The organism is Lacihabitans soyangensis (assembly GCF_024343775.1).
GTDB lineage: Bacteria > Bacteroidota > Bacteroidia > Cytophagales > Spirosomataceae > Leadbetterella > Leadbetterella soyangensis.
In genome coordinates this window covers 57,672-115,342 of sequence record NZ_RJUF01000004.1, presented here as the reverse complement: position 1 = coordinate 115,342, position 57,671 = coordinate 57,672, and the positions used below count along the sequence as shown (strand labels likewise).

The window sequence follows — 57,671 nt, the reverse complement described above, 5'->3', positions numbered from 1 at the left end:
TCGGGTATTACCGAAATGTTGATGCAGAGTTCAGATGGAGCAGTGCATTTACTTCCTGCATTGCCAGATGTTTGGCCTTCGGGAAAAATTTCGGGCTTGAAAGCAATCGGAGGTTTTGAAATCGTAGAAATGCAATGGAAAGATGCCAAATTGATGAAATTGGTCGTAAAATCTAATCTCGGAGGGAATCTTAGATTGCGTTCGCCAAATGAATTGAAACAAAACAATGGAGCAAAACTAAAAGAGGCAAATGGCAAAAATACCAACCCATTTTTTAGTTTAGATGAAACAGCCAAACCTGTTATTTCAGAAAAATCAAGTATAAAAGTTCCTACTTTGGCAACAACAAAATTGTATGACATTGCCACTCAAAAAGGTCAAATCATCACTTTATCACTTTAAAATTTACGAATTAAACAAAGATTACAATGTTAAAGAAATTAGCAAAAATTTGTAGCATCATCGTATTGGTTTGTTGTGTAAAAATCGCATCGGCACAAGTAACCCTTACAAATCCGATATTAACAGGCTTTTATCCCGACCCAAGCATCGTAAAAGTAGGTGCAGATTATTATTCTGTACATTCTACTTTTTCTTATTTCCCAGGTTTGCCCATTATGCACAGCCGTGATTTGAAAAACTGGAAACAAATTGGCAATGTAATTAGCCGCCCCTCACAAATGGATTTCATGGGCGAGCGTATGAGCCGTGGGCTTTTTGCTCCTGCTATTACTTATTACAAAGGTATTTACTACGTTACTTGTACTGATATTGACCACGACGGCAACTTTGTGGTGACAGCCACGAATCCTGCTGGTCCTTACAGCAATCCTGTAAAATTGCCACAAGTAAGAGGAATCGACCCATCAATTTATTTCGATGAAGCCACGGATAAGGCCTACATCGTTTATAACAGTGATGCTCCTGATAATAAGCCACTTTACCCTGGCCACCGCACTGTGCAAATGTATGAGTTTGATTACAAAAACTTGAAAACCATTGGAGAGAAAAAGCAATTGATAAACGGTGGTGTGGACATTACCAAAAAACCTGTTTGGATTGAAGGTCCACACATTTTGAAACGTAACGATTGGTATATTTTATATTGTGCAGAAGGTGGAACATCGGTGAATCACTCGCAAGTGGCCTTGCGTAGCAAAGACATTTGGGGGCCGTATGTGCCGTATGAAGGAAATCCAGTTTTAACTCAAAGAGGTTTACCTGCCGACCGCCCAAATCCAATTACTTCAGCAGGACACGCCCAGTTTATCGAAGGGCCGGATGGTAATTGGTACTCAATTTTCTTGGCTGTTCGCCCTTACGAAGGCGATTATTACAACACTGGTCGTGAAATGTTTATTGCTCCGCTTACTTGGGTGAACGATTGGCCAATGATTGAACACGGCGAAAAAGCCATCGAATACAAATACAAAACCAATATCAAAGAAGTTAAACAAAAAGGAGCTTTGCCACAAAACGGCAATTTTTCTTACACAATGAAGTTCGACAAAGGTCTTGACCTTTCGATGATGCACCTAAGAAAAGTTGATAGCAGTTCGTTTAAAACTTCTAAAAAAGGTCTTACGCTCAACCTCAAACCTGAAACTATTTCAGAATTGGGGAATCCTTCTTTTGTAGCCAAACGCCAGCAACACATGAACAGCACGGCCGAAACGGAACTTGTTTTTACTCCAAAATCTGAAAAAGAAAAAGCGGGTTTGGTGATTTATCAAGACGAAAGTCACTACTATTTCTTGGCAAAATCAATCAAAGATGGTAAAACTCAGGTAGAATTATACAAAAGTGTTCACCGCAAAAAAGATGTAGAGTTGATAAATACGTTACCAGTTGGCAATGGAAAATTAGTGCTACGTATCACTAATAATGCAGATAAATGCCATTTTGCTATTTCAGAAAACGGCAAAGACTTTAAAGTTTTGGCCGAAAACCAAGATGGTAAACACCTATCTACCAGAGTTTCGGGCGGTTTTATTGGTAATGTTTTTGCCATGTATGCCACTTCGAACGGAGAAAAATCAGACAACAACGCAACATTTAAGTATTTGAAATACAGCGGTGATGATGCCGTTTTGAGATAACATTTAATTCTATTTACTAAAATGAATTTCGAGCATACCATAACATCAGAAGAGCAACTGCGAGCCACTTTAGGTTATCCGTCAGAAATAGTAACTAGAAAAACCATCAATTATATAGATGAACATTGCCGAAGTTTCATCGAAAAATCGCCATTTATTACAATCGCTACTTCGGACTTGGAGGGAAACATGGACGTGTCGCCCAAAGGAGACCCAGCAGGTTTTGTGAAAATATTGGATGAAAAAACATTGGCGATTCCCGACAGACCTGGCAACGCCAAAGCGGATACGCTAAGTAATATCATCAAAAACCCTAATATCGGACTGATATTTTTGATTCCGGGTGTGCGAGAAACTTTGCGAATCAATGGTGAAGCTAAAATAGTGCAAGATAAATGGGTCTTGGAGCAACTAACTGTGGATGGTAAAACGCCATCTTTCGCCATAATTGTAAGCGTAAAAGAAGCTTTTATGCACTGTGCCAAATGTATCATTCGGTCGAAGTTGTGGCAAGTTGATGTGGCAAAACAAGCAAGTGTGCCTTCTTTGGCCAAAGTTTTGGTTGAGCATGGAAAACTCGAAATTTCGGTAGATGAACTGGACGGTATGATAAAAAATGATGAACAAACAAATCTGTATTGATTTGTGGTAAGCATTACGCTTTAAAAATGAGAAAAATCTTAAATATTTATTTTTTGCTATTGGCAGGTCAGATTGGGTTTGGGCAAGCTCATAACCCAATCGTCCATGCCGATGTGCCAGATTTATCGATGATTCGTGTGGGTGATACGTATTACATGAGTAGCACCACGATGCACATGAGTCCTGGTTTGCCAATTATGAGTTCAAAAGACTTAGTAAACTGGAAACTCGAAAGCTATTGTTATGATAGATTAGTTGAAAACGATGCCATGAATCTAACGAATGGCCAAAATACCTACGGTCGAGGTTCTTGGGCGAGTTGTATTCGCTACCACAATGGCGAATTTATGGTCAGCACTTTTGCGGCCACATCGGGCAAAACGCATATTTATACCTCAAAAAATATCAAAGGGCCTTGGAAAGAAAAATCCTTTGCCCCTGCTTACCACGACCACAGCATTTTCTTTGATGACGATGGTAAAACTTACCTCATTTACGGTGCAGGAAAACTCAAAATTATAGAATTAAAGTCTGATTTGAGTGGAAAAATGGAAGGTACAGAAGAAAAAACCTTGATAGAAAACGCTTCTGCCGCTGCCAATGCCCCAATTATGTTGCAGGCAGAAGGCTCGCAGCTTTTCAAGCACAATGGCAAATATTACCTTTTCAATATCGTTTGGCCACGTGGCGGAATGCGAACGGTGCTTATTCACCGTGCCGACAAAATCTCTGGACCTTGGGAAGGGAAAATTGGTTTTCAAGATTTGGGCGTAGCTCAAGGTGGCTTGATTGACACGCCAGATGGACGTTGGTTTTCTTATCTTTTCCGAGACAATGGCGGTGTGGGTCGTATTCCTTATTTAGTGCCTGTCGAATGGAAAGATGGTTGGCCAGTTTTGGGTGAAAATGGTAAAGTACCTATGAGCCTAAACTTACCAGCTAATAAAAGTCTGATTCCAAATATTGTGAATTCTGATGAATTTACTCGAAAAAAAGGTGAGCCTACGCTACCATTAGTTTGGCAATGGAATCATAATCCTGACAATTCGCTTTGGTCGCTTACCGAACGAAAAGGTTTTCTTCGCCTAAAAACTGGCAGAATTGACACTTCTTTTGTTTCGGCAAGAAATACGCTTACGCAACGTACCATTGGACCCGAAAGTACAGGTTCGATTGCTCTTGATGCTTCAAAAATGAAAGATGGTGATATTGCTGGATTGGGTTTACTCCAAAAAAATTATGGATTTGTAGGTTTGAAAAACGAAAACGGCACAAAATCTATCATCATGGTAAGTACCAAAGGTGGCAAAGCTGTTGAAATTGAGAAAGTGTCAGTTTCACGAAACACCGTTTACTTCAAAGCTGAATGTAATTTCAAAGACCGAGCCGATATGGCGAATTTCTTTTACAGCTTAGATGGAAAATCTTGGGTAAAAATTGGTGAACCACTAAAAATGCCTTATACGCTACCGCATTTTATGGGTTACCGATTCAGTTTATTCAATTTTGCCACCAAAGAAATAGGCGGTATTGCCGATTTTGATTATTTCAGAATCGAAGATAAAATTTCAGAAAAATAAAGAACAATGAAAAAGCTATTACTTTCTATTAGTTTACTGCTGTTGATGGGCAAAGTTTTCGCACAAGACCCTAATTTCCATATCTATCTCTGCATTGGTCAGTCAAATATGGAGGGTGCGGCACGCATTGAAGCACAAGATACCGTCAATATCGACAGTCGTTTTAAAGTCTTGGAAGCCTTAGATTGTGCTAAACTCAACCGCCAAAAGGGGCAATGGTACACCGCAAAACCACCTCTCTGCCGTTGTGATACTCGTCTTTCGCCAGCTGACTATTTTGGTAGAACAATGATTCAGAATATGCCTCAAAACCAAACACTCGGCTTGGTTCATGTAGCGGTGGCAGGAAGTAAAATCGAGATTTTTGATAAAGTAAAATATAAAGCTTACTTGGACTCCTCTGCCAAAGAGAGACCATGGATGATACGAATGGCCGATGCCTACGGTGGAAATCCCTACGAAAGGTTGATAGAAATGGCCAAAATCGCTCAAAAATCAGGATTTATCAAAGGCATTTTGCTCCACCAAGGAGAATCAAATACGGGTGACAAAACTTGGCCAGCCCAAGTTAAAAAGATTTATGATGATATTTTAACCGATTTAAACATAGCCCCAAATTCTATTCCTTTGTTGTCAGGTGAATTGGTATCAGCAGAACAAGGGGGCAAATGTGCGAGCCACAATCCAATCATCGCCACGCTTCCACAAACAATTCCTAAAGCGGTGGTGGTTTCATCAACTGGTCTTACTGCTGCCAAAGATGGTTTGCATTTCGACTCAGCAGGTGTTCGTGAATTTGGCAAACGCTACGCTGAAGCTTTAATGCAATATTCAAAAAAATAAAAAAATGCCATTGTCTGTGTCCGCACAGACAATAACCGATATTTTAATTCAACCTTACAATGAAAAATAAATTCCTCTTAATAACCGCTCTCTTGTGTGGGTTTTCCGCTTTTTCGCAGGAAATTATAAAACTCTATCCTGCACAAGTTGCCAACGCCAAGCCTACTGAAAAAGCGGAGACATTTGACCGTGGCATGTACCGCAATGTAACTGTGCCAACACTCGAATATATTAAGCCCGAAAAACCGAATGGAACGGCAGTAATCGTAATTGCGGGCGGTGGCTATGGTGTAATCGTTTATAATGGAGAAGGTCTCGGAACAGCCAAAAGCCTTGTAGAAAAAGGGATTTCCGCATTTGTATTGAAATATCGTTTGCCAAGCGATGAAATCATGGAGGACAAGAAAATCGGGCCTTACAAGATGCACAACAAGCCATCAAATACTTGCGTGAAAATGCCGAAAAATATGGTATAGACAAAAATAAAATTGGCATAATGGGCTTTAGTGCGGGCGGGCATTTGGCAAGTACAGCCGCTACACATTTCGAGAAATCTTACATCGAAAACCCTCAGAATACCAATCTTCGACCTGATTTCCAGATTCTCGTTTACCCAGTAATCACAATGCAAGATGCCCTCACGCATGGCGGTTCTCGTGATGCCTTGATTGGTAAAACGCCTTCTCAAGAAGACAAAGATTTGTTTTCTAATGAATTACAGGTAAAAGCTAATACGCCAATCACTTGGCTTACTCACGCTGCCGATGATAAAGTGGTGGATGTTGATAATAGCATTCAATATTTTGAAAAACTTCGTAAAAACAAAGTTGAGGTAGAAATGCACGTTTACCCAAAAGGCGACCACGGATTTATCTTCCGTTACAAGGGGTGGACAGACCCACTTTTCGATTGGATGAAACGAAATAATTTATTGTAAATCAGATGATTATGAAAAATGCTATAACTAACAAATTAATTGCATTTCTATTCGTACCATTGCTCAATTTTGCTCAAATCAGTGGCCCAATAAAGGTAAAAGAAGGATTGATTCAAGGCACAGTCGAAAATGGATTGGCTGTTTTCAAAGGTATTCCTTTTGCCGCTCCACCAGTTGGTGAATTACGTTGGAAAGCCCCACAATCTGCACAAAGTTGGTCGGGAGTGAAAGAAACCACCAAGTTTGCACCTGTTCCGTTTCAAGGTGGGAATCCGCCTTCGGGTAAAAGTGAAGATTGCCTGTACTTAAACGTTTGGTCGCCAGCCAAAACGGCCAACGAAAATCTACCTGTATTGGTATGGATTTATGGCGGTGGTTTTGCCTTTGGTTCTACCGCAGAGCCTGTTTCTAATGGTGAAAAATTAGCCAAAAAGGGCGTAATTTTGGTAAGCATTGCCTACCGAGTTGGTCAGTTGGGCTTTTTGGCTCACCCCGAACTCAGTGCCGAAACTGCACAGAAAACATCAGGAAATTATGGACTTCTGGACATGATTGCTGGTTTGAAATGGATAAAAGAAAACATCAAACAGTTTGGCGGAAATCCTGATAAGGTTACCATTTTTGGTGAATCAGCAGGAGGAATTGCCGTAAGTATGCTTTGTGCTTCACCTTTGGCAAAAGGACTTTTTCATGGAGCTATTTCGCAAAGTGGCGGTTCGTTTGGACCAAACAGAACTACTACGTACCCAGGCGAAAACATGAAGTTATTATCTTTGGCCGAAATCCAAGGAGTAGAATTCATGCAAAAAACAGGTGCAAAATCTCTCGCTGAAATGAGAGCAATTCCAGCCGAAAAACTCCCAGGCGGATTTGGGCAGCCAGGCGGCTGGCCGATTGTGGATGGTTATGTAGTTCCTGACGACCAACACGTTTTATACGAAAAAGGCAAATACAACCATACTCCTGTCTTAATAGGTTATAATTCAGATGAAGGAGCGAGTTTTCAGCCTCCAAAAACACCCAAAGATTATATCGAAAGTACCCAAAAACGCTATGGGAAATTTGCAGAAAGTTTGATAAAGGCCTATCCTGTAGGCGAGAATAATGTACCAAAAACTGCTCGTGACCTCGCTCGTGATGCGGCTTTTGGCTGGCAAACTTGGGCTTGGGCTAACCTGCAAGCTAAAACATCGAAAGAAAAAGTATTTTACTATTATCTCGACCAACACCCAGAGCATCCAGTTGGTTTTCCAAAATATGGCTACGGCTCACCTCATGGGCAAGATGTAGCTTTTGTGTTTGGAAATTTGAATCCTGCTGACCAAAATCGTACTCCAACCGACGAAGCCGTTTCTGAAACTATCATGACCTATTGGACAAATTTTGCAAAATACGGTCATCCCAATGGCGGTTCTGTACCTAAATGGGAGGCGTTTTCACCTAAAAATCCTAAGGTGATGTATTTCAACCAAAAAGCCTACATGGGGCCAGTTCCAAGTGAAGACGCCATGAAAGTTTTGGATAAATATTTTGAATGGCGAAGAACGCCCGAAGGTAAAGAATGGGCTAAGTAATTAATAATCAATCCTTAAATTATGAAAACAAAATCACTTTTACTTTTTTCTGGGTTAATCCTAAGTGCTACCCTGAATTTCGCCCAGCCTACACCACGCCCAAACGTGGTGTCTCCCGAAGTACATGCCGATAACAGCGTTACTTTCCGATTTTATGCCCCAAAAGCCACGGAAGTAAAACTGAGTGCTCAGTTTGAAAAAGCCGCTTTGGCCATGAGCAAAGATGAAAAAGGAGTTTGGTCGGTGAAAACTTCGCCTATCAAGCCAGATATGTATCCTTATTCGTTCAATGTTGATGGCGTTTCGGTGGCTGACCCAAACAATACCGCTATTTTTCCGAATGAAGGTTTTCAAAATAGTGTAGTCGAAATTACAGGAAGTACTCCATTAGTGCATACTTTACAAAATGTTCCTCATGGTACGGTTTCTTATCGCTATTATCAATCGCCCGAACTCGGTACTCGTCCTGTGGTAATTTACACCCCAGCTGGCTATGAAAATAATCCAAATGTCAAATATCCAGTGCTTTATTTGCTTCATGGCACCACCGACACCGAAGAAACTTGGACAAAAGTAGGCCGTGCGAATATCATTCTCGATAACCTCATTGCCCAAGGAAAAGCCAAACCCATGATTATTGTAATGCCCTACGGAAGAGCCTATCCAGTTATTTCTAAATCGTCGGGAAGCCTCAGAAATTGGGATAATCTGCAAGAATTCAAGAAAGACTTTTTCGGAAATCTGATGCCTTTCGTAGAGAAAAATTACCGAACTATCAACAACAAAGATAACCGAGCAATCGCAGGTTTTTCAGGTGGTGGTGGCACTACCATGTATTTTGGATTTAACAATACTGACCAATTTGCTTACGTGTGCGGATTTGCCCCTGGAATGCTCAAAAATGAATTCGACCGTAACAATGAGGCGGCTTTCAAAGACCCAGCAAAAACCGATAAAAATCTCAAACTTCTTTGGATTGGTGTTGGCAAAGAAGACCCGCTTTATACTGTCAATCAAGAATTTATGAAAGTTCTTGATGAGAAGAAAATCAAGTATGAAAGCCTTTTTACCGAAGGTGGACACACATGGATGAATGTAAAACACTATCTGAGTGTAATCGCCCCCAAACTTTTTAAATAATAAACCTTTCTCTATAATTATGAAAACAAACAAAAGTCTATTCCTTTTGGCTCTAATTGCTTTTTTGGGCTTTAGCAATTTTGCACAGGGACAACCACCTCGTGGCCCAATTGTGGTTTCTCCGAAAGTAAATCCTGATAAGACAGTAACTTTCTCATTTTTAGCACCGACTGCCACCACTATTTTGCTTGATGGCAACCAATTTGGTTCGGCAAATGTACCAATGACCAAAGGCGAAAATGGTGTTTGGTCAATAACAGTTGGCCCTGTTAAGCCTGATATTTATCCGTATGGATTTAAAGTAGATGGAGTTACCGTAAACGACCCAGCTAATACGTATTTATTCCCAAATGAGCGTTTCAAGGGTAGTTTGGTAGAAATCCCATCGGATTCTCCTGCAATTTATGCACTTCAAAATGTACCTCATGGCTCAATCACATACGAATATTATCCATCAGTTGAAGGCTCAACGGGTACTGTTGTAGTTTACACGCCAGCAGGTTATAGCAAAGAAACGGCAAAAAAATATCCAGTTTATTACCTAATCAGTGGTACAACAGATACTGAGGAAACTTTTTGGAAAGTAGGAAAAGTTCACTTAATGCTCGATAATATGATTGCCCATGGTAAAGCAAAACCAATGATTGTGGTGATGCCTTACGGAAATCCGATGGCACGCATTGCCGAACAAACTGGTAAAGATAAACCATCTGATGTGATGAGCCGTGATGGTGAAGATGCCCTCAAACGCATGAAATTGTTTGAAACAGACCTTATTACGAACATTATTCCTTACGTCGAGAAAAATTATCGAGTAATTGCCAACCGTGATAACCGTGCTATTGGTGGTTTCTCTCGTGGTGGCGGTCAAACGCTCCGTGCTGCCTTTAACAATGTCGATAAATTTGCTTACGTATGTAGTTATGCGTCATACATTTCGCCTGCTGAAATGGACAAAAGTTTTACGAACATCACGGCAAATCCTGCTAAAACCAACAAAGATTTTAAACTTCTATGGTCAGGCATTGGTACGGAAGATTTCTTATACAAAGGCACAACTGAATGGGAAGCATATTTGAAAGATAAGAAAATAAATGTGAAAACCTACGCCATTCCAGGTGGACATACTTGGATGAATGTGAAGCAATACCTCAATGAAACTTTGCCAATTTTGTTTAAATAAAACCAAATGAAAAGCTCAAAATTACTCGTTTTAATTCTTCTTCTTTTGGGAGGATTTGCGAAGGCACAGCGACCACCTATCATTGTTTCGCCTCAAGTACATGCCGATAAGAGTGTTACGTTTAGGTATTTCTCTAAAACGGCCAAAGAAGTGAAACTTTCAGGGGAATTTCTGAAAGACCCTGTTTCATTGAGCAAAGACACTTCGGGTGTTTGGAGCATCACCGTACCTTCGATTACGCCAGATATTTATCCCTACAATTTTGTAGTGGATGGTACTGGAGTTTCTGACCCAAACAACACCTATGTATTTGCAAATGAGCGTTTTAAGCGTAGTATTGTAAATATTCCGGGAGATAAACCATTGGTTCATTCTTTACAGAATGTGCCACACGGAAAGATTACGTATCAGCTTTATAATTCAAAATCGTTGAATACAACTCGTCAAGTATTGGTTTATACGCCACCGAATTTTGATGCAAGTGGCAAAACCAAGTATCCTGTTTTGTATTTGATTCATGGCGGTTCAGACACCGAAGAAACATGGACGAAAGTTGGAAATGCAAATTTTATCGCTGATAACCTCATTGCTCAAGGTAAAGCTAAACCAATGATTATCGTGATGCCTTACGGAAATGTTCGCCCTGCACCGATGCCCGATTTTACAAAAGATGTTGTCAATGATGTCATTCCATTTATTGAAGAAAATTATCCTGTAAAAGCTGGCTCAGAAAATCGTGCCGTAGCGGGATTCTCGGTGGGCGGTGGTCAAACGCTCCATATCGGCTTTACAAATACCGATAAATTTGGCTATATCTGCTCGTATGCACCTTTTACAGCAACCGAAGAATTCAAGAAAAACTTCGATAACTGGACTCCAAATGCAGATTTGATAAACAAACAAGTCAAATTATTTACTATCAGTGTAGGTACAGACGATTTTCTTTATGAAAGCGTGAAGAAAAATATTGCCATGTTTGAAGAAAAGAAAATCAAAATTAAACCGCTCATCGTTTCGGGTGGACACACTTGGATGAACTGTAAGTTGTTTTTAGCCAATTCTTTACAAGAAATTTTTAAATAATATTCAACTCATAAAAAAATGAAAAACTTTCTCAAAATTAGCCTTCTCGCTACTTCAATCGTGGGTAGCATCAACTTTGCACAGGCACAACAGCCTGCCATTGTCGAAGATTTCAAACCTTCGGTACTTAACCAACCGCAACAAGAATACCCGCAGGTAAACTCGCAGGGTTATGCACGCTTCAAAATCGTTGCTCCTACTGCCGATAGCGTAAGAGTGAGTTTAGGTTTGGGTGGCCGTGGCGGTACAAAGCTCGCCAAAGCAGAAGATGGCACTTGGATGGGAACTACTGATGGCCCTATGGACGAAGGGTTTCACTATTATAATGTTAAAATAGATGGCGGAAAATTCAATGACCCAGGTACATTAAACTATTACGGCTCGGTTCGTTGGGAAAGTGGCATCGAAATTCCTGCCAAAGACCAAGATTTTTATGCTCTCAAGAATGTTCCTCACGGTAATGTTCAGCAAATCTTATTCCCTTCTCCAAGCACCAATACTTCTCGCCGAGCGTTTGTTTACACGCCTCCAGGCTATGAAAAAGGTAAAGACAAATATCCAGTTTTATACTTACAACACGGTTGGGGCGAAGACGAAACCGCTTGGATGAATCAAGGCAGAGCCAATTTGATAATGGATAATTTGATTGCCGATGGAAAAATCAAGCCATTCATCATTGTGTGTACGTATGGTATGACTAACGAAATAAAAATGGGCGGAATGCGTAATTTTAAGATTGATGGTTTTCAAACTGTTTTGGTGGATGAATTGATTCCTTATGTTGATGCCAATTTCAGAACAATCGCTAAAAAAGAAAAACGTGCAATGGCAGGCCTTTCGATGGGTGGAATGGAAACAAAAACTATCACTTTAAACAAACCAGAAGTATTTGATTATTATGGTCTTTTGAGTGGCGGAACTTACGCTTCAACCGATTTCAAAGATAAACCAAAACCAAAATACATCTTTTTAAGCTGTGGCAGCAAAGAGCGTCCAGATGGAATCCGCAAGGCAGCCGAAGAACTAAAAGGTGCTGGTTTTAACGTTGATGGATATATTTCGGAAGGCACAGCCCACGAATTCCAAACTTGGAGACGCAGTTTATTACAGATGGCTCCAAAGCTTTTTAATTGATAACCAAAATAAAGTATAGCTTTATTTTTAGAAATGGGATGCTGAAATCAACGAAAAATCTGCGGGCATCAGCGTTGCTTTCATCAGCGTTATCAGCGTTCCATTTTTAGAATATTTTAAATTACCAAAGATTGATGAAACAAGAAAAAACTAAATATTACAATCAATATAAAAGGCTCGTCGGTCTTTTAGGTTTATTGCTCTTTTGTTCGTTTACCATAAATGCACAAAAACCTAAGTACAGAAATGTATTTAAGGAAATGGGTTATAGCCAAAAAGATATAGACGCCAAACTTCAAAAAGCATATTATGATGTTTTTGAAGGCCCAAACAAAGTTTATTTTGAAGAAGAAGACTCTTTGGCTTATGTTTCGGATGTAAAAAACAAAGATGCACGTTCCGAAGGAATGTCGTACGGCATGATGGTGGCCGTTCAACTAAATAAAAAAGAAGTTTTTGATAAAATTTGGCGATGGGCAGTTAAATATTCTCAGCACCAAAGCGGGCCAAGAGAGGCGTATTTTGCGTGGAGTATTAATCCTATAACAAAAAAGAAAAACTCGCAAGGTTCGGCTTCTGATGGTGAACTCTATTTTGTAACTAGCCTTTTGTTTGCCTCTAACCGTTGGGGCAACGATACGGGCATCAATTATTACAAAGAAGCCCGCCGTATTTTAGACAATATGTGGAAAAAAGACGGTACAGGAAATATCTACAATGTCATCAATACCGATGCCAAACAGATAAGTTTCGTGCCAGAAGGTGCCAATTATAAATGGACTGACCCATCTTATCACTTGCCAGCATTTTATGAAATTTGGGCAAAATATGCAAAAGATGGTCACGAAGATTTTTACAAAGCCTGTGCCGATACTTCAAGAGTATTTTTACACCGAGCTTGCCATCCAGTAACTGCCTTAAATTCAGATTATACCGAATTTAGTGGAGCTCCACACCCCACTCGTTGGATGCCGCCAGGTTTTAGATATGACTCTTGGCGTGTACCGATGAACATTGCAATGGATTATACTTGGTACGGAAAAGACAAAAAATGGCAATTGGATTATGCCAAAAGATTCCAAAACTTCTTGCGTTCAAAAGGTTTGGATACCTACGACGACCAGTTTAATCTCGACGGCTCAAAACCAGAATTTATTTTGCAAGCTGGTCCAGTTAAAAAACTTCGCCATTCTATCGGTTTGGTTTCTACAGCGGCCACAACAGCCCTTATAAATAACAAAAAAGACAGCAAAGATTTCGTTGATGCCATCTGGAATGCCAAACTTGAACCTTACGAAGATGGTTATTTCGACCCTTACTTCGATGGGTTAATGTATTTATTCAGTTTGATGCACCTCAGTGGAAATTACAAAATCATTGAACCCGCCAAATAACCTCAGTCTTTCACCTTTTTAACCTCTAAATATGAAAAAACTACTTTCAATAATTGCTATTCTGTTTTTGTGTCAAAGCATAAGTTTCGCACAAAATATGGAAAAAGAAATGCCAAAAGGCTACGAAAATGCCAAAAATGGTATTGCCGAAGGAAAAATTGACACCGTGCTTTACGAATCAAAAACTGTAGGAAGCACCCGTAAAACTTTGGTTTACACGCCGCCAAACTACGATAAAAAGAAAAAATATCCCGTATTTTATCTTCTTCACGGCATCGGTGGCGACCACCTCGAATGGTTTAAAGGAGCAAATACACAAAATATTTTGGATAATCTTTTTGCCGAAGGGAAAATTCAACCAATGATTGTTGTAATGCCAAATGGTCGTGCCATGAAAGACGACCGTTCAACTGGAAATATCATGGCTCCCGACAAAGTTCAGGCCTTTGCAACTTTTGAAAAAGATTTATTGAATGACCTCATTCCTTACATCGAAAAAAACTATTCAGCACTAACTGACCGTGAAAATCGTGCGATTGCTGGGCTTTCGATGGGGGGAGGACAATCATTGAATTTCGGACTGGGAAATCTCGATAAATTCGCTTGGGTGGGTGGATTTTCTTCAGCTCCAAATACAAAAGTGCCGAAGGAATTAATGCCAAACCCCGAAGAAGCTAAAAAGAAGTTGAAATTGCTCTTTATTTCATGTGGTGATGCCGACGGATTGATAACTTTCAGTAAGCGTACACACGATTACATGTACGAAAACGATGTGCCTCATATCTATTATCTTGAAGCAGGAGGGCATGACTTTAAAGTGTGGAAAAATGGATTGTATATGTTTTCACAGTTTTTGTTTAAACCTACCAATCCAAGCACTTTTACTAAATATTCAGTTTTAGGAACTCCTGCCGCAAGCAATATTCGCAATGCCAAATACCCGCAGATTTTGCCCGATAATCGTGTGATTTTCAAGGTAAAAGCACCTGAAGCACAAAAAGTGCAAATTGATTTAGGCAGAAAATATGACATGGTAAAAGACACCAGTGGTTTCTGGAATGTAACAACCGATTCAATCAGCCGTGGGTTTCATTATTATTCATTATTGATTGATGGCGTAGCTGTTGCCGACCCAGCCAGCGAAACTTTTTATGGTATGGGCAGAATGGCCAGTGGCATCGAAATTCCTTACAAAGAAGGCGGTTTTTATGCTTTGAAAGATGTACCTCACGGCGATGTTCGTGTAAAAAAATACTATTCAAAAGTAACCAACTCTTGGCGTGAAGCATACATTTATACGCCACCAGGCTACGATAATTCTACCGAAAAATATCCTGCGGTTTACTTACTTCACGGTGGTGGAGAAGACCAACGTGGTTGGGCTACTCAAGGCAAAACTGATTTGATTTTAGACAATCTTATTGCCGAAAAGAAAGCAAAACCAATGGTAATAGTGATGATGGATGGTAATTTTCAAGGTGGCGGTGGCCCCGCAGGATTCGGCATGCAGCAACTCAATCAGTTTGAAAATGAGCTAAAAAATGCACTAATTCCATTTGTAGAAGCAAATTATAAAGTTTCTATCGAGGCCAAAAATCGTGCTTTAGCAGGTCTTTCGATGGGTGGTTTGCAAACTTTGCACGCTGGAGTTCGCAATTCCGATATATTCAATTATCTCGGTGTTTTCAGTTCGGGTTGGTGGGCCAATAATACCAAACTTTCAGACCCACAATACGAATTCATGAAAACCAACAAAGATAAAATCAATACCAACATCAAAGAGTTTTGGATTTCGCAAGGTGGTAAAGAAGACATTGCTCACGCCAATTGCCAAATTATGATGAAGAAATTTGATGAAATGGGCATCAAATATAAATACAGCGAATATGCTGGCGGACATACTTGGCCAGTTTGGCGACATGACATATATTTGTTCTCTCAGTTATTGTTTAAGTAAAAACCAATTTCGAAATAAAGTGAAAAAAACAATTTTATCATTGATTGCGGGTTGTATTGCTCTCACTGCAACAGCCCAAACCAAAATCACATTGAACACTGATTTGGCCAAAACCAAAATCAATAAACATATCTACGGTCATTTTGCCGAACACCTCGGTCGTTGTATTTATGGGGGTATGTATGTTGGAGAAGGAAATACTAAAATTCCTAACATAGCTGGCGTTCGCAACGACGTCATTCAAGCATTGAAAGAATTAAAAGTGCCAAATCTTCGTTGGCCAGGTGGATGCTTTGCTGATGCTTACCAATGGAAAGATGGTATTGGCCCAAAAGAAAAACGCCCTAAAATGGTCAATGTTTGGTGGGGTGGCGTAACTGAAGACAATAGCTTTGGCACGCACGATTTTCTCGATCTATGCGAAAGAATTGGTGCAGAGCCTTATTTGGCAGGAAATGTAGGTAGCGGTTCGGTAAAAGATTTGGCCGACTGGGTAAGTTATGTAAATCAACCAACGGGTAGCCCGATGTCTGACCTTCGTATCCAAAATGGTCGTCAGAAACCGTGGAACGTAAAAATTTGGGGCGTTGGCAACGAGGCTTGGGGTTGTGGTGGCAATATGACACCCGAATATTACGCCAATATTTATCGCCAATATGCCACATTCATGAAAGATATTACGCCAGAGTCTAAACTATACAAAGTAGCTTCGGGTGCAAGTAGCGATGATTTCAACTGGACAGAAACCTTGATGAAAAACATTCCGCACAACATGATGTCGGCTTTGGCATTGCATCATTATTCGGTGTTGAGTTGGCGAGAAACCAAGGGACCATCAGTTGGTTTTAACGAAGCAACCTATTTCAAAACTATGGAAGAAGCTTGGAAAATGGAAGATTTTGTAACCAAGCACAGCACCATCATGGATAAATATGACCCAGAGAAAAAAGTTGATTTGATTGTGGACGAATGGGGCGGTTGGTACGAAACCGATGCCGAAGGTAAAGGTGCTTTGTATCAACAAAATACGATGCGTGATGCCATGATTGCGGGTCTTACACTCAACATTTTCAACAATCACGCCGACCGTGTTCGTGGAGCAAACTTAGCACAAATTGTAAACGTTTTGCAAGCTGTTATCTTGACCAACGAAGAAAAAATGTTGCTTACTCCGACATTCCACGTCATGAAAATGTATAATGTGCATCAAGATGCTACGCTTGTACCAATGAGCATCGAGTCGCCAACTTATGAGTTTAATGGCAAAAAACTGACAGCCATAAATTCGTCAGCATCAAAAGATGCTTCGGGAGCTTTGAATATTTCATTGACAAACATTGATTACCGTAAATCACACGAAGTTACAATTAATCTTAGAGGTGAAGATTTCTCTAAAGTTTCGGGGCAAATTTTGGCATCTGCCAACATTAGCGACCACAATACTTTCGAGCAACCAAACAAGGTTTCGATAAAAGATTTTTCGGGTGCAAAATTGGAGAAAGGTGTTTTGAAATTGACAATTCCTGCATATTCTGTTGTAGTTTTGAATTTGAAGAAATGAGGTTTTAGGAATTTGTTTTTTAGAATTAATTATATCCTTCACGTTCATTGAATGAAACTCAAAAAGAAATCTCCCAATAAGCAATTCAATTATAGAAGACTTTTTGCTATAATTGGATTAATAGTTCTTGCAATAACATGTCAGCCAGATTTTTTTGTTTTTAGGCCAGTTTTATTTATCTTAGAACATAAACGTTCAAAAGGTGTGGTTATTAATGAGAAAAATGCTATGAGAAGGGGGTATATTACAGGTATGTACACGTTTTCATATTCATTCGTGGTCGGTGGTAAAACTTATAAAGGTGATACACGTGAAGAAGGGTTAATAATAGGGGACTCCGTAAATGTTATTTATAATCCTATTTTTCCAATTGTAAATAGACGAGAATTTGATTATTAATAAATTCAATCAATAATAAGTTTAGAAAGTAAAGCAGTGGGTTAATAAAAAGGAAGTTAAAAAAAATGAGTATAAAATACATTATCGGCCTAGACTTTGGCACCGACTCCGTAAGGGCACTTTTGGTAGACACCACGGGTAAGGAAATCGCATCGCATGTGCATTACTATGAGCGATGGAAAAAAGGGATGTATTGTGATCCTTCCAATTCGCAGTTTCGTCAACATCCATTGGATTATTTGGAAGGTTTAGAAAATGCCGTAAAAGGTGCTTTGCAAAATCAAAGCGAAGAGGTGATCCGAAACATAGTTGGTATTTCAGTAGACACCACTGGCTCAACTCCAGTGGCTGTAGATTTAAATGGGATGCCTTTGGCATTGTTGCCGGAATTTTCCGAAAATCCAAATGGTATGTTTATTCTCTGGAAGGACCATACCGCCAATACAGAAGCTGAACAATTAAATACTTTGGCTCATGGTTGGAAGGTTGATTACACCAAATATGTAGGTGGAATATATTCATCAGAGTGGTTTTGGGCAAAAATCTTAAGAACCCTTAGAGTTGATCCAAGTATTCGTGAAAAAGCTTTTTCGTGGGTAGAGCATTGCGACTGGATTTCTGCAGTTCTGACAGGCAACACCAATCCTTTGACGCTGAAAAGAAGTCGTTGTGCTGCTGGGCATAAAGCCATGTGGCACCCCGAGTTTGACGGCTTGCCTTCGGAGGAGTTTCTAACCACATTAGATCCACTTTTGGCAGGTTTGAGAGATAGATTGTTTTCAGAGACTTATACTTCTGACCAAGCCATGGGAACTATTTCAAAAGAGTGGGCGGCGAAACTAGGTTTGCCTGAAAACGTAGTTATCGGTGTGGGTGCTTTTGATGCACACATGGGCGGTGTTGGTGCTGAGATAGAACCATACTCACTAGTTCGTGTAATGGGAACCTCAACCTGCGATATGCTAATTGCTCCAAACGAAGAAGTTGGGCATTTATTAATTAAAGGAATATGTGGTCAAGTTGACGGTTCTATTGTACCCGGAATGTTGGGAATGGAAGCTGGTCAGTCTGCTTTTGGTGACGTCTATGCTTGGTTCCAAAAAATGCTTCTCGGACCGGTTTTTGATTTGATAGATAGTCAGGATGAAAAAGATAAATTAGCAGAAAAGCTGATTCCTCAATTATCAGAGAAAGCAGCACAAATAGCACTTACCGAAAATGACCCAATCGCCTTGGATTGGTTTAATGGCCGCCGCACGCCAGATGCTAACCATACTTTGAAGGGAGCTATTTATGGACTTAATTTGGGTTCAGACGCAGCACAGATATTCAAAGCTTTGGTAGAGGCTACTGCCTATGGGTCAAAGGCCATTGTTGATAGATTTATCAATGAAGGGGTGCCAATCAAACAAGTGATTTCTATAGGTGGCGTGGCTAAAAAGTCGGCTTTTGTGATGCAAACATTGGCAAATGTGTTGGACATGCCCATAAAAGTGGCAAGTTCCGATCAGGCATGTGCATTAGGTGCTGCTATGAACGCCGCCACTGCCGCCGGTGTATTTATAAACATAAATGAAGCTCAAAAAGCCATGGGTTCAGGTTTTGATGCTACCTATTTTCCTGAAAAAGAGAAGGTGGAGATTTATAAGAAATTGTATTCGAAATATTGGACTTTTGGGGAGTTTATTGAAGGTAAGGCTTGATTTTAAACACATTTGGAGAAAGTAAACATAGCGGGATAATTTTTTTACGAATTGAAATAATTAATATAACTTAAATACATTAACATATTAGAAAAGAAGGCTTTGTGAGCTATGATTCTATGTGTTGAATAATACCAAAAATGATAAACCTAAAACAATACGAAGTTTGGTTTGTGACTGGCAGCCAACATCTTTATGGAGAAGAGACTTTACGCCAGGTGGATGAACATTCAAAAGTAATTGCAAATGCCTTGAATAGTTCTACTGAAATACCAGTAAAAGTAGTTTTTAAGCCTGTAGTAAAAACCCCTGAAGAGATCCTAAGTATTTGTAATGAAGCAAATTATGCTCAAAATTGCATTGGTATCATTACTTGGATGCATACTTTTTCTCCCTCTAAAATGTGGATAAAAGGGCTAACTTCTTTGCAAAAACCTCTTTTGCACCTTCATACCCAATATAACCGTGATATTCCTTATGCCGAAATAGATATGGATTTTATGAATCTCAATCAGTCGGCACATGGAGATAGAGAACATGGTTTTATATTAACCAAAATGAAAATCAACCGCAAAACAGTGGTGGGTCATTGGGACTCGGCAAGTGTGAAAGCAAAAATTGGTGTTTGGGCTAGAGTTTGTTTGGGTAGAAACGAAATGAAAAACCTGAAAGTGGCTCGTTTTGGTGATAATATGCGTCAAGTGGCAGTAACCGAAGGCAACAAAGTATCGGCTGAAGAGAAATTTGGGATGGCAGTGAATACTTATGCAGTTGGAGATCTGGTACAAGTAATTTACCAGATTTCGGATGCTGAAATTCAGAATTTGATAAAAGAATATGAAGCCACATATCAAATGATGTCTTCCTTGAAGGCGGACGGAGGAATGCGTTCTTCTTTGATAGAGGCTGCAAGAATCGAGTTAGGAATCAAGGCATTTTTGGAAGATGGCGGATTCGGAGCCTACACCAATACTTTTGAAGATTTGCACGGCATGCGACAATTGCCGGGCATAGGTTCGCAACGTATGATGGCCGCAGGCTATGGTTACGGTGGCGAAGGCGACTGGAAAACGTCAGCCATGGTGCGTGTGATGAAAGTAATGGCATCTGGACTGAAAGGCGGCACCTCGTTTATGGAAGATTATACCTACCATTTTGATCCTGCTAATCCTATGGTTTTGGGGTCACACATGTTAGAGATTTGTCCAACTATAGCTTATGGAATAGTAAACTGTGAAGTGCATCCATTGGGCATTGGCGGCAAGGAAGATCCTGTAAGATTGGTATTTAATGCTTGTGCAGGACCATCTATAAATGTAAGTTTGATAGATTTGGGAAGTAAATTTAGATTGTTGGTAAATGAGGTGGAGGCTGTAGAAGTTACAGAGAAATTTCCAAAATTGCCCACTGCTCGTGCTTTGTGGAAACCACTTCCAAACATGGAAATTGGTTTACAAGCATGGCTCATGGCCGGTGGAGCACACCATACGGTTTTCAGTCAAAACTTAACAACTGAATACCTAGAAGACTTTGCAGAGATGTTTGATTTGGATTTGGTTGTGATAGATGCAGATACTAGGATTAGGGAATTGAAGAGGCAGCTTTAAAGCCCCCTGACCCCCAAAGGGGGAATATTTTTGCTACATATAGCATTTATGTGGAAATTGATAGAAATGATATTACTTGGGAATCAATGGAAATAATTATAAAACCCCCACTGGGGGATTGGGGGCTACTTAAACAAGAATGCTTCGAAGCCAACATGCAATTGCCCAAATTGGGCTTGGTGCTGTTTACTTTTGGTAATGTAAGTGCGGTAGATAGAGCCAATGGTGTTTTTGCCATTAAGCCTTCGGGGGTGCCTTATGAGGAATTAAAATGGGAAGATATTGTAATTATGGATTTTGATGCCAAAGTGGTAGATGGTAAAATGAGACCTTCGTCCGACACCAAAACCCATGCGTTATTGTACAAAACTTGGGATGATATTGGTGGCATTACGCATACGCACTCCACACACGCTGTGGCCTGGGCACAAGCCGGTATGGACATTCCGATATTTGGGACTACACATGCCGATCACACACATCAGGATATTCCTTGTGCTCCAGCATTGTCAGACGAAATGATTAAAGGAGATTACGAACACGAAACTGGCAACCAAATTTTTGGTATATTTGAGCAGAAAGGTTTGAGTCATAAAGAAGTCGAGATGGTGCTTTTGCAAAACCACGGTCCTTTTACTTGGGGAAAAGACGCCGCAAAGTCGGTTTACAATGCAGCTGTGCTCGAAGAAGTGGCAAAAATGGCGATGTTGACCTTACAAATAAATCCTAATACCCCCAGGTTAAAAGATTCTTTGAGGATGAAACATTATGAGCGGAAGCATGGAAAAGATGCTTATTATGGGCAGGGGTGCTAAAAGCCCCCAACCCCAAAGGGGAGCAATTGTAAGCTATTATGATTTCGAAATTTTTGCGTAAGGGATGGTAGCGGTTACCCCGCAGGAGCCGACCTAAGGAGGCGACGAGGAGTAAGAGCGAACAGCCCGACCCCGGAGGAACGGAGGGGATACGCCCTTTAAATGAAGGAATGATTGAAGGAAATAATGATTGAAGGATAGAATTAAGGAATGATTGAATGATAGAATGAAATAATGATAGAATGATTGAATGGGTGATTGAATGAGGAATAGAATTATTGATTGGAAAGTTGGATAGATTTTGGTTGGCGGCAAAAGCTCACAACTCGCAACTCACACGTCAATACTCATAACTCTCCACTCATAACTCACAACTCAGAACTAAATAAAAAAACAACCCTAAATAAAAAAACGATATGAAACTTGGATTGGAGACGCTCGATTATTTAATTTTTCTGGTATACTTTGTTATAGTAGCCACTTATGGTTATTGGGTCTATAAAAATAAAGGCAAACAGACCGCCGACTCAAAAGACTTCTTTTTGGCAGAAGGTTCGCTCACTTGGTGGGCAATTGGTGCCTCATTGATTGCTTCTAATATTTCAGCTGAACAGTTTATTGGTATGTCGGGACAGGCATTTCAGCTGGGTTTGGCGATATCGGTGTATGAGCTTTTGGGTGGAGTTTCCCTAATTATTGTTGCAGTGTATTTTTTGCCGATGTATCTCAATAATAAGATTTTTACGATGCCGCAGTTTTTGGCAAAACGATACGATACACGCTTGGCTACCATCATGGCTGTGTTTTGGCTGTTTTTGTATATCACTGTAAATCTTACCTCGATTATCTATTTGGGAGCCTTAAGTTTGGAAAAAATGACAGGTTTTGGTTTTATGTCATGTGCGTTTTTTCTTACGGTTTTTGCGATCATAATTACTTTAGGTGGGATGAAAGTTATTGGCTATACCGATGTGATCCAGGTGGTTTGTTTGGTGATTGGCGGTTTGGCTACGACATATTTGGCTCTAGATTTATTGTCCAATAGAGTGGGGTCGGGTTCAGGAGTATTTGAAGGCCTAAGCTTGATAAAAGAAAAAGCTGATAGCCATTTGCACATGATGTTTAGTCCTGGTCAATACTCGGTGCATGACGGTAAGGGAGGTTTTATAGATGCATACCAACAATTGCCGGGCATCATGATGTTTGTAATCGGTGGGCAATGGGTTAATAATCTTAATTATTTTGGTTGCAATCAATATATTACTCAAAGGGCATTAGGTGCCGATTTGAAAACAGCCAGAAACGGTCTGTTGTTTGCCTCAGGTTTGAAAATGCTTATGCCTTTTATAGTGGTGTTGCCAGGTTTGGCAGCGTATGTATTGTTTCAGGAAAATGCAGATCCAGCAATTGTTAATGGAATCACGCAAAACGGCATCGTAAAACCCGATAATGCTTATCCGGTCTTATTAAATATTTTACCAACTGGGTTAAAGGGCTTGGCTTTTGCGGCTTTGACGGCTGCCATTGTGGCAAGTTTGGCAGGTAAAGCAAACAGTATTTCGACGATTTATGTATTGGATATTCACCAGAAGTTTTTCAATAAAAACATGAGTGAGAAACAGACTGTAAGAACTGGTAGAATTGCGATTTTGGTTTCGTTTGCAATGGCACTGTTGATAAGCCCCTTATTGGCCAATTTTGGACAGGCTTTTGAATATATACAGGTGTATACGGGGTATATTTCTCCAGGTATTTTGTCGATTTTCCTTTTGGGTTTCTTCTGGAAAAAAACTACAGCCAATTCTGCTTTGGTTTCGGCTATTTTAAGTATTGCTTTGAGTAGTTTGATAGCTTTTGTTTGGCCAGATTTTCCTTTTATGAATCGTATGGGCGTGGTTTTCTGGATTTGTACTTTGGTGATGATTGCCATCAGTTTGGTTGAATCTAAAGGAAAAGAAAGCGAAAACGCATTTGTAGTAAATAAAGAATGGTATAAAGTTACACCTGAGTTTAGATACGGAACTATTGCCATCCTTGCTGTTTTCTGTGTTATTTATTATATTTTTTGGTAAGAATTTCTTAAGAATTTCATATAAATTTCAACCTCAATTAAAACAATGAAAAAATTATTAATCGCAATTACTGCTCTGGTGGCATTTGCATGTAACAACAATAAAACAAACGACAAAACAATGACGGAAAGCAATATTTCGGAGGCACCATTTGGTGTTTTAGCTTCAGGAGATAGCGTAAAACTTTACACTTTAAAAAATTCCAACGGCATGGAAGTAGCCATCTCAGATTTGGGTGGAACTATTATTAAATGGACAGCACTAGATAAAGACGGCAAACTTGAAGACATCACCTTGGGTTCGAATAACCCTGAGGATTACCTTACAAGTACCAAATATTTGGGTGCTCTAATCGGAAGATTTGGTAATAGAATAGCCAAAGGAAAATTTAGTTTGGATGGCAATGATTACACCTTGGCAGTAAATAATGGACCGAATGCTTTGCACGGAGGTTTGAAAGGTTTTAATGCTGTAATATGGAAGGCAACTCCAATTGAAGGTGCTGAGCCAGGTTTAAAATTGACGTATTTGTCGAAAGATGGAGAAGAAGGATATCCTGGGAATTTGAACGTGGAGGTGGTATATACTTTAAAGGCCGACAATTCACTATCGATAGATTATACTGCCACAACCGATAAAAACACAGTGGTTAACTTAACAAATCATGCCTACTTTAATTTAAAAGGCGAGGGCAAAGGCGATATTTTGGATCATGAAATTGTAATAAATGCGGATAAGTTTTTGCCAACAGATGCGGGTTTGATACCCACAGGTGAGTTGAAACCCGTTGCTGGAACTCCCTTTGACTTTACTTCATCACATTTGATAGGTGAGCGAATCAATGACACCACAGATATTGATATCAAATTGGGTGGAGGTTACGACCACTGTTGGGTATTTACTGATCAAAGCAATAAACTGAAGTCAGTGGCAATGGTTACAGAGCCTGTTTCGGGTCGTACTATGGAAGTTTTGACAACAGAACCTGCCGTGCAGTTTTATACAGGTAATTTCTTAAACGGATCAGCGACAGGAAAATCGGGAGTGAAATATGAGCGTAGATATGGTTTTTGCCTAGAAACACAGCATTTCCCAGATTCTCCCAATCAAGCTGCTTTTCCAACGACGGTATTGAAGCCTGGCGAAACATATAAAACTACCACTGTTTATAAGTTTGGTGTGAAGAAATAAAAAATATGGTCAATAAGCGGTCAGAAGACATTCGGACCTGAAATTAGAAGTAAATTGAAGCCACGAATACACGAATTTTTTTGTGTGTTTGTGGTTTTTTTCTTTTTATAGTCAGACGATAGTCGGACCTACTAATGCAAAGTCAGTTCTCTTCATAAGTACAAATTTGAGCATTCTTTGGGTTTTTTAACCACATAGTTCACAATAGGAAATACATCATAGGCACAAAGAAATAATAGTAAAAAAGAAATTCTCTATGACTATATTTGAATTTCAAGACAAATCAATGCAATGTGGCCTATAAGGTTTTAAAAAGAGCATTTTATTCCTGTTTTTACAAAAAGACCTATTACAGGAGGAAATTCATTTACAAAATTAGTGTTTCTAAATCCATTACTTATTAAACAGCAATCATGGTTTTTCTTCTTCTGGAAACCCTTGTTTTTGTGCCATCACTCATAAATATTAAGGTTGTTTTCCCCTCCTCTTTTAATTCCGAAATATAGTTGGGATTTAGTAAATAGGCTCTATTAACTCTTAAAAAACCAGTGAGTTCAGATTTCTCTTGATGATGTTTCAATGTAAATCCCGAGATTTCTTTTTTTCCATTTTTAAAATTAAAAATAGTGTAATTAGCGTCAGCTTTTAAATATATGATTTCGTTTGGTTCAACAATTTTAAGATTGTGCATGTTTTTGTTTAATTTAATTGTTGTTCTGACAGCCCCTTATTTCAGCCTTTAAAACCGTGCCAGGCTCCGCAATAAAGCCAGTTTTGAATTCTATAGAATTAGCCGCTGTGTATATTGTTCTAGCATTAATTTTATTTTGGTTTTCTACTTTTAATGTAGATGATGATTCATATCTTTCTTTTGAATATGAATTTCCCGCTATAGTTTGATTACTATCACAATTTCCACTTTTAGTAAAGGCAATATTATTTAATTTAACATCAAAAGGTATGTAATCTACATTGTTACTAATTACTGAAAAAGTAATTGCATTTATATCATTTCTGTTAATTGGTTGATTGTCAGATCCTCTAAAGTCATCCATGTTAATATAGAATCTTTTAGTTGTACTATCCAATTGAACAATAATTCTAGATTGCTCAAGCCATTGACTGACGCTTTCTTTACTTATAACTATTTCAAGCCAATTGATACCCGACCCAGTAAATTGTAAATATTGAAATTCAGTGAGATTAACAGGTTTTAATCCAATTTTTAAAGGTCGGTGCATAGAAAAATAGTTTTTAACCTCTCCTGTGGCTACAATTCCTCTTTCAATCCAATATTTTTCAATATTTCCTTCATTTATTTTAGTATGAGGATTTACTGTTAATGTATTGTTTCGGATATTATTTGATTCAAAGTTTTCTACCCAAGCTCCATCAGCAAGATAAAATGCATCTACCTTTGGTTCTCCAATTTTTTGAATATTAAATCCGGCATCAAAAATTCCATTTTTGTTTAATATAAAGGTTTGGTCAAGGGCATTTGTTAAAGAAATTGTATCGTTGAATACAATAGAAGGCGAATTTTCGCTTTGTCGGTAAGTTCCCCAAATATTTATAAGTCCAGAGGTTTTAGGATTATTTCTAATGTTCAGATTTATTTTCCCTTGATTGTAATATCCAGACTTTAGGAGAATTGAAGGTGGTGGGGTAAACAAATATATAGTATCAATTGTGTTTGATATTTGAAAATTTTCAATAATCTTTTCAGCCAAATAAAAAACCTCCGTTGGTTTTACTCCCCAAACCTGGAAATTTATATATTCAGAATTGGAAGGAAAATCTGAGACATTCCAATGGCTGTTGTAGCGGTATCTGTTGTTACTTAATTTTTGAAATGAAAAACTTAAAGCAAATTCTGTTATTTCTTCCTCTTTTTTTAATGTTATTAAAGTAGCCGGGTAAATTCCATTTATGTTTATATCTCTTGTGTTTTCTAAACTTGCACCAGCCACCCTGTCGCAAATTGCTTTAGTGTGTACGTAAACGCTTGTCAAGGTTTTAGTTGATAGACAAACCGCTCTTCTTTCCGAGGCCAAAAAGTAATCAGTACTTAATACATCAACTGCATTTGTTAATTGAATTAAATCGGTTGGGGTAGATATATAAGAAGTCGAAGAGTCTAAACCAAAAGACGGTATGAATTCTTGTAATGCTGAAGTTTGTATTTGATAATTATACTTTGTTAGTTTTTTTGGTTCGTCAAAATTAATTTTAGGGTTTATCAATTCTTTGTTCACATTTCTTTTTGCAATTTGTTGGGCAAGCGAACCATTACTTTCGAGTCCTCCGATATTTCCAGTACTTATTTTTGCACCTGGTTCTGTCGTAGTATTTATATTCCCTAAATTTATTGCTGTATTTGGTGTTGCAGTTATATAAAATATTGCATCATTAAAATCATTATCACATGATGAATTATCTCTTCTGATATCTTCAAAACCCAATATAATTCTGTTAGTTATAGGCTCATTTAATAATACATTGTGATATCTTAAATTTACATTTGCTTCTGGATTTAAAATATAATTGGAGTATAATTTCCAAAGACCGTTACCAACCAATCGAGTGCTAGGATTCCAAGCATTGGCTAACAAAACCCAACCGATACCTGTATTCGGTGCAAATCTTCCTAATTTCACCTTATCACCTGCTATTAATCCTCCACCACTATTGAGACCTGAAACATTTGGGAAAATAATATTAATTTGATTGGCATTAGGAACTGTAGTTGGAGGATTGCTTAGGTCATATGTATAAAATCCAAGTGTGTTCATATATCCTGCACCTTCTAACACAAATGTTACCCATACATCAGCAGAGTCTGAACCGTTTATTTCAATATTGGTTTGTGCCCCATTTTGAATGTAATGAGGGTTATAACTTGGAACTGGGTATCGTTCTGGCAAAGAAGTATTTACAGTATTTAAAAATGAAGTACTAATTACATCTCGTGGTGTTACTAAGTAATTCGGAACTCCTTGATTGTTGTAAGTGCCCATGTAATTATAAGCTTGCGAAAAACTTCTGAAACTGATAAAAATAAGTATGAAAAGGAGTATTTTTTTTTTCATTTGTCCCTAAATGCATTGTGAAATATTTCAAAACAAGTTTCCTGCCATTGAATACAATTTCTTAAAATTCTTATTCAACGGTGTCAGAATAAATTTATCTTAAAGCTCCATGATATTATCCAACTTTGCAGGTCGAAACCATCCTGTCCTTAATTGATAATTAGACTACTTAACCATGTTTAAACCATTCCAATTGATGAATTCGTGGTTTTTTATTTTGCAAGTGGTCAGACTATAGCCAGATTTGAATATATATATTAGCAATTATTAGAAAAATCAAATTAATATTTTGCCACGAATACACGAATTTTTTTGTGTGTTTGTGGTTTTTTTCTCATTATGTTCAGACGATAGTCGGACCTACTAATGCAAAGTCAGTTCTCTTCATAAGTACAAATTTGAGCATTCTTTGGGTTTTTTAACCACATAGTTCACAAAAGGAAATACAACATCGGCACAGAGAAATTATAGTAAAAAAGAAATTCTCTATGACTATATTTGAATTTCAAGACAAAGCATAGCATAGCTATCTGACCTATGTGGTTAGAAATTGAGCATTTTCTCCCTATTTTTACAAAAACAACCTAATCATGAAAAAAATTTTTAAAATACTTCTTGGTCTCGTCTTGGTAGTTTTGCTTTTCGCATTTCTATTTGTGCCGAAAATAGTAGACAAAAAATTCAATACTGTTTCCGAAAAACCACCTTACAAAGTTGACAAAGATGCTCAAATGCTATATGATTCTTTAGATTTTGTAGCAGATATGCATTGCGATGCTTTACTTTGGGAGCGAGATCTTTTACAAAAAAATGATTTCGGATCGGTAGATATTCCTAGAATGTTGGAAGCCAACATGGCCTTACAGGCTTTTACAATAGTTACCAAGGCTCCAAGAAATATGAATTTCGATAAAAACACTGGAGAAACGGATCAAATTACCCTTCCATTTATATTACAAATGCGACCAATTGCATCTTGGTTTAATCTTACCGAGAGAGCTTTAACACAATGTGCGGCATTGTATGATTTCGAGAATAAATCTGAAGGGAAGTTTAGGGTAATTTCCTCTGTGAATGGTCTGGAAAGTTATATTTCTGATAGAAAGTCAAACAGAAAAATTACTGCCGGATTTCTTGGAATAGAAGGTATGCATGCTCTAGATGGCAAATTAGAGAATGTCGATGTTTTATACAGGGCAGGGGTAAGAATGATGTCGCCGGTACATTTTTTTGACAATGAGCTCGGCAGTTCTGCTCATGGTGTGGAACATGGCGGATTAACGGCTTTTGGCAGGCAAGTAATGAAGAAAATGCAAGATAAAAATATGATTTTGGATGTTGCCCATTGCTCGCCAAAAATGGTGGATGAAATTTTACAGATTACAACAAAACCGATCGTCAGCTCCCATACAGGTGTGCAAGGCACACACATGTCTGTAAGAAATATCTCCGATAACCACATAAAAGGAATAGCAAAAACCGGTGGATTAATTAGTATAGCCATGTTTGAACCCGCCACTGGGAATAAAACACCATCTTCTACGGCCAAGGCAATCAAATATTGCATTGATTTAGTAGGAGCCGATTATGTTGCCTTGGGGTCAGATTTTGATGGAGCCATAGAAATTCATACCGATGTGACAGGTTTGCCGCTTTATGTAGAGGAATTACTTAAATTGGGAGTTTCTAATGCAGATATCAAAAAAGTAATGGGAGGAAATGTGAAAAGGTTTCTTCTGGAGAATTTACCTAAAAACTGAGTCATTCTTTCGTTAAATATTTGCCGCGAATTCAATTTGTATATTTGTGGCAATTACTTTAGGCAAGCGGTCAGACGCTAGTCGGACCTGAAAATAAGTGAGATATCTACCCCTCTTTCAACATGAACTTGTCAGACTGCCACGAATTCACGAATTCAATTTGTGTATTCTCGGCATTTTTTTTAGCGAGCGGTCAGACAACAGTCGGACCTGAAAGTAAGTTTGATAGATTAAACCGACTTTTGGCATGAAGTATTCAGACGCAAGGCAGACCTAAAAGTTAAGTATGAGAGTATACCGTCTTTTGGCATGAAGTGGTCAGACGCCAGTCGGACCTGAAAACAAGTATGTCAAATCAGATTTAAATCAAATCCAAAATTTTCCAACCAAATTTTCGAAACAAAAAAAAAGCAGCAGAAATATAAACCTCTGCTGCTTTTTATTTAAACTACTTCCTTCAAATCAATGCCCACCTTTCACATTGGCCACTTCTTTGTCAAAATCAATATTTTGTTTTCTTAAAACTTGCTGAACCCTAATGCCAAACCAGAATAGGTAAGAAAAACAAGCCACGGCCAGTAAATAAGAGGTTTGAATACCTACGGTATCAGCAATAACGCCCTGCAAAACAGGGATAATCGCTCCACCCAAAATCATCATAATCATAAATGCCGAGCCTTGATTGGTGTATTTTCCTAGGCCAGCGGTGCCCAATGAAAATATACTTGGCCACAAAATAGAACAGAAAAGTCCACCACTAATTAAGCTAAACAAGGCAATTTTTCCAGTGGTAAAAACACCAATTAGGGTCATAATGGCACCAACTCCTGTATAAATCAGCAAAGTCCGAACTGGTTTTTCTTTCGCCATGAAAAATGAAACAATCATTACTATTACACAGAAAGCATATGGATATAAATCGCTCACATCTCCGCTCATGATAGAGTTTACATATAGTACAATACCAAAAGCTATGAATGGTACCACTACCCAAAGGATTTTCTTCAGGCTGTCTGATAACCCAAAGTTACCCACAGAGGCTGTCCAACGGCCAACCATCATACTTCCCCAGAAAAGAGATACATATTTGGATACTTGTGACGAAACCAAGCCTTGTGTTTCTTTCAGATATTCCGGCAAATTACTCCCGATTGTTACCTCTACACCTACGTACACAAATATCGCACTCATACCCAATATTAACTGTGGGTATTTTAAGGCTCCAAGTCCAGCTTCTACATGCTCATCGTTCGTGATTCGAGGAAGTTTCGAGATCCAGAAAAATACTGCCACCAATACAAACAAACCACCGAGTAGGAGATAAGGAACTTTTACAGATTCAATTGTTGCACTCAATGCTGCCTCAGGAGAGATAGAACCAAAGATGGCATAAGAAACAATCAATGGTCCAATGGTACCACCAAAGTTATTTACAGCTCCACCCAAGTTTATGCGGGTAGCACCTGTTTCTGGAGGTCCCAAGGCTATCATAAATGGCTGAGTGGCAGTTTGCTGCAGTGAGAAACCTAATCCTACTACAAAAAGTGCAGTTAAGAGCAAAAAGTAAGACTTAGTCTCAGCAGCTGGATAAAATATAAGTGAACCTACTGCAGATATAATCAAACCGTAAATGATTCCATTCTTATAACCAATTTTATTCAAAATATCTGTTTTCATAATACTTGAAAGTATCAAATACAAAACTGAGCCCACAAAATAGGCTGCATAAAAAGCAAAGTCTACCAACTGGGCTTGCCATTGTTGTAATTCGAATTTTTCTTTAAAAAGTGGAATCAATATTCCGTTTGAGGCAGCTACAAAACTCCAGAAAAACCAAACGGTCATCAGGGTATACAGTGCGGGTAAATTGGTTGAGGTGTTTTTGTTCTCCATTTTTAGGGTTATTTGTTTATTGTTAGTTTACTTCTGATTCATCTTGCCATTCGTAGAACACGTTTTTGGCGGCATCCCAGTTGGGATAAATCGTAAAATGCTTTTCTCTTACAAGTTTGAAAATCACATCTCGTAATTCGGCAATATTTTCATTTTGTGTAGCTGAAATAAAAACTACATTTTCGGCATTTTTTTGTAAATATCCGGTTTTGAGTCTTTCCAAGTTTATTCTTAAATCCTCCTCAGTTGCCAAATGTCTGTCCAAACCTTCTACGGACAGCGGTTTGTATTGGTCCAGTTTATTAAAAATAATTACCGTAGGCTTATCTTTGGCATTTATATCCGCAAGTGTTGCATTTACCACATCTATTTGTTCCTCAAAAGAATCATGCGATATGTCCACCACATGGAGCAAGATATCTGCATCTCTTATCTCGTCTAAGGTTGACTTAAAGGATTCAATAAGGGTGGTCGGAAGTTTTCTAATAAACCCTACAGTGTCGGTTATCAGGAATGGGATGTTGCCTAAAACCATTTTTCTTACTGTCGAATCTATGGTTGCAAACAACTTATTCTCGGCAAATACCTCTGTTTTGGCTAGTTTTTGCATCAATGTTGACTTACCGACATTGGTGTAACCAACCAATGCGACTCGCACAAGCTGGTTTCTTTCCTTTCTTCTCGTGGCCGATTGTTTATCTATTTTCTCCAATTTCTCTTTTAGCAATGCTATTCGATCTTGAACAATCCGCTTATCGGTTTCAAGTTCCTTTTCTCCGGGACCTCTCATACCAATACCTCCTTTTTGCTTGCTCAAGTGCGACCACATACGCGTAAGTCTGGGTAGGAGATATTTGTACTGGGCCAATTCCACCTGTCTTTTGGCTTGGTCTGACTGTGCCCTTTGTGAGAAGATATTCAAAATAAGCAAGCTTCTATCCAGCACTTTAATATTCTCAAACGCCTTTTCAAGGTTTCTTACCTGCGAGGGACTCAGTTCATCATCGAAAATAATCGTATCAACTGGATTTATGGTTATCCATGCTTGTATTTCTTCTAGTTTTCCCTTACCCACAAAAGTCTTTTGATCGGCAAAGTTGAGCCTTTGTACAAATACCTTCTTGGTTTTTACGCCAGATGTCTCTGCCAAAAAAGCCAGTTCGTCAAGATATTCTTTAGTTTTTTCGGCATTTTGTTTTTGTGAAATCAAACCCACCAAGATGGCCGTCTCTTGGGGTTTGGTGGTAGACAAAAGAGGTTTATTCTGCAATTCCTGAGTTTTTACTATTGTTGTAAGTATATTTTTAAGGACCAATGATTTCTTTCAATTTAAAATGACATCATCAAGTCTATTCTCCTTATTTTGATCATTAAACCTAATCCTCCTCGTTTCAGAGATGATTGGTAACGTTAATGATAGACACTTTCATGCTATTTTTGACAAAAAGGTAAGACAATATTAATCAATTTTTCCTGTCATTCTTCTTTTTTCTTGGGCCAATATTCTGGCATCATATAAGTTCACTTTGGTTGAATTTTGTCAAGAATTTCCCAATATTATTGTAAAGATCTTAAAATCAATGGGTTAATTTGCTCGAAAAAAATATTTTTATTTTTTTTATCTTCCTTAAAAAATATTGGCACAGTATTGGTAAAGGATAATAACATAACAGAAAGTTATTAAACGGAGCTAAAAGCCACATTTAATACTGTAGAATGTTAAAAAACGGAGATTTGATTGGAATTTTATTTTTCGCTTTTTACATTTGCTAACTCGAATCTAACACAGACAAAGATATTAGAGCAGAGCTCTTAAAGACTTAATCCCTCGTAAAGGCCTATGGCCAGCACATGGATTATTAGGAAAGCACGTAAGTCGGAATCCCTGTCACTATCATTGAGGCAGGGATTTTTTTGTTACTTTTGTGTCCCATTTATTTCTCTTCAAAAATGAAATTTGTCAAAACTACGGATATCTCTAACAAAAAAGCCCGCTTCGAGTTTGCATTTCTCGAGGAATATTCGGCTGGAATGGTACTCACGGGTACCGAGATAAAATCAATTAGAGAGGGAAAAGTTAGTATGGCCGATGCTTATTGTTTTTTTCAAAAGAACGAACTTTTCGTTAAAAACCTCAACATTTCGAAATACGACAACGGTACCTATAATAATCACGAACCACTGAGGGAGCGTAAACTTTTGCTTAATAGAAAGGAAATAAAGAAACTTATTAGTAAACTCACGGACAAAGGCTTAACCATTATACCGACCCGTATCTACATCAATGAAGGCGGCCTCGCCAAACTGGATATTGCCCTGGCAAAAGGTAAAAAACTGTACGACAAACGTGAAAGTATTAAAGAAAAGGATATTTCTAGAGACAGAAGTAGGGAGGAGTAGGTAGTGAATTGCCTAAATGTCTGGTATTGAAAGATTTGACCATTCAATATTATTTTCTTATTAATTTCATTTTAGGTATTCATATTTCAGAAAGAATTCATTAAATTGCCTGACAATTAGTCTATTATTCAAAAACCTAATTGTTTATGGGGCGGAAAGTGTTAATTCTAAATGCCGACTACAGAGCCATTAGCATCTGTACAGTTCCAAAGGCTTTTCTACTGGTCTATCTCAACAAGGCCGAATTAGTTGCCGAAAATCCAAAAGACAAAATTCGAACTATCAACAAAAACTATCCTCTTCCATCCATTATTCGTCTTAATTCTTACGTCTCAGTGCCATTTCGCAATGTTGTCATGACACGGCAAAATATCTTCAAAAGAGATAACAATACTTGTGCTTATTGTGGGAAACAGACCGACTTGACCCTCGACCACGTAATGCCCAAGTCGCGTGGTGGTAAGACCCATTGGGAAAATCTCGTGACTGCTTGTAAGCGTTGTAATTCCGAAAAGGGTAGTTACACACCAGAGGAGGCCAAAATGAACCTGAAAATTAAACCTTTCAAACCTACTTTTTTGATGTTTGTTCGGGATTGCTCAGGGAACCTAGAGGAGAATTGGTTGCCGTTTTTGAGTAAGAATAGGTAGAGTCTCAGTTGCTTTTCTTAATCTATTCTTTTATCAAATTATATATGTTCAGTTAATATTCAGTCACGTCACTTTGTCTGACTTTGTGTAAATTTGGGTCTTTTGTCAGATATCTTTCAATATGATTCATTACTGAAGAATTTTTATGAAGTCATACTAATGATCATGAGGTGCATCGGTGTTGGCTGAATAGTATCCACCTTCACTGAGCCAATGGTGGCCGAGCGAAGCCGATGGTGGCTGAGCGGAGCCGAAGCCTGATTTTTAACCATTTACCTAAAAAATCTATACACTTTTCTTGCATATTATATCAAATTCCCTACCTTTGCACTCCTTTTTAACGAGGAATTATCAATTTTTAATCAATTTCAGTAGAAAAGCTCGGTCTATTGATGTAATAATGAGCAGTTTAATTCATATATGACAAATCAAACATTTCCTGATTTCGATTGGGAGAAAGTAACAAAAAAAGGCATTGGTGGAGGATACACCGCTGCCGAGAAAGCAGATTTAGAAGCAGTTTACGGTGAAACTTTCGCCGCAATCGAAGAAAAAGACGTAGTAGATGCCCTAGTGGTAGGTATTACTGACAGAGAAGTTTTGTTAAACATCGGATTCAAATCAGATGGTATCGTTTCTCGTTCAGAATTCCGCGACTTGCCAGATCTTAAAGTTGGTGATAAAGTGGAGGTTTTCATCGAAAAACAAGAAGATGCTCTAGGTCAATTGGTTATTTCTCGTAAAAAAGCCAGAATCCTTACAGCTTGGTCTAAAATTGAAGGTGCTCTTGAGACTGACATTATTGTTGATGCCTTAATTAAGCGTCGTACAAAAGGTGGTCTTATTGTAGATATTTTTGGTATTGAGGCGTTCTTGCCAGGTTCACAAATCGACGTTAAACCTATCAGAGACTTTGATGTGTTTGTAGGAAAACGTATGGAAGTGAAAGTGGTTAAGATCAACCATACCAACGACAACGTAGTAGTATCACACAAAGTGTTGATCGAGAAAGACCTTGAGTCGCAACGTCAACAAATCCTTACTAACCTTGAGAAAGGACAAGTATTGGAGGGTGTGGTTAAAAACATCACTAACTTCGGTGTATTCATCGACCTTGGTGGCGTAGACGGTTTACTACACATCACGGATATCTCGTGGGGTAGAGTAAATCACCCTAACGAAGTATTGAATCTTGACGATAAAATCAAAGTGGTTGTTCTTGACTTTGATGACGACAAGAAACGTATTTCATTGGGTATGAAACAATTGGAGTCGCACCCTTGGGATTCATTAGCTGAAGGCCTTGAAGTGGGATCTAAAGTGAGTGGAAAAATCGTAAACATTGCTGATTACGGTGCATTCCTTGAATTGAAGCCAGGTGTTGAGGGTCTAATCCACGTTTCAGAAATGTCATGGTCACAACACTTGAGAAACCCATCTGATTTCTTGCAAATCGGTGACGATATCTCAGCTGTAGTATTGACTATGGACAAAGACGAAAGAAAAATGTCATTGGGTATCAAGCAAATGACAGAGGATCCTTGGACTAAACAAGATCTTTTGGCTAAATATGCTATCGGTACAAAACATAAAGGAACAGTTCGTAACCTTACTAACTTCGGTCTATTCTTAGAGCTTGAAGAAGGTATCGACGGTCTAGTTCACGTTTCTGACCTTTCTTGGACTAAAAAAATCAAGCACCCATCTGATTTCGTTAAAATCGGTGAAGAACTTGAGGTTATCGTTCTTGAGTTAGACGTTGACAACAGAAGATTGGCTCTTAGCCACAAGCACCTAGAAGAAAACCCTTGGGATACTTTCGAGACGGTATTCGAGGTAGGTACAGTACATGAGTGTAACATCGTTGGTAAAAACGACAAACAAGTTACCTTGGAACTTCCTTACGGTATCGAAGGACAAGCTGGTCTGAAAGCTATAGCTAAAGAAGACGGAACGCTTGGCGAGATGGGCGAGAAACTTTCGTTTGAAGTAATCGAGTTTAATAAAGAAGAGAAGAAGATTGTTCTTTCTCATACAAAAACTTGGGAAGTTCAGAAAGAAGAGCCTAAGGCAGAGAAGAAGAAAGCTCCTGCTAAAGCTACAGATAAAGTGAAATTGCCTGAAATGGAGAAATCTACATTAGGTGACTTATCTGCTCTTTCAGCCTTGAGAGATCAACTTGAAAGCGAAGAGGCTTCTCCAAAAAAGAAAGTAGTTAAAAAGAAAACATCTGATGAGGCTTAATCTCAGTTTTTCTCAAAAATAATTTTTCTTCAGAAATGGCTGTCTATAAGGCAGCCATTTCATTTTTTAAGAAAAAATTAAGAATAATCTAAAATAATTTTGGCAAAACAGCTATTTGGTCATAAATTTGCATTCCTTTAAATAAGAGGGTCCTGTGGCCGAGCGGCTAGGCAGAGCTCTGCAAAAGCTTCTACAGCGGTTCGAATCCGCTCGGGACCTCCAAAAATTTGACAAAAGTCAAAATCTAAAATTAATACCATTTGATAGGTTAGTAGTAACTAATTTTCAAGTGGTATTTTTTGTTACAAACAATTCATTTTCAATAGGTTGCATTCTTATTTAAAATGATTCTAAATTTTTTTAATTCAAAAAAAATCACATTACATATTTTGATAAAATGCATTCCTCCCTTAGCTTTGTACTCTCAAAAATTGCAATATTATAATTAAAAATGATAAATAATATTTCGAAAAAATTACTCACTCTTGTAGCCCTCGTTTTTGTTTTCACATTAAACACTTTCGCCCAAGATGGTGATGCTGCTGCAGGGGAAACTCTTTTCAAAAATAACTGTGCTCAATGTCATGCCGTAGGTGCGGAAGTAGTTGTGGGTCCTGGTCTCGCTGGAATCGAAGAAAGAAGAGACTATGCTTGGTTGAAGAAATGGATTAATAATCCTGCCTCGGTTATCTCAAGTGGAGATAAATATGCTGTTGAATTATACGAAAAATTCAACAAAACGCAAATGACTGCCTTTCCAGCTTACGGAGATGCAGAAATCAAAAACATATTGGCTTATGTGAAGTCTGCTAATGCTGCTCCAGCGGCAGCTGCCCCAGGTGCTGCCGTGGCTGCTCCTACTCAAGAAACATCAGGCGGAAAATTCTTCAATATAGTGCTTGTTGCTTTATTGGTAATTATGGGTCTTGTACTTGTTGCTCTCCTAGCAGTTCTAAAGTTATTGTCTACGCTAGCCAAGGGAGAGTCAATTGAAGGTACTCCTTCTGCAATGGATAATCTAAAATCTGCTTTGAAAGGTCTATCGGCCAACAAAACTGTGGTAACTGCGGTTATCTGGATGTTTGTGCTTTTGGGTACTAAAGCTACATTGGATGGTTTGTTTAAAATTGGTGTTCACCAAGGATACGCTCCAACACAGCCAATCAATTTCTCTCACAAATTGCATGCAGGTGACATGGAAATCAACTGTGCTTACTGCCATACTGGTGTTTATAAAGGTAAACAGTCTGGTATTCCTTCCTCAAGCATATGTATGAACTGTCACAATGCCATTAAGAGAGAGTCTCCAGAAATTCAAAAAATATACACTGCTATAGAGAAGAATCAACCTATTCAGTGGGTACGTGTTCACAATTTGCCTGACTTGGCTTATTTTAATCATGCTCAACATACCAATGTAGGTGGATTAGATTGCGAGAATTGCCACGGAGATATCAAAAATATGGAAGTTGTTCAACAACGCCATACACTAACTATGGGCTGGTGTATAGACTGCCACAGAAAATCTGATGTGAACTCAAAAGGAAATGCTTACTATGATGCATTGCTTACGGCTCACAACAGCACTTCTAAGGAGGCTATGAAAGTAGAGGACATTGGTGGTTTGGAATGTGCCAAATGTCACTATTAATTATTTTTTTCAAGTAATAAAGAGAATTTTATATATACATACTCATGGAGAATACTAATAAAAGGTATTGGAAAGGTATTGAAGAGTTGAAAAACGATATCAACGTTGTTAAAAACGCGGATAAAGAATTTAATCTTGAGGGTTTAGAGGGCGGAACATACCGTAGAGATTTCCTTAAAATGTTAGGTTTTGGTGTTGCGGCTGTTTCCTTGGCCGCTTGTAATGCACCTGTTAGACATACAGTTCCTTATTTAAATAAACCTGAGGATATTGAACCAGGCATTCCTAATTACTACGCATCAACCTTTGCTCAAGCAGGAAGCTACTGTAGCATATTGGTAAAAACCAGAGAAGGTAGACCAGTAAAGATTGAGGGTAACAAAATGTCAGGCGTAACCAAGGGTGGTGTTAATGCTCAGGTTCACGCTTCATTATTGTCCCTGTATGATAACGAAAGATCAAAAGAGCCTACTAAAGGCGGCAAAAAAATAACTTGGGCTGAATTAGATAAGCAGGTTTCGGCTGCATTAGCTTCGTCATCTAATATCAGAGTGGTTTCTAACACTATTCTTTCACCAAGTACAAAATCGGTATTAGCAGATTTCGCTGCAAAATATCCTTCCACAAAACATGTGACTTATGATTCTAACTCAGCTTCGGCTTTGATAGAGGCAAACGGAACTAGTTTTGGTAAAGCAGTTATTCCTTCTTATCTTTTTAATAAAGCCAACGTAATTGTTGGTATCAATTGCGATTTCTTAGGAACTTGGCTTTCACCTATTGAGCATGCAGCACAGTGGGCAGAAACAAGAAGATTAAGTAGTGCAAAAGGGGGTAAAAAGACCATGTCAAGACATTATCAGTTTGAAACTGGAATGAGTATGACAGGTGCAAATGCGGACTACAGAGGTATGTTCAAACCTTCTCAAGAAGGAGCATTTGTAGCAAACTTGTATAATAGAATCGCTGGTATCATGGGAGTTGGCTCACAACTTTCTGTTTCGAAAGGCGATTTTGAGAATATTGACAAATGTGCCAAAGACTTGGTGGCTGCTAAAGGTGCAAGTTTAGTAGTTTCAGGGTCAAACGACATAGCGGTACAAACCATAGTAAACGGTATCAATAGTCTCCTTGGAAATGTTGGTAATACGATAGATTTTGGAACAACGCTTAACTACAAGCAAGGTAACGATGCCGCTATGAACCAGTTCGTTGCTGAATTGAAATCTGGTGCGGTAGATGCAGTTATATTCCTAGATTCCAATCCTGTTTACGACCATCTATTAGGTGCTGATATTGCCGAAGGTTTGAAAAAAACAAAATTAAGCGTAGCGATAGCCGATAGAGCTAACGAAACTGCTTCTTTATGTTCATATTTGGCTTTGAATACTCACTATTTAGAGTCATGGGGTGATGCCTCTCCTAAAGCAGGATATTACTCTCTAACTCAGCCAGTAATTTCCAATATTTTCAATTCTCGTCAAGGTGAATCTAGTCTATTAACGTGGGCAGGTAAATCTTCGGATTATCAGGCTTATGTTCAAAATGTTTGGACTTCTAATATATTGAATGGAAAAACATGGACGCAAGCTCTTCACGATGGAGTTTACGAAGCACCAAATTCAACCATTGTTGGGGCTTCATTCTCAGGTAATCTTGCTGAGTCGGCTTCCAAAATCGCTTCTGTTAAGTCTTCTGGTATTGAATTATATGTTTTTGAAAATGTAACTATTGGTACTGGTATTCAAGCAAATAACCCTTGGTTGCAAGAAACTCCAGACCCAGTTTCTAAAGTTACTTGGGAAAATACTGCAGCGTTTTCACAAAAAACAGCCGCAGACTTAGGTCTTGAAGTAGGTGACTGGGTAAATGTTACTATTGGAGCCAATACAGTTGAACTTCCAATTTTGATCCAGCCAGGCCAAGCAAATGACACTGTTGCAGTAGCAATGGGTTACGGTCGAACTGCAGCTGGAAAGGCAGGTAATGTAGGTAAGGCTATGTTGCCATTGTTGAAAGGAACTCCTTCTGCTTCTAACCTTTGGGCTAGTGGAGCCAAAATAGAAAAAACACAAAGCGGATATACATTGGCACAGACACAAACTCATGAAACTTACATGGGTCGTGAGGCTGTTGTTCAAGAGTCTGTTTTGAGCGAATATGTGAAGAATTCAAAAGCTGGAAGATTCGAACCAATGATTTCAACTTCGGATGGTTTGAAAAAACCGTATTCAATCACATTGTGGAATGGACACGAAAAGAAAAACCACAGTTGGGGTATGGTGATTGACCTAAACACTTGTACAGGTTGTGCAGCGTGTGTGGTGAGTTGTCAAGCTGAAAACAACGTCTCTGTGGTTGGCAAGGCAGAGGTTGCTCGTGCAAGAGAAATGCATTGGATTAGAATTGATAGATACTACAGTTCGGATGCCCCAGAAGAGGAAGGATACAGCGTTGCTGGATATAAGGCTATGGAAAAAGCATCAGCGAATCCTGAGGTTGTTTTCCAACCATTAATGTGTCAGCATTGCTCAAATGCACCTTGCGAAACGGTTTGTCCAGTATTGGCTACTACGCACAGTTCTGAAGGTCTTAACCAAATGACTTACAACAGATGTGTGGGTACTAGATATTGTGCAAACAACTGTCCTTATAAAGTAAGAAGATTCAACTGGTTCAAGTATTTTGAGAACGATAACTTTGACTTCCACTTCAACAATGAGTTGGGTAGAATGGTAATCAATCCAGACGTAACTGTTAGGTCTAGAGGTGTTATCGAGAAATGCTCAATGTGCGTTCAGAGAATTCAGGCGGGTAAACTCACTGCAAAAAAAGAAAAGCGTCGTCCGGTAGATGGAGAGATAGAGACAGCATGTTCACAGTCTTGTCCTACCAATGCCATTACTTTTGGAGATATGTTGGATCCAGAGTCAAGAGTTTCGAAACTATTGGTTCAAGAAGAGGAAGGAAGAAGATTCCAATTGTTAGAAGAGATCAATGTTATACCTCAAGTAAACTATCTTGTTAAAATCAGAAACAAAGATAGTGTTAAGAAGGCTGAAGCTGTTGCACATACAGAACACGCTGAGCACGGAGGTCATTGATTTTGATATTTTTTGTAATTAATTTTTAAATAAATAAAGTTCCTAAATATTTCTAGGATATAATTATGTCAGTAGTTTCACCAATAAGAGAACATCTAGTAACTGGAGGGAAAACCTACCACGATGTTACTGAGGATATTTGCAGACATGTCGAGGCCAAACCTACCAAAGAATGGAAAATAGCATTTGCTATCTCTGTTTTAGTTTTGATGTATGGTGGAGGATGGGTTTTATGGACATGGTGGGAAGGCCTTGGAGTATGGGGTCTTAACAAAACAGTAGGTTGGGCATGGGATATCACCAACTTCGTATGGTGGGTGGGTATTGGTCACGCCGGTACACTTATTTCGGCCATCCTTTTGCTATTCCGTCAGAAATGGAGAACCTCTATCAACCGTGCTGCTGAAGCAATGACGATCTTTGCGGTACTTTGTGCGGCTTCATTTATTTTGATGCACATGGGTCGCCCTTGGTTGGCATATTGGGCTCTACCACTTCCGAATACTTTTGGTTCTTTGTGGGTAAACTTTAACTCACCTCTAGTTTGGGACGTTTTTGCGATTTCTACTTATTTTTCAGTTTCATGTTTGTTCTGGTTCATTGGTTTGATTCCTGATTTAGCCACCATTAGAGATAGAGCAACTGGCGTTCGTAAGACTATTTATGGTGCTCTTTCATTGGGGTGGACAGGTGGAGCAAAAACATGGGCTCGTTATGAAGATGTTTCATTGATTCTTGCTGGTTTGTCAACACCACTTGTACTTTCGGTACACACTATTGTATCATTTGACTTTGCGACTTCGGTTATTCCAGGATGGCACACCACTATCTTTCCTCCATACTTCGTTGCTGGAGCTATCTTCTCTGGTTTCGCGATGGTGCAAAACCTAATGTTGGTTACGAGAGTAGTTTACAAGTTGGAAGACTACATCACTTTAGAGCACATTTCATTAATGAACAAAATCATTACCTTAACGGGCTCAATTGTTGGTGTTGCTTACATAACAGAGTTTTTCATTGCTGCTTATTCGGGTGTTGAGTATGAGAAGTATGCTTTCTTGAATAGAGCTACTGGTCCACTTTGGTGGTCATATGCAGCCATGATGACTTGTAATGTTCTTTCACCGCAGGTATTCTGGTTTAAGAAATTAAGAGAAAACATCGTTGTGTCGTTTGTGATTGCAGTGGTTGTGAATATAGGTATGTGGTTTGAGAGATTTGTTATTATTGTGACATCTTTGCACAGAGATTATCTACCATCTAGTTGGACTTATTTCACTCCTAGAATGGGTGATATAGGTGACTATATTTTCTCGTTTGGATTTTTCTTTACATGTTTCTTCTTATTCTCTAAGTTTTTGCCTGTTATAAATATGGCAGAGGTGAAGTCGGTATTGAAATCAGCTTCTGAAAAAAAATCTAAACATTAATTATTCCGAATAAGATTAATTGTTCTCAAAATGACAGATAAAAAATATATAGTAGGCATTTTTAACGACGAAGATGTGGTTATGGATGCGGTTCAAAAAATCAGAAGCAAGGGAATCAAAATCCATGAGGTTTTTTGTCCTTATCCTGTTCATGGTCTTGACCATGCCTTAGGATACGATCGTCCAAGAATGGGTGTTCCGGCTTTCTTATTCGGTATTACGGGTACCTGTTTGGCGTTTTTGCTTACTTTTTGGACTTTAGGAATTGATTGGCCAATGAATATTGGTGGTAAGAATTTTTTCCCTTTTCCTACCAACATTCCAATTGTATTTGAATTAACGGTGTTATTGGCGGCTTTTGGTATGTCATTTACTTTCTTTTTTATGGAAGGATTAGGGCCAAGTGTGAAACCGTTAATTTTTGACCTAAGAAGTACTGATGATAAATTTGCCATGGCCATTGATCTAAATAAAAACACTGTTTCTGATTCTGATATTAAGGCGTTTTTAAGTGAGGTTGGTGCTGAGGAAGTAAATGTTAAGGAAGTTTAATAAAATCTTAAAATGAAAAACAGTAAAACATATTTTAAACTTGTTTTAAGCGGAATTTTAGGTCTTTCCTTGATTTCATGCGATTCTAAAAATGATACAGGTTGGGAATTTGCACCTAATATGTATAATTCTATTGGTTACGAAGCTCAAACACAAATTGAGGACAACGCTATCAATCCTAATGGAATGAATATGCGTTATCCTGTTGCTGGTACGGTTTCGAGAAGAAATTATAAAACTAGTTTTGTTCAGGATGATAGCACAGTTATCAACGATTTGATGATTTATGGTTTAGGAAAGGATGATTTGGCAGCTGCTGAAACACTTAAGAATCCGATACCATGGTCAGAAGCTGTTGAAGAAGAAGGAAAGGTTTTGTATGAAAGAAACTGTCAACATTGTCATGGAGCCGGTGGAGCAGGTGATGGTAAGGTTGCTGCAAAATACAAGGGTGTTCCTAACTATGCTGCTGATGCATACAAAAATATGACCATGGGTCATGTATTTCATGTTATCACACATGGAAAAGGCAGGATGTGGGCTCATGGGGCTCAGGTTTTGCCAGAAGAAAGATGGAAAATAACCCATTATGTACAGAGATTACAGATTGGTGGTTAATATTGATAAGTTTTAATTGTAAATAATAATAATATAATGGCTCACAAGCACGAAACACCTTCACTAGACGAATCGTTTGATTTTAGTCCTGAATTGAGGAAAAAGCTTATTATTTCAGCAATCATTGGAGTAGCCATGGTTGCTTTAGGTGCCTTTTTGATAAAGAATCATTGGAGTATTGGCGTATGGGATGCCGGTCATGGTGCTGAGCATGCTGCTGAGGGTCATGGTGGTGGTGAACATCATGGGGCTACTCTTTTTTCTAGAATTGTTGCTAATCTTTGGATGAATAGCGTTTACTTTTTGGGTATTTCTGTTGTCGGTGTGTTCTTTTTGTCTTATAACTATGTTGCAAAGGCAGGCTGGTACACATCATTCAAAAGAGTGCCTGAGGCTTTCCCTTCGTTTATAATTGTTCCAGCGGTTATTATGTTGGGTTTGTTTCTATATCCTGAGACTAGACACATTATATTCCACTGGACACATCATGGTATAATGGAGGTTGGAAGCGAGAACTACGATAAAATTATTGCTGGTAAATCATGGTACCTTAATTTTCCTTTCTTTTTGGTAAGAATGATTGCCTATTTTGCGGTTTGGTATTATTTATGGACTCAGATAAGAAAGTATTCTTTATTAGAGGATGAGACGAACGATTTGGCCTACTACTACAAGAGCAGAAATTATGCTAAAATGTTCTTGATATTCTTTGCTGTGACTTCTTCTACTGCGGCTTGGGATTTTTCAATGTCAATAGACACACACTGGTTTTCTACTATGTTTGGATGGTATCACTTGGCTTCTTGGCACGTGGCTGGTTTGGCGGCTATTATGTTGACCATTCTTTTATTAAAAGATAAAGGTTATTTGAAGGCTGTTACATTTAGTTCTATTCATGATTTGGGTAAACTTATGTTCGGTTTTTCAGTATTTTGGACTTACGTTTGGTTTAGCCAATTCCTTCTAATTTTCTATGCTAACCTTCCTGAAGAAACAATTTATTTCCGTGAGAGGTTTAGTGGACATGGTGGAAGATATTTTGCACCATTTATTATAAACCTTTTGTTGAATTTCGTGTTTCCATTTTTGATACTAATGGCACGTGATTCTAAGAGAAACGGAACTTTTTTAAAGTTGGCTTGTGGTTCTATATTAATTGGTCACTGGTTTGATTTTTATCAGATTCAAATGCCAGGTATAGCTAAGGATCAGGGTGGCATTGGTATAATTGAGTGGGGAACTACTCTAACGTTCGCATCATTGTTTATTTACTTTGTTGCCAATCAACTCTCGAAAGCGAATTTGATTGCGAAGAATCATCCGTTTATTGAGGAGAGTTTGCATCACGAGATTTAATTTTTGTAAAAAAGAAAATAATTTTTAAAAATGACAATATTAATAGCTGTTTTAGCAATTTTGTTCATTGTTTTAACCTTTATGGTGGTGTCAAAAACACAATCCATTTTAAAAGGTCTTTCAAAATCTGATGTTGAAGAATCAGAGTATTTAGGAGCTCCAGATAGATATAATTCGGCTAATGGGGTTGGTTTATTTGCTTTTTGGTTAATAAGCATTGTGGGTATAGTTTGGTCTTTCATAGCGTACAAAAAAGACTTTTTACCTGAAGCATCTTCTATTCATGGTAAAGAGACAGACTATTGGTTCTGGGTTTCTATGGTTGTTATCATGATTGGTTTCTTCATAGTAAATACGTTTTTGTTTTTGTTTAGCTTTTTGTATCGTCACAACAAGAACCGAAAGGTTACATTTTACACCCACAACAATAATTTGGAGATTATTTGGACAACTATCCCAGCAATCGTTATGGCAGGTTTAGTTTTCTCGGGACTAAGAGTTTGGACTAAAATTACTTCAGAGGCTCCTGCAAATGCAGAACAGATTGATATAATGGGTAAACAATTTGGTTGGACTGTTCGTTATGCAGGTGTGGACGATAATCAATTCGGTAAATATAATTACAAATTGATGGATGATGCGGGTGGTAATCCGATGGGTGTTGATTTTTCAGATCCAAATTCATTTGATGATTTTGCCAATGCAAGTGAAATGCATATTCCTAAAGGTAAGCCTGTTCTTTTGAAAATCAGAGCTAGAGATGTATTACATAGTGTTTTCATTCCTCACATGAGAGTTAAAATGGATGCTGTGCCTGGTATGCCTACCAAGTTTTGGTTTGTTGCTGACAAGTCTACAGAAGATATGCGAGCTGAGTTAGGGAAGCCTGATTTTAACTACGAAATTGCTTGTACAGAGATATGTGGTCGTTCGCATTTTGGTATGAAATTGTTGTTGGTTGTAGATGAGCCTGCGGACTACGAAAAGTGGAAAAAGAGTCAGAAACCACTTCTTACTGAGAATCCGGATTTATTAAGTAAGGTACCTGATAATTTAAAAGCGAAGGCTCAAAAATATACAAGTACTGAGCCTGTGGCAGCGGAAGTTGCTCCAGAGGTAGTTGCATCTAGTGTTTTAGGGAATTCAAGTAAAGTTTTAAAATAATATATATATGTCAGCTGTTTCTCAAGTAGAAGTACACGAACATAGTGAGCATGCTCACGAAGAACATCACGAATTGGGATTTATCAGAAAATATATTTTTTCTGAGGATCACAAGGTTATTGCTAAGCAGTACTTGATTTCAGGTATTGTATGGGCGGTGCTTGGTGCATTGATGTCATTGGTTTTTCGTCTACAATTGGGTTTTCCAGAAATGGATATGGCCTGGATGAAGCCTTTTCTAGGTGACTGGATTAGTCTTGATGACAAAGGTTTGGGTAAGTTAGATCCTAACTTTTATTTAGCTTTGGTAACCATGCATGGTACAATCATGGTTTTCTTCGTACTTACGGCAGGTTTGAGCGGAACGTTTTCTAATTTCTTGATTCCTCTTCAAATCGGTGCTCGTGACATGGCCTCTGGTTTTATGAATATGCTGTCATACTGGATTTTCTTCATTTCCAGTGTTGTCATGTTTATATCGTTATTTATTAAAACTGGTCCTGCTGGTGGTAGCTGGGTGATTTATCCTCCTCTTAGTGCCTTGAAGGAAGCGAACCCAGGTTCAGGTGATGGTATGACCCTTTGGTTGGTATCTATGGCTTTGTTTATTGTATCTAGTTTGTTAGGTGGTATCAACTACGTTACGACGGTTATAAATTTAAGAACCAAAGGTATGTCTATGGACAAATTACCTTTGACTATTTGGGCCTTTACCTTTACTGCAGTACTTGGAATTCTTTCTTTTCCAGTTCTCTTATCTGCTGCATTGTTACTGATTTTTGACAGAAGTTTTGGTACAAGTTTTTATTTATCCGATATCTACATAAATGGTCAGGCTCTTCCTAATCAAGGTGGTAGTCCTATACTGTTCCAACACTTGTTTTGGTTCCTTGGCCATCCAGAGGTGTATATCGTTATTCTTCCAGCGTTGGGCTTAACGTCTGAAATCATAGCGACCAATTCAAGAAAACCAATTTTTGGATACAAAGCCATGATTTTCTCTATGGCTGGTATTATGTTCCTTGCCTTCATTGTTTGGGCACACCACATGTTTGTAACAGGTATGAATCCATTCCTTGGCTCAGTATTTATGTTACTTACACTTATCATTGCTGTTCCATCAGCGGTTAAGGGCTTTAACTACATAACTACTTTGTGGAAAGGAAATATTATTTTCACTCCAGCTATGTTGTTTGCGATTGGTTTGGTTTCTTTCTTTATTTCGGGTGGTCTTACTGGTATTATTCTTGGTAACTCTGCTTTGGATATACAATTGCACGATACATATTTTGTTGTTGCTCACTTTCACTTGGTTATGGGTTCCGCGGCTATATTTGGTATGCTCGCTGGTGTTTATCATTGGTTTCCAAAGATGTTCGGTAGAATGATGAATAATACTATGGGATATATTCACTTCTGGATTACTTTTATTGGTGTCTACTTGGTCTTTTTCCCAATGCACTATATTGGTATCGCAGGTTTTCCTCGTAGATATTATCAGTGGTCAGGTTTTGAAACTTTCAACACCTATATGGATTTGAATGCTTTTATAACCATTGCTGCCATTATTACTGTGTTTGCTCAGGCTGTTTTTATCTTTAACTTTGTATATTCTATTTTCTGGGGTAAAAAAGCTTCGCAAAACCCTTGGAAGTCAAATACATTAGAATGGACGACTCCAGTAAATCCTGGACACGGTAACTGGCCTGGTGAGATTCCGACGGTTTACAGATGGCCTTATGATTATTCTAAGCCTGGTGCTCCGGATGATTTCATTCCTCAAAACGTACCTTATTCTGCTACTCCGGAATCAAATTTGCCTGAGGAGAATGAATTGATTGCGGCTGAGAAGGAAATTAACAGTATCAAATACGATACTTCGCTTCACGATTAAGAAAATAATATTTTAATGAAGTACAATGAAGAGTTTCTCTTCATTGTACTTTTTTTGCATAAAGTGGTTCAATTATTCAGAAGATTTGGTGTTTTAACAATTCTAGCTGTTATAGGTCTCATATTTGTTGGGGGATTTGTAAGAGCATCAGGGGCGGGTATGGGTTGTCCAGACTGGCCTAAGTGCTTCGGAATGTGGATTCCACCTACTTCAGTAGATCAACTTCCAGTAAATTACCAAGCTATTTTTGGGGCTAAACTCAAGGGAGAGGTAGAGTTTAATGCTATAAAGACTTGGATAGAATACATTAATCGCCTTTTGGGTGTTTTAGTGGGGTTTTTCATTTTTTTGACTCTTATTTTTTCATACAAGGCCTACTTCAAGAGCAATCGTTCTATTTTCTATCTAAGTTTGATGGCTTTTGTTTTGGTTTTGTTTGAGGGTTGGTTAGGCTCAAAAGTCGTTTCTTCCGAACTCTTGCCTGGTTTAATCACAGTTCACATGATTGTGGCGGTTGTTATTTTAGGCATATTGGTGTTGGCTATTCTTAAAACTTATTTTTTGGAAGGTTTTATCAGAGAACTTGACAATACTAGAGATATAAGATTTCTGATTTTTATTGTTTTATTAATTAGTGTTGGGCAGCTCGTTTTTGGTACTCAAATTCGTGAAGGCATAGATTTGGCTCAGAGAGAGTTGGGCTACGATAATCGTCACTTATGGGTGAATTCAGTTTTGGGAAAGGTTAATTTTCATGCTGTTTTGGGTTTGGTCATATTGGGTTTACAGTTTTTGATAAATAGTAAAATTCAGGGTCGATTTAAGGCAGCTTTGATAAGTTCATACTCAACAGGTACGCTTGTTTTTATTGTGTTAAGTATTATCACGGGGGTTATACTTAGATTTTTTGGATTTCCAGCATTTGCTCAACCATTTCATCTAACCTTAGGTGTGGTAATTTTATGTTTTCAATTTGTGTTGTTGTTTCTTACTAAACCTCAAATTGCCTAATAATGGAAAGTAGTATGAAGATTTCGTTCGCTCAGAAAATGAGGGCATATTTTGATTTGACGAAGTTTAGGCTATCTTTAACGGTAGTGTTTTCGAGTTGTTTTGGATACAGTCTGTATTCCTCAAACATAAATGTACTAAATCTATTAATTTTTGGTTTGGCGGCATTTTGTATCACGGCTGCGGCTAATATCATTAATCAAATTAAGGAAATTGAGTTAGATAAGTTGATGACTAGGACTTTAAGTCGTCCTTTACCATCGGGTAGACTGAGTATTTCAGAGGCAGCTATTTTTGGAATGTTGTTAGGGGCATTTGGATTTTGTACGATTGCGTTTATTTTCAACTTTTCTGCCGGATTACTTTCGTTGCTTTCTCTAATCCTATACGGTTTTGTTTATACACCTTTAAAGAGAGTTGGACCCATTGCGGTGGCTGTAGGTGCACTACCAGGAGCCTTTCCTCCAATGATTGGCTGGGTGGCAGCTTCAGGTCATTTCGGTCTTGAGCCGGGTATTCTTTTTGCAATTCAATTTTTTTGGCAATTTCCCCATTTTTGGGCGATTGCTTGGGTTCTGGACGATGATTATAAAAAAGCAGGCTTCAAATTACTTCCGTCTAAGGGTGGAAAGGACCTGAATTCAGCGATACAAATAATGATCTACACCCTATTTTTATTGCCATTGTGTTGGGTGCCATATTATTTGGAAATGACTAGAATAGACTCAGCAGTAGTAGCGATGCTTTGTGGAATATTGTTTTTAGCACAGACCCTTTATTTGATGAAAGAACGAACAAAGAAAGCTGCAATGGGTTTAATGTTTGGTTCTTTTTTGTATTTGCCGATAGTGCAAATCGCATATTTAATGAATAAGTTTTAATGAAAAAAGATATTGAAATTACCAAACCGATTTTGACAGTAAACAAATGGAAGTTTATTGTTTGGCTTTTTATTGTTACGATTATAATGTTTTTTGCGGCATTTACTAGTGCTTATTTGGTTAGAAGAGCAGAGGGTAATTGGACCGAATTTGACATTCCGTCGATATTTTATTATAGTACAGCAGTTTTGTTATTAAGCAGTATATTTATGCATCTGGGTTACAAAGCAGCCCAAAAGGACAACTTTGGTAGCCTTAAGTTATTCATTTCGATAACCTTTGTGGCGGGTTTGATTTTCTTGGTAATGCAATATGTGGGATGGACGATTCTGCAGAAAGAAGGTGTGTTCTTAAAGGGAAACCCTGCCGAATCTTTTTACTATATTCTCACTGGACTGCATGGCTTTCATTTGGTGACTGGGCTTGTTGTTTTGTTTTTCTCATTTTTGGAGGCTTTTAAGATGAACATACATGCTAAGAATCTGATTAGAATAGAGGTATGTGCTACGTATTGGCATTTTCTAGATATTCTTTGGGTTTATTTACTTTTGTTTTTGGTGTTTTTTAGATAAAAATTTCAAGCGGAATCAATTTTTATAAGACTTTTACGAAATCATTTTTTAAATTTGTTCGATAATTTAAACTAATTTGTTTTTATGGCTGTTGCGAATGCTCCTGCGAATCCGGATCATCTTACTTGGCAAGGTGGTACTCAACCGATGAAAGTTGGTTATGGAAAGTTAATGATGTGGATATTTTTGTTGTCTGACACATTTACATTTTCGGCATTACTTATCTCTTATGGTCTGGTAAGATTCAGTTTTCCTACTTTTAAAGATGTCCTTCCGGATATGACCTATAAGACTTTTGAATTGTCTCAGCAGTATTGGCCAATTCCGGAGAAAGTGTTTGAAGCGGTTCCTTTTTTACACGGCATGTCTCTTCCATTGGTTTTTGTTGGATTGATGACTTTTATTTTGATATTTAGTTCGGTAACTATGGTTTTGGCTGTTGAAGCTGGGCATAGAAAAGATAAGGCGGATGTTGAGAAATGGATGCTTTGGACTATTCTTGGTGGATTTATGTTTTTGGGTTCTCAGGCTTGGGAGTGGGCTCACTTTATACATGGTTCAGAAGATGGTTTGACATTGGCGAATGGAGCTAAAGTTTTTGGGGCTAATTTGGTTCAAAATGAATATGGCCCAGCTGCCTTTGCTGACTTCTTTTTCTTTATAACAGGTTTTCACGGAACACACGTACTTTCTGGAGTGGTTCTGAATATTATGATATTTTATAACGCAACCAATGGTGTTTACGAGAGACGTGGACATTACGAAATGGTTGAGAAAGTAGGTTTATACTGGCACTTTGTTGATTTAGTTTGGGTGTTTGTATTTACGTTTTTTTATTTGGTTTAATTTTTTTAAAAAATATTTAAGATGGGACATTCAGTAGAAAACTCAACAGAAAGGCAAAAGCCACAAACCAAGGAACTTTGGAAGGTATTCTGGATTCTTTTGGCAATAACTGCGGTTGAATTTATAATCGCATTCCAAATTAGTTCGGACAACAACTTTGGAAAATGGCTGAAGATAAGTTTGTTTATCCTTTTAACTTTTGTGAAATCCTTCTATATCGTGGGTAATTTTATGCACTTACGTCATGAAGTGAAGTCAATGATATGGACCATAGTGATACCAGTGGTGTTTGTGGTTTGGCTTTTGGCAGCGTTGGTTTACTTTGAAGGTGGTTACATAGGTGAAGTTAGATAAATGTTAAAAAAATATATTAAGGCCGGAATACTCCTAATCGTTTTGGGTATTCCGGCTTTTGTTTTTATCTTTTTGAAGGTTTTCGGAGAAAACAAATTCGATTTGCCTCACTATTTTCCTGAACTTGACGAGTCGGGTGAAGTAAGAGTTGTGAATGGAGATACGGTTTTTGTCACGGTTCCTCAATTTACGCTTACCGATCAGGATAGTTCGTTAATGCAATATCAGAATTCAGATATTTCAGTTGTAAACTTCTTTTTTAGTCGTTGTGGGACAGTTTGTCCAATCACAAACAAAAACCTCCTTAGAGTTGCCGAAAACTTTAAAACCTACGATGCGGTAAAGATTTACTCTTTGACAGTTGATCCTGTTTTTGACCGTCCTTACGTTTTGAAAAAGTATGCAAGTGAGTTGGGAGCAAATTACAAAAACTGGAGATTTTTGACTGGTGACAAAAAATACATATACGATTTAGCCATAAAGGGTTTTAAGTTACCGGTTTCAGACGCGTCTGAATATGACAAAAATATTGTCGATATTGACCAAACTTTTATCCACTCCGACAAGTTATTATTAGTAGATACCAAGGGTCACATTAGAGGTATTTATGAAGGAACCAATAAGTCCGATATCGAACGTTTGGTGGTAGAAATTAAAGTTTTATTAAAAGATAGGTGAAAGTGGAGAAAAAGGGTTTGTTTAGTAGTATTAACGTTATTTCTGTTGTTATACCCGTAGTTGTGGCTATTTTGTTGGGGATTAGGACTAAGTTAGACTTAGGGTCGTGGACACAAAATTTGCCTTTTGTTAATGCCATTATTAATTCTACAACCGCAGTGCTTCTCATATTGGGTTTAGTTCTGATAAAAAATAGAAATATTTCTGCTCACAAGTTGGTTATGTCCGCGGCCTTCGGTCTCGGTGGATCGTTTCTTGTTTTTTATGTAATTTATCATATCAGTAATCCATCAACACCTTATGGAGGTCAGGGTTTGATAAGATACTTTTACTACTTTAATCTTATCACGCATATCGGAGCCTCGTTGGTTGTTTTGCCCTTTGTTTTGCGGGCTTATTATTATGGTTGGAATAGAATGGATGATAAGCATAGGAAAGTAGTTAAAATAGCTTATCCAATTTGGCTATATGTGTCCGTAACGGGTGTTTTGGCGTATATAATGATTTCTCCATATTATAGTTTTTGATATGAAAAAGGTAATATATTTATCTGTCCTATTTTTACTAATTATTTCCGTTGAGAGTTTTGGGCAATGTGCCATGTGTAGAGCCACAGTAGAAAGTAACTTGAGTGAGGGTAGGGGAGTAATAGGTACAGGATTAAATTTTGGCATTTTATATTTGTTATCTGCTCCATATTTGTTAGTTGGTGGATTGATTTTTCTCTGGTTTAGAATTGGTAAAAAAGAATTGAAAGAGCGACAAGCTCTCGACAAGCGATTGTCGGAAATATATAACAAGTGATATATTAATTATCAGATGTTTTAAAAGATGTTGGGCTTGACTCAACATCTTTTTTGTTTTAAACCAATTTGCTCCGTTGTTTTCTGTGATTTTTAACTTTATAGTGATTTATTAAAAAAAATTATTAATTTTAAAAATCATTATTTGCATTTGTGCTAGAAGAAATAGGATTCTATTATTATTTAGGATTTAATTTCAAGAAATATTCAACCTTAAAATTATTTCAGTGAAACCAATTGTTCAAATTTCACTTGACCTTACCAATATCGATGAAGCCTTAGAGACTGCCGCCATGGCTCTAAGAGCTGGAGTGGATTGGTTAGAAGCGGGCACTCCGTTAATTTTGGCGGAGGGTCTTCATGGTGTTAGAAAACTTCGTGAGGCTTTTCCTGATATTCCAATAGTTGCGGATCTTAAAACCATGGATGGAGGCTATCTTGAGGCCGAAATGATGGCCAAAGCGGGTGCTACCCATGTGGTTGTAATGGCTCGTGCACACGAAGAAACTATAAAGGTGGTGGTGCAAGCTGGTAAGGATTATAACATCAAAGTCATGGGGGATAATTTAGGTTGTGAGGATATGGTGGCGGGTGCGAAATGGTTGGAAGATTTGGGCTGTGATTATGTGATTCACCATATTGGTTATGATGAAAGAAGAGGAATTGCGGCTCAAGGAAAACAAATGCCTAGTCCCATGGATCAACTAAAAGAAGTTGTAGATGCCGTTCGAGTTCCTGTACAAGCTGTTGGTGGTTTGACTATAGAGCAAGCCATTGCTTGTCCTTCCTTTGGAGCACCTTTGGTAGTGTTGGGAGCACCGTTGACTATCGACGCTGACTCATTTAAAACGGCTGATGGAGATTTAGAAAGTTCGTTAAGGTTGATTTGTGATAAAATTCATGCTTACGGAGATATTAAACTGAAATCATAATGAAAAACGCAGCCGTCGTAAACTTTTCTGCTGAAAAAGGAAGTGTAGAGATCAGAGAAATAGACAAACCCGTAATTGGTGATGATGATATTTTGCTTCAAGTGGCCAATGTCGGAGTTTGTGGGAGTGATTTGCACCAATGGACCTCAAACCATAGTTGGCCTGTGAACTATCCAGTTGTTTTGGGACATGAATTTGGTGGTCATATTGTAGAGTTGGGAAAAGATGTAACTGCTTGGAAAGAAGGAGACCGAGTGGTCAGCGAGACCGCTGCAATAATTAATCCTTTCAGCCCAATGTCTAGGCAGGGGCTTTATAACCTTGATCCTTCAAGAAAAGGTTTTGGATATGGTGTGGATGGTGCTATGACCAAATATGTTAAAGTGCCAGCCAGAATACTTCATAAGGTTCCTGATAATCTAGCTTTTGAAGAAGCTTGTCTTACTGAACCATGCTCTGTGGCATACAATGCAGTGGTAGTAAATTCCAACATCCGACCTGGGGATAGGGTGATGGTCTTAGGGCCTGGAACAATTGGGATTTTATGTGCCGCTATGGCTCGCCTCTGCGGAGCACAAGTGGCAGTAGTAGGTTTAGAAAGTGATAAATCACGTTTAGAAATAGCCAAAAAATATGGGTGTGAGGGAATAATTGGCGACGCATCAGAATGGGCCTTTCGTCAGGATGGACTTGGGGCAGATACCATAATAGATGCGGCAGGTGCTAGTATTACTTTAAAGATGGCTTTAGAGTTAGTAAGACCCAATGGGCAGATCACTAAAGTAGGCTGGGGGCCACAACCTTTGGGTTTTTCTCTTGATCCTTTGGTACAAAAGAATGTGCGTCTTCAAGGTAGTTTTAGTCATAACTGGCCGATTTGGGAAAAAGTAATCTCTCTTTTGAGTAGTGGTCAGTTAGATGTTAAGCCGATTATAGGTGGTGTATGGGCGATAACGGATTGGCACGAGGCTTTTCATCATATGCATTCTGGCAAAGTAGTTAAAAGTGTTTTAAAACCCGTTTGAGATGATGCTATCTGGAAAAGTAATCATCATAACTGGAGCTTGTACAGGCATTGGCAAGGCTGTAGCCATTAAGTGTGTTCAAGAAGGTGCCAAAGTTGTAATAAATGGCTTGGAGGATGATTTAGGCGTAGAATTAATTGGTTTTTTGGGAAATGAAAATGCAGAATTGGTTATTGGGGATATTACAGAAAGTCATTTGCCCAATTTACTCGTTGAAACAGCCAAAAAGACTTTCGGGAAATTGGATGCGGTCGTAAATAATGCTGCCTTCATAGCCACGTCAGACATTGATAATACGGAAATTGCCTTTTTCGAAAAAATGTTTAAAGTTAATACTATTGCACCATTTGCTCTAATTCAAGCCTCGACCAAGGAATTGTCTAATAATGGTGGATGTGTAGTTAATATTGGCTCTATAAACGCCTGGGGAGGTGAGCCTCACCTTTTGGCTTATTCCGTTTCAAAAGGGGCTTTGATGACCTTAACAAGAAATTTAGGGGATTCTTTATTTCGCCAAAAGGGTATTCGGGTAAATCAAATAAATCCCGGATGGGTATTAACGGACAAAGAAAAACGCAATAAAAAGGAGCAAGGAATGAAAGACAATTGGTTTGAAGACATTTCTGATTTTTTTGCACCGGCCGGCCGGATTTTTAAACCAGAAGAAATTGCCAATATGGCGGCATTCCTGTTAAGTGATCAGTGTGGCCCCGTTAGTAGTCAGGTTTTTGACATGGAGCAGTTTCCTTTAATTGGTAGAAATATGCCAAAAGATATAATTATTACCAAGTAAACTAGATTTAGAGAATGCCGAAGTTAGCTGCATTTCCCAAGGCTTTTATGCAAGAATTATGTAAAACTGGCACCATGAAGGTGTCAGAGTGGATAGAACTTGCTTCAAAATTGGATATTGAAGGTTTGGAGTGGTATGCTGGCTTTTTGGAAATGCAAGATCCTAATAATTGGCAAAAATTCAAGGAAGAAGTGTCCAATAAAGGGAAACAAATTCCTATGCTCTGTTGCTCGTCCGATTTCACTCATCCGGATATTGCATTCAGGCAAAAAGAGATAGAGAAACAAAAAAACTGGATTAGGATGTGCCAGACACTTGGAGGAAAATACTGCAGAGTACTTTCGGGACAGCGTCGGCCAGAGCTTTCGATTGAGGAAGGAATTCAATACGCAGTAGAATGTATTGAGGAATGTTTACCTTTCGCCGTTGAGTGCGGGATTACATTAATAATTGAAAATCATTACAAAGACGATTTTTGGGAATTTCCTGAATTCGCCCAAAAAATGGATGTTTTTTGTGAATTGGTTGGCAGAATAAATCATCCAAACTTCGGGGTAAATTATGACCCAAGTAATACCTTTTTGGCAGGAGAGGATCCGCTAGAGCTTTTGAATAGGGTTTCGCACAGGGTTGTAACTATGCATGCCAGTGACCGATACCTCATTGAGGGTACCATTGAAGATTTACGCAAAGAGGAAGGCGGCTCGCTCGGATATGCCAAAAGACTTCGCCATGGTGAAATCGGTAAAGGGCTAAACGACTACGATGCGATTTTTGCTGAACTAAAAAGGGTTGGTTTCGATGGCTGGATTAGTATAGAAGATGGTGTAGAAGGAATGGAGCAGCTGGCGAGAAGTGTCACTTTCTTAAAAAATAAGATGGCTTTGTATTGGCCTGAAAATTGATTTTTTGGTCTACTCAATTTCATTTATTAGCCATCCTCAAATTTTATTTTTAAGTAATCTTTGTAAATTGTATTCAAAAACAGAACATTCAATATTTATTCAATCTTAAAATAAAATGAGCAAAAAAGAAAAAGAAAATTCTCGACGGTCAT

Annotated in this window: 49 protein-coding genes, 1 tRNA gene and 1 pseudogene (2 of these 51 cut by a window edge); 46 read left to right on the top strand and 5 right to left on the bottom strand. The window is 38.3% G+C overall.

The features are described from left to right. The 20 genes and pseudogenes from EGI31_RS03345 to EGI31_RS03250 form a co-directional block, all read left to right on the top strand. Positions 1–402, top strand: the end of a protein-coding gene (locus tag EGI31_RS03345) for a glycoside hydrolase family 95 protein (protein ID WP_255035735.1). It extends 2,052 nt beyond the left edge of the window; the window shows 402 of its 2,454 coding nt (coding positions 2,053–2,454); its start codon lies off the left edge, out of view; it ends in the stop codon at positions 400–402. Between the two features lie 26 nt (positions 403–428). Further along, positions 429–2,099 carry a glycoside hydrolase family 43 protein gene (locus EGI31_RS03340; RefSeq protein ID WP_255035734.1) on the top strand — a complete coding sequence of 557 codons (1,671 nt, stop codon included), beginning with the start codon at positions 429–431 and terminating at the stop codon, positions 2,097–2,099. Positions 2,100–2,120: 21 nt separating this feature from the next. After that, on the top strand, positions 2,121–2,741 hold the full coding sequence (locus tag EGI31_RS03335) for a pyridoxamine 5'-phosphate oxidase family protein (protein WP_255035732.1): 621 nt from the start codon (positions 2,121–2,123) through the stop codon (positions 2,739–2,741). A 26-nt stretch (positions 2,742–2,767) separates the two neighbouring features. After that, positions 2,768–4,321, top strand: a complete 1,554-nt coding sequence (locus tag EGI31_RS03330; protein WP_255035731.1) for a glycoside hydrolase family 43 protein — start codon at positions 2,768–2,770, stop codon at positions 4,319–4,321. Positions 4,322–4,327: 6 nt separating this feature from the next. Further along, the gene (locus tag EGI31_RS03325; protein ID WP_255035729.1) at positions 4,328–5,164 is read left to right on the top strand and encodes a sialate O-acetylesterase; all 837 of its coding nucleotides are present in this window, start codon (positions 4,328–4,330) and stop codon (positions 5,162–5,164) included. Positions 5,165–5,223: 59 nt separating this feature from the next. After that, positions 5,224–6,101, top strand: a pseudogene (locus EGI31_RS03320) (alpha/beta hydrolase). 11 nt (positions 6,102–6,112) lie between these two features. Further along, positions 6,113–7,675 carry a carboxylesterase/lipase family protein gene (locus EGI31_RS03315; RefSeq protein WP_255035728.1) on the top strand — a complete coding sequence of 521 codons (1,563 nt, stop codon included), beginning with the start codon at positions 6,113–6,115 and terminating at the stop codon, positions 7,673–7,675. 21 nt (positions 7,676–7,696) lie between these two features. Next, entirely contained in the window at positions 7,697–8,815 is a 1,119-nt protein-coding gene (locus EGI31_RS03310; protein WP_255035727.1) for an esterase, read from the top strand. Positions 8,816–8,834: 19 nt separating this feature from the next. Then, positions 8,835–9,998: an esterase gene (locus EGI31_RS03305; RefSeq protein WP_255035726.1), complete on the top strand. Its 1,164-nt coding sequence runs from the start codon at positions 8,835–8,837 to the stop codon at positions 9,996–9,998. 6 nt (positions 9,999–10,004) lie between these two features. Next, positions 10,005–11,081, top strand: a complete 1,077-nt coding sequence (locus EGI31_RS03300) for an alpha/beta hydrolase (RefSeq protein ID WP_255035725.1) — start codon at positions 10,005–10,007, stop codon at positions 11,079–11,081. 18 nt (positions 11,082–11,099) lie between these two features. Continuing rightward, the gene (locus EGI31_RS03295; RefSeq protein ID WP_255035724.1) at positions 11,100–12,215 is read left to right on the top strand and encodes an alpha/beta hydrolase-fold protein; all 1,116 of its coding nucleotides are present in this window, start codon (positions 11,100–11,102) and stop codon (positions 12,213–12,215) included. 134 nt (positions 12,216–12,349) lie between these two features. Continuing rightward, positions 12,350–13,609, top strand: coding sequence for a family 8 glycosyl hydrolase (locus tag EGI31_RS03290; RefSeq protein WP_255035723.1), 1,260 nt, complete (start codon positions 12,350–12,352; stop codon positions 13,607–13,609). 31 nt (positions 13,610–13,640) lie between these two features. Then, positions 13,641–15,566: an alpha/beta hydrolase-fold protein gene (locus tag EGI31_RS03285; protein ID WP_255035722.1), complete on the top strand. Its 1,926-nt coding sequence runs from the start codon at positions 13,641–13,643 to the stop codon at positions 15,564–15,566. A 19-nt stretch (positions 15,567–15,585) separates the two neighbouring features. Continuing rightward, on the top strand, positions 15,586–17,127 hold the full coding sequence (locus tag EGI31_RS03280) for an alpha-N-arabinofuranosidase (protein ID WP_255035721.1): 1,542 nt from the start codon (positions 15,586–15,588) through the stop codon (positions 17,125–17,127). A 51-nt stretch (positions 17,128–17,178) separates the two neighbouring features. Continuing rightward, positions 17,179–17,526 carry a hypothetical protein gene (locus tag EGI31_RS03275; RefSeq protein ID WP_255035720.1) on the top strand — a complete coding sequence of 116 codons (348 nt, stop codon included), beginning with the start codon at positions 17,179–17,181 and terminating at the stop codon, positions 17,524–17,526. Between the two features lie 65 nt (positions 17,527–17,591). Beyond that, on the top strand, positions 17,592–19,229 hold the full coding sequence (locus tag EGI31_RS03270; protein ID WP_255035719.1) for a ribulokinase: 1,638 nt from the start codon (positions 17,592–17,594) through the stop codon (positions 19,227–19,229). A gap of 140 nt (positions 19,230–19,369) precedes the next feature. Next, entirely contained in the window at positions 19,370–20,836 is a 1,467-nt protein-coding gene (gene araA / locus EGI31_RS03265) for an L-arabinose isomerase (protein WP_255035718.1), read from the top strand. 86 nt (positions 20,837–20,922) lie between these two features. Then, positions 20,923–21,651: an L-ribulose-5-phosphate 4-epimerase gene (locus EGI31_RS03260; RefSeq protein WP_255035717.1), complete on the top strand. Its 729-nt coding sequence runs from the start codon at positions 20,923–20,925 to the stop codon at positions 21,649–21,651. 416 nt (positions 21,652–22,067) lie between these two features. Continuing rightward, positions 22,068–23,723, top strand: coding sequence for a sodium/sugar symporter (locus tag EGI31_RS03255; RefSeq protein WP_255035716.1), 1,656 nt, complete (start codon positions 22,068–22,070; stop codon positions 23,721–23,723). 45 nt (positions 23,724–23,768) lie between these two features. Beyond that, complete coding sequence (locus EGI31_RS03250; RefSeq protein ID WP_255035715.1) at positions 23,769–24,914, top strand: aldose epimerase family protein; 1,146 nt, start codon at positions 23,769–23,771, stop codon at positions 24,912–24,914. A 400-nt stretch (positions 24,915–25,314) separates the two neighbouring features. Here EGI31_RS03250 and EGI31_RS03245 read toward each other — a convergent pair whose 3' ends face one another. Both EGI31_RS03245 and EGI31_RS03240 read right to left on the bottom strand, forming a co-directional pair. Continuing rightward, positions 25,315–25,605 (bottom strand): LytTR family DNA-binding domain-containing protein, encoded by a 291-nt coding sequence (locus tag EGI31_RS03245; protein ID WP_255035713.1) that lies wholly within the window; start codon positions 25,603–25,605, stop codon positions 25,315–25,317. A 13-nt stretch (positions 25,606–25,618) separates the two neighbouring features. Continuing rightward, positions 25,619–28,003 (bottom strand): DUF4114 domain-containing protein, encoded by a 2,385-nt coding sequence (locus EGI31_RS03240; RefSeq protein ID WP_255035712.1) that lies wholly within the window; start codon positions 28,001–28,003, stop codon positions 25,619–25,621. Positions 28,004–28,593: 590 nt separating this feature from the next. Between EGI31_RS03240 and EGI31_RS03235 the strand changes: the two genes are divergently transcribed. Beyond that, positions 28,594–29,763 (top strand): dipeptidase, encoded by a 1,170-nt coding sequence (locus EGI31_RS03235; RefSeq protein WP_255035711.1) that lies wholly within the window; start codon positions 28,594–28,596, stop codon positions 29,761–29,763. Between the two features lie 462 nt (positions 29,764–30,225). Here the strand turns inward: EGI31_RS03235 and EGI31_RS03230 are convergent, their stop codons facing one another. Both EGI31_RS03230 and hflX read right to left on the bottom strand, forming a co-directional pair. Continuing rightward, positions 30,226–31,656 carry an MFS transporter gene (locus tag EGI31_RS03230; protein WP_255035710.1) on the bottom strand — a complete coding sequence of 477 codons (1,431 nt, stop codon included), beginning with the start codon at positions 31,654–31,656 and terminating at the stop codon, positions 30,226–30,228. 22 nt (positions 31,657–31,678) lie between these two features. Then, positions 31,679–32,926 (bottom strand): GTPase HflX, encoded by a 1,248-nt coding sequence (gene hflX / locus EGI31_RS03225; RefSeq protein ID WP_255035709.1) that lies wholly within the window; start codon positions 32,924–32,926, stop codon positions 31,679–31,681. A 680-nt stretch (positions 32,927–33,606) separates the two neighbouring features. On the opposite strand from hflX, the gene smpB reads away from it, so the two are divergent. Both smpB and EGI31_RS03215 read left to right on the top strand, forming a co-directional pair. After that, positions 33,607–34,056: an SsrA-binding protein SmpB gene (gene smpB / locus EGI31_RS03220; protein ID WP_255035708.1), complete on the top strand. Its 450-nt coding sequence runs from the start codon at positions 33,607–33,609 to the stop codon at positions 34,054–34,056. A 146-nt stretch (positions 34,057–34,202) separates the two neighbouring features. Next, the gene (locus tag EGI31_RS03215; protein ID WP_255035707.1) at positions 34,203–34,706 is read left to right on the top strand and encodes an HNH endonuclease; all 504 of its coding nucleotides are present in this window, start codon (positions 34,203–34,205) and stop codon (positions 34,704–34,706) included. A gap of 143 nt (positions 34,707–34,849) precedes the next feature. On the opposite strand, the gene EGI31_RS03210 is transcribed toward EGI31_RS03215, so the two are convergent. Further along, the gene (locus tag EGI31_RS03210) at positions 34,850–34,978 is read right to left on the bottom strand and encodes a hypothetical protein (protein WP_255035706.1); all 129 of its coding nucleotides are present in this window, start codon (positions 34,976–34,978) and stop codon (positions 34,850–34,852) included. 148 nt (positions 34,979–35,126) lie between these two features. Here EGI31_RS03210 and rpsA point away from each other — a divergent pair, with 148 nt between their 5' ends. The 23 genes from rpsA to EGI31_RS03095 form a co-directional block, all read left to right on the top strand. Beyond that, the gene (rpsA, locus tag EGI31_RS03205; protein WP_255035705.1) at positions 35,127–36,950 is read left to right on the top strand and encodes a 30S ribosomal protein S1; all 1,824 of its coding nucleotides are present in this window, start codon (positions 35,127–35,129) and stop codon (positions 36,948–36,950) included. A gap of 148 nt (positions 36,951–37,098) precedes the next feature. After that, a tRNA-Cys gene (locus tag EGI31_RS03200) sits at positions 37,099–37,172 on the top strand. Between the two features lie 229 nt (positions 37,173–37,401). Beyond that, positions 37,402–38,601, top strand: coding sequence for a c-type cytochrome (locus EGI31_RS03195; protein ID WP_255035703.1), 1,200 nt, complete (start codon positions 37,402–37,404; stop codon positions 38,599–38,601). A gap of 44 nt (positions 38,602–38,645) precedes the next feature. Then, entirely contained in the window at positions 38,646–41,705 is a 3,060-nt protein-coding gene (locus tag EGI31_RS03190) for a TAT-variant-translocated molybdopterin oxidoreductase (protein ID WP_255035702.1), read from the top strand. Positions 41,706–41,770: 65 nt separating this feature from the next. After that, positions 41,771–43,135 (top strand): NrfD/PsrC family molybdoenzyme membrane anchor subunit, encoded by a 1,365-nt coding sequence (gene nrfD / locus EGI31_RS03185; RefSeq protein ID WP_255035701.1) that lies wholly within the window; start codon positions 41,771–41,773, stop codon positions 43,133–43,135. A gap of 30 nt (positions 43,136–43,165) precedes the next feature. Continuing rightward, complete coding sequence (locus tag EGI31_RS03180) at positions 43,166–43,687, top strand: DUF3341 domain-containing protein (RefSeq protein ID WP_255035700.1); 522 nt, start codon at positions 43,166–43,168, stop codon at positions 43,685–43,687. A gap of 12 nt (positions 43,688–43,699) precedes the next feature. Continuing rightward, positions 43,700–44,305 carry a c-type cytochrome gene (locus EGI31_RS03175; RefSeq protein ID WP_255035699.1) on the top strand — a complete coding sequence of 202 codons (606 nt, stop codon included), beginning with the start codon at positions 43,700–43,702 and terminating at the stop codon, positions 44,303–44,305. A gap of 36 nt (positions 44,306–44,341) precedes the next feature. Further along, complete coding sequence (locus tag EGI31_RS03170) at positions 44,342–45,661, top strand: quinol:cytochrome C oxidoreductase (protein ID WP_255035698.1); 1,320 nt, start codon at positions 44,342–44,344, stop codon at positions 45,659–45,661. A 30-nt stretch (positions 45,662–45,691) separates the two neighbouring features. Then, entirely contained in the window at positions 45,692–46,825 is a 1,134-nt protein-coding gene (locus tag EGI31_RS03165) for a cytochrome c oxidase subunit II (RefSeq protein ID WP_255035697.1), read from the top strand. Positions 46,826–46,832: 7 nt separating this feature from the next. Further along, the gene (locus EGI31_RS03160) at positions 46,833–48,719 is read left to right on the top strand and encodes a cytochrome c oxidase subunit I (protein ID WP_255035696.1); all 1,887 of its coding nucleotides are present in this window, start codon (positions 46,833–46,835) and stop codon (positions 48,717–48,719) included. Positions 48,720–48,734: 15 nt separating this feature from the next. Continuing rightward, on the top strand, positions 48,735–49,730 hold the full coding sequence (locus tag EGI31_RS03155; protein WP_255035695.1) for a COX15/CtaA family protein: 996 nt from the start codon (positions 48,735–48,737) through the stop codon (positions 49,728–49,730). 2 nt (positions 49,731–49,732) lie between these two features. Next, positions 49,733–50,611 carry a heme o synthase gene (cyoE, locus tag EGI31_RS03150; RefSeq protein ID WP_255035694.1) on the top strand — a complete coding sequence of 293 codons (879 nt, stop codon included), beginning with the start codon at positions 49,733–49,735 and terminating at the stop codon, positions 50,609–50,611. Next, complete coding sequence (locus tag EGI31_RS03145) at positions 50,611–51,183, top strand: cytochrome c oxidase subunit 3 (protein WP_255035693.1); 573 nt, start codon at positions 50,611–50,613, stop codon at positions 51,181–51,183. Before cyoE ends, EGI31_RS03145 begins: the two co-directional genes overlap by 1 nt. 84 nt (positions 51,184–51,267) lie before the next feature. After that, the gene (locus EGI31_RS03140) at positions 51,268–52,029 is read left to right on the top strand and encodes a cytochrome c oxidase subunit 3 (RefSeq protein ID WP_255035692.1); all 762 of its coding nucleotides are present in this window, start codon (positions 51,268–51,270) and stop codon (positions 52,027–52,029) included. A gap of 21 nt (positions 52,030–52,050) precedes the next feature. Then, a complete protein-coding gene (locus EGI31_RS03135; protein WP_255035691.1) occupies positions 52,051–52,383 on the top strand; it encodes a cytochrome C oxidase subunit IV family protein in 333 nt (110 codons plus the stop codon). After that, on the top strand, positions 52,384–53,061 hold the full coding sequence (locus tag EGI31_RS03130) for an SCO family protein (protein ID WP_255035690.1): 678 nt from the start codon (positions 52,384–52,386) through the stop codon (positions 53,059–53,061). A gap of 2 nt (positions 53,062–53,063) precedes the next feature. After that, positions 53,064–53,588, top strand: coding sequence for a DUF420 domain-containing protein (locus EGI31_RS03125; protein WP_255035689.1), 525 nt, complete (start codon positions 53,064–53,066; stop codon positions 53,586–53,588). 1 nt (position 53,589) lies between these two features. Further along, complete coding sequence (locus EGI31_RS03120) at positions 53,590–53,865, top strand: CAMCR motif-containing small membrane protein (RefSeq protein ID WP_255035688.1); 276 nt, start codon at positions 53,590–53,592, stop codon at positions 53,863–53,865. Positions 53,866–54,091: 226 nt separating this feature from the next. Next, the gene (locus EGI31_RS03115) at positions 54,092–54,796 is read left to right on the top strand and encodes an orotidine 5'-phosphate decarboxylase / HUMPS family protein (RefSeq protein WP_255035687.1); all 705 of its coding nucleotides are present in this window, start codon (positions 54,092–54,094) and stop codon (positions 54,794–54,796) included. Then, a complete protein-coding gene (locus EGI31_RS03110) occupies positions 54,796–55,821 on the top strand; it encodes a zinc-binding dehydrogenase (RefSeq protein ID WP_255035686.1) in 1,026 nt (341 codons plus the stop codon). The genes EGI31_RS03115 and EGI31_RS03110 overlap by 1 nt, the downstream gene beginning before the upstream one ends. A gap of 1 nt (position 55,822) precedes the next feature. Further along, the gene (locus EGI31_RS03105; RefSeq protein ID WP_255035685.1) at positions 55,823–56,614 is read left to right on the top strand and encodes an SDR family NAD(P)-dependent oxidoreductase; all 792 of its coding nucleotides are present in this window, start codon (positions 55,823–55,825) and stop codon (positions 56,612–56,614) included. Between the two features lie 14 nt (positions 56,615–56,628). Continuing rightward, positions 56,629–57,519: a sugar phosphate isomerase/epimerase family protein gene (locus EGI31_RS03100; RefSeq protein ID WP_255035684.1), complete on the top strand. Its 891-nt coding sequence runs from the start codon at positions 56,629–56,631 to the stop codon at positions 57,517–57,519. 115 nt (positions 57,520–57,634) lie between these two features. Next, positions 57,635–57,671, top strand: partial view of a Gfo/Idh/MocA family protein gene (locus EGI31_RS03095; protein ID WP_255035683.1) — the 5' end (the start) only. The gene runs 1,421 nt beyond the window's last position; the window shows 37 of its 1,458 coding nt (coding positions 1–37); its start codon is at positions 57,635–57,637; its stop codon lies off the right edge, out of view.

Bases quoted from the DNA above. Each gene is read 5' to 3' on its own strand.
- EGI31_RS03340 (WP_255035734.1), top strand. From the start codon at position 429: ATGTTAAAGAAATTAGCAAAAATTTGTAGCATCATCGTATTGGTTTGT.
- EGI31_RS03335 (WP_255035732.1), top strand. From the start codon at position 2,121: ATGAATTTCGAGCATACCATAACATCAGAAGAGCAACTGCGAGCCACT.
- EGI31_RS03330 (WP_255035731.1), top strand. From the start codon at position 2,768: ATGAGAAAAATCTTAAATATTTATTTTTTGCTATTGGCAGGTCAGATT.
- EGI31_RS03325 (WP_255035729.1), top strand. From the start codon at position 4,328: ATGAAAAAGCTATTACTTTCTATTAGTTTACTGCTGTTGATGGGCAAA.
- EGI31_RS03315 (WP_255035728.1), top strand. From the start codon at position 6,113: ATGAAAAATGCTATAACTAACAAATTAATTGCATTTCTATTCGTACCA.
- EGI31_RS03310 (WP_255035727.1), top strand. From the start codon at position 7,697: ATGAAAACAAAATCACTTTTACTTTTTTCTGGGTTAATCCTAAGTGCT.
- EGI31_RS03305 (WP_255035726.1), top strand. From the start codon at position 8,835: ATGAAAACAAACAAAAGTCTATTCCTTTTGGCTCTAATTGCTTTTTTG.
- EGI31_RS03300 (WP_255035725.1), top strand. From the start codon at position 10,005: ATGAAAAGCTCAAAATTACTCGTTTTAATTCTTCTTCTTTTGGGAGGA.
- EGI31_RS03295 (WP_255035724.1), top strand. From the start codon at position 11,100: ATGAAAAACTTTCTCAAAATTAGCCTTCTCGCTACTTCAATCGTGGGT.
- EGI31_RS03290 (WP_255035723.1), top strand. From the start codon at position 12,350: ATGAAACAAGAAAAAACTAAATATTACAATCAATATAAAAGGCTCGTC.
- EGI31_RS03285 (WP_255035722.1), top strand. From the start codon at position 13,641: ATGAAAAAACTACTTTCAATAATTGCTATTCTGTTTTTGTGTCAAAGC.
- EGI31_RS03275 (WP_255035720.1), top strand. From the start codon at position 17,179: ATGAAACTCAAAAAGAAATCTCCCAATAAGCAATTCAATTATAGAAGA.
- EGI31_RS03270 (WP_255035719.1), top strand. From the start codon at position 17,592: ATGAGTATAAAATACATTATCGGCCTAGACTTTGGCACCGACTCCGTA.
- araA (WP_255035718.1), top strand. From the start codon at position 19,370: ATGATAAACCTAAAACAATACGAAGTTTGGTTTGTGACTGGCAGCCAA.
- EGI31_RS03260 (WP_255035717.1), top strand. From the start codon at position 20,923: ATGGAAATAATTATAAAACCCCCACTGGGGGATTGGGGGCTACTTAAA.
- EGI31_RS03255 (WP_255035716.1), top strand. From the start codon at position 22,068: ATGAAACTTGGATTGGAGACGCTCGATTATTTAATTTTTCTGGTATAC.
- EGI31_RS03250 (WP_255035715.1), top strand. From the start codon at position 23,769: ATGAAAAAATTATTAATCGCAATTACTGCTCTGGTGGCATTTGCATGT.
- EGI31_RS03245 (WP_255035713.1), bottom strand. From the start codon at position 25,605: ATGCACAATCTTAAAATTGTTGAACCAAACGAAATCATATATTTAAAA.
- EGI31_RS03240 (WP_255035712.1), bottom strand. From the start codon at position 28,003: ATGAAAAAAAAAATACTCCTTTTCATACTTATTTTTATCAGTTTCAGA.
- EGI31_RS03235 (WP_255035711.1), top strand. From the start codon at position 28,594: ATGAAAAAAATTTTTAAAATACTTCTTGGTCTCGTCTTGGTAGTTTTG.
- EGI31_RS03230 (WP_255035710.1), bottom strand. From the start codon at position 31,656: ATGGAGAACAAAAACACCTCAACCAATTTACCCGCACTGTATACCCTG.
- smpB (WP_255035708.1), top strand. From the start codon at position 33,607: ATGAAATTTGTCAAAACTACGGATATCTCTAACAAAAAAGCCCGCTTC.
- EGI31_RS03215 (WP_255035707.1), top strand. From the start codon at position 34,203: ATGGGGCGGAAAGTGTTAATTCTAAATGCCGACTACAGAGCCATTAGC.
- EGI31_RS03210 (WP_255035706.1), bottom strand. From the start codon at position 34,978: ATGGTTAAAAATCAGGCTTCGGCTCCGCTCAGCCACCATCGGCTTCGC.
- rpsA (WP_255035705.1), top strand. From the start codon at position 35,127: ATGACAAATCAAACATTTCCTGATTTCGATTGGGAGAAAGTAACAAAA.
- EGI31_RS03195 (WP_255035703.1), top strand. From the start codon at position 37,402: ATGATAAATAATATTTCGAAAAAATTACTCACTCTTGTAGCCCTCGTT.
- EGI31_RS03190 (WP_255035702.1), top strand. From the start codon at position 38,646: ATGGAGAATACTAATAAAAGGTATTGGAAAGGTATTGAAGAGTTGAAA.
- nrfD (WP_255035701.1), top strand. From the start codon at position 41,771: ATGTCAGTAGTTTCACCAATAAGAGAACATCTAGTAACTGGAGGGAAA.
- EGI31_RS03180 (WP_255035700.1), top strand. From the start codon at position 43,166: ATGACAGATAAAAAATATATAGTAGGCATTTTTAACGACGAAGATGTG.
- EGI31_RS03175 (WP_255035699.1), top strand. From the start codon at position 43,700: ATGAAAAACAGTAAAACATATTTTAAACTTGTTTTAAGCGGAATTTTA.
- EGI31_RS03170 (WP_255035698.1), top strand. From the start codon at position 44,342: ATGGCTCACAAGCACGAAACACCTTCACTAGACGAATCGTTTGATTTT.
- EGI31_RS03165 (WP_255035697.1), top strand. From the start codon at position 45,692: ATGACAATATTAATAGCTGTTTTAGCAATTTTGTTCATTGTTTTAACC.
- EGI31_RS03160 (WP_255035696.1), top strand. From the start codon at position 46,833: ATGTCAGCTGTTTCTCAAGTAGAAGTACACGAACATAGTGAGCATGCT.
- EGI31_RS03155 (WP_255035695.1), top strand. From the start codon at position 48,735: ATGAAGTACAATGAAGAGTTTCTCTTCATTGTACTTTTTTTGCATAAA.
- cyoE (WP_255035694.1), top strand. From the start codon at position 49,733: ATGGAAAGTAGTATGAAGATTTCGTTCGCTCAGAAAATGAGGGCATAT.
- EGI31_RS03145 (WP_255035693.1), top strand. From the start codon at position 50,611: ATGAAAAAAGATATTGAAATTACCAAACCGATTTTGACAGTAAACAAA.
- EGI31_RS03140 (WP_255035692.1), top strand. From the start codon at position 51,268: ATGGCTGTTGCGAATGCTCCTGCGAATCCGGATCATCTTACTTGGCAA.
- EGI31_RS03135 (WP_255035691.1), top strand. From the start codon at position 52,051: ATGGGACATTCAGTAGAAAACTCAACAGAAAGGCAAAAGCCACAAACC.
- EGI31_RS03130 (WP_255035690.1), top strand. From the start codon at position 52,384: ATGTTAAAAAAATATATTAAGGCCGGAATACTCCTAATCGTTTTGGGT.
- EGI31_RS03120 (WP_255035688.1), top strand. From the start codon at position 53,590: ATGAAAAAGGTAATATATTTATCTGTCCTATTTTTACTAATTATTTCC.
- EGI31_RS03110 (WP_255035686.1), top strand. From the start codon at position 54,796: ATGAAAAACGCAGCCGTCGTAAACTTTTCTGCTGAAAAAGGAAGTGTA.
- EGI31_RS03105 (WP_255035685.1), top strand. From the start codon at position 55,823: ATGATGCTATCTGGAAAAGTAATCATCATAACTGGAGCTTGTACAGGC.
- EGI31_RS03100 (WP_255035684.1), top strand. From the start codon at position 56,629: ATGCCGAAGTTAGCTGCATTTCCCAAGGCTTTTATGCAAGAATTATGT.